General features: G+C 66.6%; 54 protein-coding genes and 1 riboswitch (1 of these 55 running past the window's edge). Of the genes, 28 read left to right on the top strand and 26 right to left on the bottom strand.

Features of this window, described 5'->3' with window-relative positions; translation table 11 throughout:
* The 6 genes from AS93_RS0111735 to AS93_RS0111760 all read right to left on the bottom strand — a co-directional run.
* On the bottom strand, positions 1–2,085 hold a 2,085-nt coding region (locus AS93_RS0111735), incomplete at its 3' end, for a LuxR family transcriptional regulator (RefSeq protein ID WP_027590789.1).
* Positions 2,086–2,236: 151 nt separating this feature from the next.
* Positions 2,237–2,887 (bottom strand): DUF2057 family protein, encoded by a 651-nt coding sequence (locus AS93_RS0111740; protein WP_027590790.1) that lies wholly within the window; start codon positions 2,885–2,887, stop codon positions 2,237–2,239.
* 150 nt (positions 2,888–3,037) lie between these two features.
* Positions 3,038–4,081, bottom strand: coding sequence for a porin (locus AS93_RS0111745; protein WP_027590791.1), 1,044 nt, complete (start codon positions 4,079–4,081; stop codon positions 3,038–3,040).
* A gap of 225 nt (positions 4,082–4,306) precedes the next feature.
* A complete protein-coding gene (ccoM, locus tag AS93_RS21235) occupies positions 4,307–4,423 on the bottom strand; it encodes a cytochrome c oxidase subunit CcoM (protein ID WP_027590792.1) in 117 nt (38 codons plus the stop codon).
* A gap of 226 nt (positions 4,424–4,649) precedes the next feature.
* Positions 4,650–4,802, bottom strand: a complete 153-nt coding sequence (locus tag AS93_RS20945) for a hypothetical protein (RefSeq protein ID WP_169745294.1) — start codon at positions 4,800–4,802, stop codon at positions 4,650–4,652.
* Between the two features lie 15 nt (positions 4,803–4,817).
* Complete coding sequence (locus tag AS93_RS0111760) at positions 4,818–5,132, bottom strand: hypothetical protein (protein ID WP_027590793.1); 315 nt, start codon at positions 5,130–5,132, stop codon at positions 4,818–4,820.
* Positions 5,133–5,261: 129 nt separating this feature from the next.
* On the opposite strand from AS93_RS0111760, the gene rapA reads away from it, so the two are divergent.
* From rapA to AS93_RS0111780, 4 genes are all read left to right on the top strand, one after another.
* On the top strand, positions 5,262–8,099 hold the full coding sequence (gene rapA, locus AS93_RS0111765; RefSeq protein WP_027590794.1) for an RNA polymerase-associated protein RapA: 2,838 nt from the start codon (positions 5,262–5,264) through the stop codon (positions 8,097–8,099).
* Positions 8,100–8,350: 251 nt separating this feature from the next.
* Positions 8,351–9,304 (top strand): 2-hydroxyacid dehydrogenase, encoded by a 954-nt coding sequence (locus AS93_RS0111770; protein WP_027590795.1) that lies wholly within the window; start codon positions 8,351–8,353, stop codon positions 9,302–9,304.
* A 12-nt stretch (positions 9,305–9,316) separates the two neighbouring features.
* Positions 9,317–10,318 (top strand): class I SAM-dependent methyltransferase, encoded by a 1,002-nt coding sequence (locus AS93_RS0111775; RefSeq protein WP_027590796.1) that lies wholly within the window; start codon positions 9,317–9,319, stop codon positions 10,316–10,318.
* Between the two features lie 257 nt (positions 10,319–10,575).
* Positions 10,576–10,690, top strand: a riboswitch (yybP-ykoY riboswitch).
* A 93-nt stretch (positions 10,691–10,783) separates the two neighbouring features.
* Positions 10,784–11,371: a TMEM165/GDT1 family protein gene (locus tag AS93_RS0111780; protein ID WP_027590797.1), complete on the top strand. Its 588-nt coding sequence runs from the start codon at positions 10,784–10,786 to the stop codon at positions 11,369–11,371.
* 172 nt (positions 11,372–11,543) lie between these two features.
* Here the strand turns inward: AS93_RS0111780 and AS93_RS0111785 are convergent, their stop codons facing one another.
* On the bottom strand, positions 11,544–12,359 hold the full coding sequence (locus AS93_RS0111785) for a M48 family metallopeptidase (RefSeq protein ID WP_027590798.1): 816 nt from the start codon (positions 12,357–12,359) through the stop codon (positions 11,544–11,546).
* A 119-nt stretch (positions 12,360–12,478) separates the two neighbouring features.
* On the opposite strand from AS93_RS0111785, the gene AS93_RS0111790 reads away from it, so the two are divergent.
* The gene (locus tag AS93_RS0111790; protein ID WP_027590799.1) at positions 12,479–13,342 is read left to right on the top strand and encodes a neutral zinc metallopeptidase; all 864 of its coding nucleotides are present in this window, start codon (positions 12,479–12,481) and stop codon (positions 13,340–13,342) included.
* Between the two features lie 157 nt (positions 13,343–13,499).
* On the opposite strand, the gene AS93_RS0111795 is transcribed toward AS93_RS0111790, so the two are convergent.
* The 3 genes from AS93_RS0111795 to AS93_RS0111805 are packed head-to-tail and all read right to left on the bottom strand — an operon-like array spanning position 13,500 to position 15,466.
* A complete protein-coding gene (locus tag AS93_RS0111795; RefSeq protein WP_027590800.1) occupies positions 13,500–14,090 on the bottom strand; it encodes an HAD family hydrolase in 591 nt (196 codons plus the stop codon).
* A complete protein-coding gene (locus AS93_RS0111800) occupies positions 14,087–14,959 on the bottom strand; it encodes an acyl-CoA thioesterase II (RefSeq protein ID WP_027590801.1) in 873 nt (290 codons plus the stop codon). Before AS93_RS0111800 ends, AS93_RS0111795 begins: the two co-directional genes overlap by 4 nt.
* 54 nt (positions 14,960–15,013) lie before the next feature.
* Positions 15,014–15,466, bottom strand: coding sequence for a flavodoxin (locus AS93_RS0111805; RefSeq protein WP_027590802.1), 453 nt, complete (start codon positions 15,464–15,466; stop codon positions 15,014–15,016).
* Between the two features lie 171 nt (positions 15,467–15,637).
* On the opposite strand from AS93_RS0111805, the gene AS93_RS20835 reads away from it, so the two are divergent.
* From AS93_RS20835 to AS93_RS0111835, 6 genes are all read left to right on the top strand, one after another.
* Entirely contained in the window at positions 15,638–16,225 is a 588-nt protein-coding gene (locus AS93_RS20835; protein WP_051587460.1) for a hypothetical protein, read from the top strand.
* A gap of 255 nt (positions 16,226–16,480) precedes the next feature.
* Entirely contained in the window at positions 16,481–17,047 is a 567-nt protein-coding gene (locus tag AS93_RS0111815; RefSeq protein ID WP_027590803.1) for an antibiotic biosynthesis monooxygenase, read from the top strand.
* A gap of 62 nt (positions 17,048–17,109) precedes the next feature.
* Positions 17,110–17,820, top strand: a complete 711-nt coding sequence (gene folM, locus AS93_RS0111820; RefSeq protein ID WP_027590804.1) for a dihydromonapterin reductase — start codon at positions 17,110–17,112, stop codon at positions 17,818–17,820.
* A 49-nt stretch (positions 17,821–17,869) separates the two neighbouring features.
* Entirely contained in the window at positions 17,870–18,241 is a 372-nt protein-coding gene (folX, locus tag AS93_RS0111825) for a dihydroneopterin triphosphate 2'-epimerase (RefSeq protein ID WP_037009107.1), read from the top strand.
* A gap of 14 nt (positions 18,242–18,255) precedes the next feature.
* Positions 18,256–18,549, top strand: coding sequence for a DUF1244 domain-containing protein (locus AS93_RS0111830; RefSeq protein ID WP_027590806.1), 294 nt, complete (start codon positions 18,256–18,258; stop codon positions 18,547–18,549).
* Positions 18,546–18,884: a HopJ type III effector protein gene (locus AS93_RS0111835; protein WP_027590807.1), complete on the top strand. Its 339-nt coding sequence runs from the start codon at positions 18,546–18,548 to the stop codon at positions 18,882–18,884. The genes AS93_RS0111830 and AS93_RS0111835 overlap by 4 nt, the downstream gene beginning before the upstream one ends.
* Positions 18,885–18,992: 108 nt before the next feature.
* Here AS93_RS0111835 and AS93_RS0111840 read toward each other — a convergent pair whose 3' ends face one another.
* The gene (locus AS93_RS0111840; protein WP_027590808.1) at positions 18,993–19,268 is read right to left on the bottom strand and encodes a PA4642 family protein; all 276 of its coding nucleotides are present in this window, start codon (positions 19,266–19,268) and stop codon (positions 18,993–18,995) included.
* A 134-nt stretch (positions 19,269–19,402) separates the two neighbouring features.
* Between AS93_RS0111840 and dauA the strand changes: the two genes are divergently transcribed.
* Entirely contained in the window at positions 19,403–21,133 is a 1,731-nt protein-coding gene (gene dauA, locus AS93_RS0111845; protein WP_027590809.1) for a C4-dicarboxylic acid transporter DauA, read from the top strand.
* A gap of 123 nt (positions 21,134–21,256) precedes the next feature.
* On the opposite strand, the gene dcd is transcribed toward dauA, so the two are convergent.
* A complete protein-coding gene (gene dcd, locus AS93_RS0111850; RefSeq protein WP_027590810.1) occupies positions 21,257–21,823 on the bottom strand; it encodes a dCTP deaminase in 567 nt (188 codons plus the stop codon).
* Between the two features lie 216 nt (positions 21,824–22,039).
* On the opposite strand from dcd, the gene AS93_RS0111855 reads away from it, so the two are divergent.
* Positions 22,040–22,489 (top strand): bacteriohemerythrin, encoded by a 450-nt coding sequence (locus AS93_RS0111855; protein ID WP_027590811.1) that lies wholly within the window; start codon positions 22,040–22,042, stop codon positions 22,487–22,489.
* Between the two features lie 35 nt (positions 22,490–22,524).
* Here the strand turns inward: AS93_RS0111855 and apbC are convergent, their stop codons facing one another.
* A complete protein-coding gene (gene apbC / locus AS93_RS0111860; RefSeq protein WP_027590812.1) occupies positions 22,525–23,619 on the bottom strand; it encodes an iron-sulfur cluster carrier protein ApbC in 1,095 nt (364 codons plus the stop codon).
* A 231-nt stretch (positions 23,620–23,850) separates the two neighbouring features.
* On the opposite strand from apbC, the gene metG reads away from it, so the two are divergent.
* Positions 23,851–25,884 carry a methionine--tRNA ligase gene (metG, locus tag AS93_RS0111865; protein ID WP_027590813.1) on the top strand — a complete coding sequence of 678 codons (2,034 nt, stop codon included), beginning with the start codon at positions 23,851–23,853 and terminating at the stop codon, positions 25,882–25,884.
* 180 nt (positions 25,885–26,064) lie between these two features.
* Here metG and AS93_RS0111870 read toward each other — a convergent pair whose 3' ends face one another.
* Complete coding sequence (locus AS93_RS0111870; protein WP_027590814.1) at positions 26,065–26,382, bottom strand: hypothetical protein; 318 nt, start codon at positions 26,380–26,382, stop codon at positions 26,065–26,067.
* Positions 26,383–26,551: 169 nt separating this feature from the next.
* Here AS93_RS0111870 and AS93_RS0111875 point away from each other — a divergent pair, with 169 nt between their 5' ends.
* The 9 genes from AS93_RS0111875 (at position 26,552) to AS93_RS20950 (ending at position 35,008) form a co-directional block, all read left to right on the top strand.
* Complete coding sequence (locus AS93_RS0111875) at positions 26,552–27,670, top strand: glutamate-cysteine ligase family protein (RefSeq protein ID WP_051587461.1); 1,119 nt, start codon at positions 26,552–26,554, stop codon at positions 27,668–27,670.
* A 102-nt stretch (positions 27,671–27,772) separates the two neighbouring features.
* Positions 27,773–28,357, top strand: coding sequence for an electron transport complex subunit RsxA (gene rsxA / locus AS93_RS0111880; protein ID WP_027590816.1), 585 nt, complete (start codon positions 27,773–27,775; stop codon positions 28,355–28,357).
* On the top strand, positions 28,354–28,929 hold the full coding sequence (gene rsxB, locus AS93_RS0111885; protein ID WP_027590817.1) for an electron transport complex subunit RsxB: 576 nt from the start codon (positions 28,354–28,356) through the stop codon (positions 28,927–28,929). The genes rsxA and rsxB overlap by 4 nt, the downstream gene beginning before the upstream one ends.
* Positions 28,926–31,391: an electron transport complex subunit RsxC gene (rsxC, locus tag AS93_RS0111890; protein WP_027590818.1), complete on the top strand. Its 2,466-nt coding sequence runs from the start codon at positions 28,926–28,928 to the stop codon at positions 31,389–31,391. The genes rsxB and rsxC overlap by 4 nt, the downstream gene beginning before the upstream one ends.
* Before the next feature lie 209 nt (positions 31,392–31,600).
* A complete protein-coding gene (locus AS93_RS0111895) occupies positions 31,601–32,629 on the top strand; it encodes an RnfABCDGE type electron transport complex subunit D (RefSeq protein WP_027590819.1) in 1,029 nt (342 codons plus the stop codon).
* Positions 32,630–32,633: 4 nt separating this feature from the next.
* Positions 32,634–33,266 (top strand): electron transport complex subunit RsxG, encoded by a 633-nt coding sequence (rsxG, locus tag AS93_RS0111900; RefSeq protein WP_027590820.1) that lies wholly within the window; start codon positions 32,634–32,636, stop codon positions 33,264–33,266.
* Positions 33,263–33,976 (top strand): electron transport complex subunit E, encoded by a 714-nt coding sequence (locus AS93_RS0111905; protein WP_027590821.1) that lies wholly within the window; start codon positions 33,263–33,265, stop codon positions 33,974–33,976. The genes rsxG and AS93_RS0111905 overlap by 4 nt, the downstream gene beginning before the upstream one ends.
* A gap of 114 nt (positions 33,977–34,090) precedes the next feature.
* Positions 34,091–34,729, top strand: coding sequence for an endonuclease III (nth, locus tag AS93_RS0111910; RefSeq protein ID WP_027590822.1), 639 nt, complete (start codon positions 34,091–34,093; stop codon positions 34,727–34,729).
* Positions 34,730–34,831: 102 nt separating this feature from the next.
* Positions 34,832–35,008, top strand: a complete 177-nt coding sequence (locus tag AS93_RS20950; protein WP_027590823.1) for a hypothetical protein — start codon at positions 34,832–34,834, stop codon at positions 35,006–35,008.
* Positions 35,009–35,208: 200 nt separating this feature from the next.
* On the opposite strand, the gene AS93_RS0111920 is transcribed toward AS93_RS20950, so the two are convergent.
* Positions 35,209–35,808 (bottom strand): FMN-dependent NADH-azoreductase, encoded by a 600-nt coding sequence (locus AS93_RS0111920; RefSeq protein ID WP_027590824.1) that lies wholly within the window; start codon positions 35,806–35,808, stop codon positions 35,209–35,211.
* A gap of 158 nt (positions 35,809–35,966) precedes the next feature.
* On the opposite strand from AS93_RS0111920, the gene AS93_RS19290 reads away from it, so the two are divergent.
* Positions 35,967–36,887 carry a LysR family transcriptional regulator gene (locus AS93_RS19290; RefSeq protein WP_051587462.1) on the top strand — a complete coding sequence of 307 codons (921 nt, stop codon included), beginning with the start codon at positions 35,967–35,969 and terminating at the stop codon, positions 36,885–36,887.
* Positions 36,888–36,951: 64 nt separating this feature from the next.
* Positions 36,952–37,509 carry a peptidylprolyl isomerase gene (locus tag AS93_RS0111930; protein WP_027590825.1) on the top strand — a complete coding sequence of 186 codons (558 nt, stop codon included), beginning with the start codon at positions 36,952–36,954 and terminating at the stop codon, positions 37,507–37,509.
* Between the two features lie 127 nt (positions 37,510–37,636).
* Here AS93_RS0111930 and AS93_RS0111935 read toward each other — a convergent pair whose 3' ends face one another.
* From AS93_RS0111935 to AS93_RS0111950, 4 genes are all read right to left on the bottom strand, one after another.
* The gene (locus tag AS93_RS0111935; RefSeq protein ID WP_027590826.1) at positions 37,637–38,758 is read right to left on the bottom strand and encodes a GNAT family N-acetyltransferase; all 1,122 of its coding nucleotides are present in this window, start codon (positions 38,756–38,758) and stop codon (positions 37,637–37,639) included.
* Between the two features lie 289 nt (positions 38,759–39,047).
* The gene (locus tag AS93_RS0111940; RefSeq protein ID WP_027590827.1) at positions 39,048–40,412 is read right to left on the bottom strand and encodes a DUF1329 domain-containing protein; all 1,365 of its coding nucleotides are present in this window, start codon (positions 40,410–40,412) and stop codon (positions 39,048–39,050) included.
* 27 nt (positions 40,413–40,439) lie between these two features.
* A complete protein-coding gene (locus tag AS93_RS0111945; protein ID WP_027590828.1) occupies positions 40,440–42,455 on the bottom strand; it encodes a DUF1302 domain-containing protein in 2,016 nt (671 codons plus the stop codon).
* Between the two features lie 217 nt (positions 42,456–42,672).
* Positions 42,673–44,352: a fatty acid--CoA ligase gene (locus AS93_RS0111950; protein WP_027590829.1), complete on the bottom strand. Its 1,680-nt coding sequence runs from the start codon at positions 44,350–44,352 to the stop codon at positions 42,673–42,675.
* Positions 44,353–44,586: 234 nt separating this feature from the next.
* On the opposite strand from AS93_RS0111950, the gene AS93_RS0111955 reads away from it, so the two are divergent.
* The gene (locus tag AS93_RS0111955; RefSeq protein WP_027590830.1) at positions 44,587–45,762 is read left to right on the top strand and encodes an acetyl-CoA C-acyltransferase; all 1,176 of its coding nucleotides are present in this window, start codon (positions 44,587–44,589) and stop codon (positions 45,760–45,762) included.
* A gap of 146 nt (positions 45,763–45,908) precedes the next feature.
* On the opposite strand, the gene AS93_RS0111960 is transcribed toward AS93_RS0111955, so the two are convergent.
* From AS93_RS0111960 to AS93_RS0111970, 3 genes are all read right to left on the bottom strand, one after another.
* Positions 45,909–47,279 carry an MFS transporter gene (locus AS93_RS0111960; protein WP_027590831.1) on the bottom strand — a complete coding sequence of 457 codons (1,371 nt, stop codon included), beginning with the start codon at positions 47,277–47,279 and terminating at the stop codon, positions 45,909–45,911.
* 196 nt (positions 47,280–47,475) lie between these two features.
* Complete coding sequence (locus AS93_RS0111965) at positions 47,476–48,255, bottom strand: TIM barrel protein (RefSeq protein ID WP_027590832.1); 780 nt, start codon at positions 48,253–48,255, stop codon at positions 47,476–47,478.
* Positions 48,252–49,136 carry an NAD(P)-dependent oxidoreductase gene (locus tag AS93_RS0111970; RefSeq protein WP_027590833.1) on the bottom strand — a complete coding sequence of 295 codons (885 nt, stop codon included), beginning with the start codon at positions 49,134–49,136 and terminating at the stop codon, positions 48,252–48,254. Before AS93_RS0111970 ends, AS93_RS0111965 begins: the two co-directional genes overlap by 4 nt.
* Positions 49,137–49,337: 201 nt before the next feature.
* On the opposite strand from AS93_RS0111970, the gene AS93_RS0111975 reads away from it, so the two are divergent.
* Together AS93_RS0111975 and AS93_RS0111980 are read left to right on the top strand one after the other, a co-directional pair.
* Positions 49,338–49,835, top strand: a complete 498-nt coding sequence (locus AS93_RS0111975; protein ID WP_027590834.1) for an outer membrane beta-barrel protein — start codon at positions 49,338–49,340, stop codon at positions 49,833–49,835.
* A gap of 94 nt (positions 49,836–49,929) precedes the next feature.
* Complete coding sequence (locus AS93_RS0111980; protein WP_027590835.1) at positions 49,930–51,519, top strand: methyl-accepting chemotaxis protein; 1,590 nt, start codon at positions 49,930–49,932, stop codon at positions 51,517–51,519.
* Here AS93_RS0111980 and AS93_RS0111985 read toward each other — a convergent pair.
* The 4 genes in view from AS93_RS0111985 to livH are tightly spaced (each overlapping or abutting the next) and all read right to left on the bottom strand, a layout consistent with a single transcriptional unit that may run on beyond the window.
* On the bottom strand, positions 51,504–52,205 hold the full coding sequence (locus tag AS93_RS0111985; protein WP_027590836.1) for an ABC transporter ATP-binding protein: 702 nt from the start codon (positions 52,203–52,205) through the stop codon (positions 51,504–51,506). The two genes, AS93_RS0111980 and AS93_RS0111985, sit on opposite strands and share 16 nt — an antisense overlap.
* Complete coding sequence (gene livG, locus AS93_RS0111990; RefSeq protein WP_027590837.1) at positions 52,205–52,972, bottom strand: high-affinity branched-chain amino acid ABC transporter ATP-binding protein LivG; 768 nt, start codon at positions 52,970–52,972, stop codon at positions 52,205–52,207. The genes AS93_RS0111985 and livG overlap by 1 nt, the downstream gene beginning before the upstream one ends.
* Positions 52,969–54,222 carry a high-affinity branched-chain amino acid ABC transporter permease LivM gene (locus AS93_RS0111995; protein WP_027590838.1) on the bottom strand — a complete coding sequence of 418 codons (1,254 nt, stop codon included), beginning with the start codon at positions 54,220–54,222 and terminating at the stop codon, positions 52,969–52,971. Before AS93_RS0111995 ends, livG begins: the two co-directional genes overlap by 4 nt.
* Positions 54,219–55,010 carry the 3' portion of a high-affinity branched-chain amino acid ABC transporter permease LivH gene (livH, locus tag AS93_RS0112000; RefSeq protein ID WP_027590839.1) on the bottom strand. 132 nt of this gene lie beyond the right edge of the window, so 792 of the gene's 924 nt are visible here — the last part of the coding sequence; the start codon falls outside the window, past its right edge — the gene reads right to left on this strand; its stop codon occupies positions 54,219–54,221. Before livH ends, AS93_RS0111995 begins: the two co-directional genes overlap by 4 nt.

A 55,010-nucleotide genomic window follows, 5' to 3' on the forward strand; every position in this document is an offset into this window, starting at 1 on the left:
CTCGGCCAGGGGCAGTTGCCCCTGGCCGGCCCAGAGTTCGCATTTCACCAGGGTGACTAGGGCCAGGTAGTAGATGGGCGGCACATCCCAGGCGTGCAGGGTGCGCTCGGCTTCTGCGAGCAGGCGGAAAGCCTCGGCGATGTCACCCTCCTGCTCGGCCAGGGTGGCCAGCACGCTGTAGCCGATCACCAGGGTCACGTCGCGGCAGGCCCGCGCTTCACGGATACCGGCCTGCAACCGCTCGCGGGCCTGCTCCGGCTGCAGGCGCAGCGCCAGCAGGTAGCCTTCGTACAGGGTCAGCCGGGCGCGAACCGCGTAGGGCTTGTGCGCGCCCAGATCGCCCAGGCGCGCCAGGCCCAGGCGCACCTCGTCCAGCGCGCGCAGGACTTCCCCACGCGCCTGCAACACCCGCGCGCGATCGTGATGGGCCAGCGCCTCGAACAGCGGATTGCCGTAGCGCTGGGCCAGCTCCAGCGCCTGGCGGTTGAATTCACGGGCGCGCCACAGCACACCCCGCGTCACCGCCAGGTTGGCCAGGGTGGAAATACACATGAAGCGCTGTCCGAAGCGCTCGGCCGGCAGATCGACCAGGGCTTCGCGGCAATGCCGCTCGGCCAGCGCGATCTCGCCGCGCCCGCGGGCGATCATGCCGCTCAGGGCCTGCCATTGGGCCAGCAGCAAGCGCTGCTCAGTCGCGCTGGCGGCCGGCAGGAAGTGTCCGAGCCGTTCGGCCAGTGCCTCGGCGGCGTCCAGTTGGCAGGCCAGGGCCAGGGCCCAGCCGTAGAGCAGGATCAGCCGTGGCGAAAGCCCGAGCAGGCTGTCGGGCAGCTCCAGCTTCCAGCGCAACAGCATGGCCACGTTCTGCTCGCCGAGCAGTTGTTCTTCGGACAGGTTCTGCACCAGCTCGGCGGCCACATCGCTGCGTCCGGCGCGCAACGCCTGCTCGACCGCCTCGACCGGATCGTTCTGCCGGCTGTACCAGCGACAGGCGCGCAGGTGCAGGCTGGCACGCGACACCTCGCCCGCGGCAGGCGGATTGCGGCGCAGCAGGTCGCTGAACAGGTGGTGATAGCGGAACCAGCGGCCCTGCTCGTCCAGGGGGACCAGAAAGACCTGATGGGCCTTGAGGTGATCGAGAATCTCGGCGCTGTCATGCTCTTCACGCAACGCGTCGCACAGCTCGGCGCAGAAGCGATCGAGGCAAGCGGTCTGGTAGAGGAAGGCCTGCACGGCCGCAGGCTGGCGGTCGATCACTTCTTCAAGCAGGTAATCGTGGATCAGCCCGTCGGCGATCGCCGGGGACAGCGGAGCGGCCTCCGTTTGCGGCGCATCCTGACGCGCCAGCAACCACAGCCGCAGGCCGGCCACCCAGCCCTCGCAGCGCTGCAGCAGCAGGTCGCGCTCTTCATCGCTCAACTGGGTGCCCTGCCCGGCCACCAGCGCACCGGCCTCTTCGGCGCTCAGGCGCAGGTCCTGGACCTGCAGCTCCAGCAACTGGCGGTGCAGGCGCAGGCGCGCCAGGTGCCAGGCGGGCCGCTGGCGACTGGTGACCAGCAGGCGCACGCCGGCCGGCAGGTGGTTCAGGACGAACTGCAGGCTGCTGTCCAGCACCGCCCCCTGCACCAGGTGGTAATCGTCCAGCACCAGCAGCAGATCCTCACCGTCGAGGCGTACCTGCAGTTCGTCCAGCAGATCGCTCAGCCAGGCCTCGAAGGCGAACGGCTGGTGTGGCTGGCGCATGCGCAGCAGGGCGAGGCCCTCCTCGTACAGGCCGGGATAATGCCTGCGCAGACCTTCCAGAAAACGCTCGAAGAAGCGCCCCGGGTCGCCGTCCCGAGGCCCCAGGCCAAGCCAGAGCGTGCGCCAGCCGGACGGCAGGCGCTCGCAGAATTCGCTGGCCAGGGAGCTCTTGCCGAAGCCCGCCGGCGCGCAGATCAGCAGCAGGCGACCCTCGAGCCCCTGTTCCAGGCGCTCGCACAGGTGCGGACGAGGTGCGTGACCGGCCGGCAGCGGCGGTCGGAAGAAGTGCCGCTCCGGAATATCCCGGCCGGAAGGCGTGCCACCAGGCGAGGTAAACGCAGTCATGGGGCGGTGCGGGCCTCTGCAAACGACCCGGGAAGCCTAGCGTCTTCCGTCGCGATTTGAAAATCGGCTCGCTGGCGGGGCGCCGATCAGCAAAAAAAGCCCCGCCAGCGGGCGGGGCAAGGGAGCAAGCGTGTAACCCGACAGGGAGCCGCTACTGCCCCGCCCAATCCAGGAATGCCTGTCGGCTTTGCGGATCGAGCAACCGCCACAACTGCTGCAGGGTGTGCAGAGTGGCGTCGTTGTGCGGCAAAGTCTGCGCGGGGGCGGCCGCCAGTGGTTCGATCGAAGCGGGCGCAGCAGGGCTGGAGTCACGGCCAAGCAGCTGGCTGACCGTGGACACCGGCCTCAGTCCCTGGGACGTGGCGATGCGCTCGCCGGTGCGCACGTTCACCGACCAGCCGGCGAAGGAATCCTGCATGGCCTGCGCGTCCTGCAGGCCGGCCGGCTCCCGGTAATCAAGCTTCCAGCGCTCGCCGGCGCGACCGGTGAGACGATAGGTCGCGCTGCGCGTGCGCACCACTTCGTGACTGAGGCCGCCGCCGATGTCGAAGACGTTCTCGTAGAAAGCATCGATCCGGTAATCGCCGGGGCGCAGGTGCAACACCCGACTTCCGGTGCCGAGCAACCCATTGGCGGCAGGTGCGGGCTGGCCGTTGATAGCCATCACTTCCAGCGCATCAGGCACTTCAACCACGAGCACCTGCGCCTGCGACAACTCGGGCCCCGCGTACAACTTGACGGGGGACTGCTGGGCGCAGCCCGACAGCAGCCCGATCAGGGCCAGCCAGAATAGACGACGCATGAAGACTCCTTGGCGTTGGGGATGGGCCGCATGACGCTGCCCGATCGGTCAGAGCCAGAAGATTAAGAACGGACGATTACGTTTCGATGACAAAAAACCGGGCTGCTCGCAAGGAGCAGCCCGGCTGGAGATTTCCGCTCTCGGATGAGATCAGAAGTCGTAGCGCAGGCCCACGGACAGCGCGGAGGCCGTTTCGCCGTTGGTGCCGGGCGGGGTGGCGGTACGGGCCTGCCCCCAGGGCGTCAGCGCGATGTTGTCGTCGTTGTTGACCAGCGCGTAGTTGGCGTAGACGCGCACCGCCTTGTCCAGCTTGTGCTCGACACCCACGGCCAGCATGTCGCTGTCGCGGTCGTCAGCATCGACGGCGCGGGCCATCCACATGGCCTTGATGGCGGTGTTGGCGGCAACCTTGAGTTCGGCACCCAGGCCGTAGACATCGGAAGTGTTCTGCTCCTGAACCGCATCACTGGTACCCGCCAGGCCGGTGTAGTCCAGGGTCTGGTAGAAGCCGACCAGCTTGGCAGCGCTGGTCAGCTTGTAGGCGGCAGCCAGACGAATACCGTCCCGCTCGCCGCGGGTGGCCTCTTCCGAAACCTGCTCATAGGCCAGAGAGGCTTCGAACGGGCCGCCGGCGTAGTTCAGCGACAGGCTGACACTGTCGGTCTTGTGATCCGAAGCGGCAACGCTGTCCTCGTGCACGGAGTACGCCAGTTTGGCATTGAAGCCACTGAAGTTCGGAGTGGTGTACTGGAAGGTGTTGTCATAGCGCTCATCGAAGCGGGCCTGACCGGCACGCGTCAGGTTGCGCATATCACCCACTTGGTCGCCGAACAGGTTGGCCGGACCGCGGGCCACCTTGAACGGGCTGTCGAAACGGCCCAGCTGGACGGCGCCGAAGGTGCCACTCAGTCCGACAAAGGTGTCGCGGGTGCTGAAATTATCGCCATTGCTGTTGGTGAAATTGATTTCCTGCTCGATCTGGAAGAACGCCTTCAGATCGGGATTGATCTGATGATTACCCTTGAAACCCAGACGCGAGGAGTTGCTGGAAATGTTGACTTCGGAATAATCGGCGCCATCGTCCAGCAAATCGGTGGAAACATGGACACGTCCATAAACATCAACATCCGCCATGGCCGCGGCGGGAATAACAGCTGCGGCACTGACAACCATCGCGATCAACTTCTTTTTCATCGGAAAGCTCCATCGGGTTTGTATAACGTCCGAGCGATTTGAACGTTTCGCTGTTTCGACCGAAGCGGAGTATCCGAACCGGATGTTACAGAGCCATTTCCGGATTATGAAAGTTTGAAGTCAGGGGAACTTTTTCACATTTTGTATAAGTAGACTTTTTCCAGGCAAAAAAATGGGCGACCGAAGTCGCCCAAAATGCCTTGCGTGCTCTTTGATCAGGAAGGATCAGTTGCTCTTGGTTTTCTTCGCGTCCTTCCAGATGAAATAGGCGAACCCGGCGCAGAAGACGACGCAGAGTCCGACGATAAGTACGCCTGCCAATACCACTTCATCGATAAACATGTCCGGGCTCCTCACCACGTGCTGGTTGATCGCAGATTGCCAGAGGACCGTCGGCGCCCATTGACCCAAGTCAAGTTTGCGACGCCCCGCCCATGCGGCAGGATGCTGCACCTGATCCAGATCAAGAGTGAGGCGCGCTGCGACGCAGGTTCGGCCGACCTGCGGGGAACGTCGCTGAAACAATTGGAAACAGAGGGAGACCGGCCCGAACAGGCCGGCGGGGCGCTCAGCGCTTCTTCTTGCCGCCGCGTGGCTTCTTGCCCTTGGGCAGCGGCAACGCCCGCTCGAAGGCCTCGCGGACTTCGTTCAGGCGCTTTTCCTTGAGGTCGTGGATGCGCTTTTCGCGCTCAGCGGCGAAATCGATGGGCTTTTCGGTCATGCGGGTTCGGCTCGTTCAGGCCTTGATGTCCACCCACAATCCCTTGCGCGGCACGCTGGGGTCAAGGCTGGCCTCCAGCGCTTCCAGGTCTTCCTCGCCCTCGTCGAGGGCCTTCTTGATGCGGTCGCGTTCGCGCTGCTGACGCTGCCTGCGCTCCTGTTCCTCGCGCAGGCGCAGGGCGGTTTCCTCCGGGTTGCGCTTGTCCAGGCTCACCGCGCTTTCCTTGGCGGTCTGCTGGGTGGGCACCACGGGCGGGACGTCCGGCTTGGGCTTGGGCGGGTCCTGCTGGCTGGTCACGGCGATCTGGTGGGGCAGGATCGGCGGCAACATGATTATTCTCCTTGTTGTCCAAGCTGTCGGCCGCTGGCGGGCCGCCTTTAGCCCGATCGACCCTCCAACGGTGGCATCCCTCGGCGCTTCCGGTACCATACCCGGCTTTTTTCACCCACGGAGACGCGAATGGCGCAGCAGCAGTATCAACCGGGGCAACGCTGGATCAGCGACAGCGAGGCCGAACTGGGCCTGGGCACCATCCTGGCACAGGATGGCCGTCTGTTGACCGTGCTCTACCCAGCCACCGGCGATACCCGTCAGTACGCCCTGCGCAATGCTCCGCTGACCCGTGTGCGCTTCGCGCCCGGCGATGTGATCAGCCACTTCGAAGGCTGGAAGCTGACCGTGCGCACCGTCGAGGACGTCGACGGCCTGCTGGTATACCACGGGCTGGACGAGCAGAACGAGCCCCGCACGCTGCCGGAAACCCAATTGTCGAACTTCATCCAGTTCCGGCTGGCCAGCGACCGCCTGTTCGCCGGGCAGATCGACCCCTTTTCCTGGTTTCCCCTGCGCTATCACAGCCTGACCCACCGCAGCCGCCTGGCCACTTCGACCCTGTGGGGTCTGGGCGGCGCGCGTGCGCAGCCGATTCCCCACCAGTTGCATATCGCCCGCGAAGTGGCCGACCGCATCGCCCCGCGCGTGCTGCTGGCCGACGAGGTGGGCCTGGGCAAGACCATCGAGGCCGGCCTGGTGATCCATCGCCAGCTGCTGTCCGGGCGCGCCAGCCGCGTGCTGATCCTGGTGCCGGAAAACCTGCAGCATCAGTGGCTGGTGGAAATGCGCCGGCGCTTCAACCTGCAGGTCGCGCTGTTCGACGAGGAGCGTTTCGCCGAGAGCGACGCCGACAACCCCTTCGAGGACACCCAGCTGGCGCTGGTGGCCCTGGAGTGGCTGAAGGACGACGAGCGGGCCAGCGCCGCCCTGCTGGCCGCCGGCTGGGATCTGCTGGTGGTCGACGAGGCCCATCACCTGGTCTGGCATCCCGAGAACGCCAGCCCGCAATACCTGCTGGTGGAGCGCCTGGCCGCGGCGATTCCCGGCGTGCTGCTGCTCACCGCCACCCCGGAACAGCTCGGCCAGGACAGCCACTTCGCCCGCCTGCGCCTGCTCGATCCGAACCGTTTCCATGACCTGGAGGCGTTCCGCGCCGAGAGCGCCCACTACCGCCCGGTGGCCGAGGCGGTGCAGGAGCTGCTCGACAACGGTCGCCTGTCGGAACAGGCGCACCGCACCATCCATGAGTTCCTCGGCGACGAGGGCGAAGCCTTGCTGGCGGCCGTCACCGACGGCGACATCCAGGCCAGCCAGCGCCTGGTGCGCGAGCTGATCGACCGCCACGGCACCGGCCGCGTGCTGTTTCGCAACACCCGCGCCGCCGTGCGCGGTTTCCCCGAGCGCGAGCTGCATCCCTACCCGCTGCCGCAACCGGAACAGTATCAGGACCTGCCCGGCGAACAGGCCGAGCTGTATCCGGAGCTGGGCTACGCCGGTGACGAGGAGGACGCCCGCTGGTGGCGCTTCGACCCGCGCGTGGAATGGCTGATCGACACCCTCAAGCCGCTCAAGCAGCACAAGGTGCTGGTCATCTGCGCCCACGCCGAGACCGCGCTGGACCTGGAAGAAGCGCTGCGCCTGCGTTCCGGCATCCCGGCCACGGTGTTCCACGAGGGCATGAGCATCCTCGAGCGCGACCGTGCCGCCGCCTATTTCGCGGACGAAGAGTTCGGCGCCCAGGTGCTGATCTGTTCGGAAATCGGTTCCGAGGGCCGCAACTTCCAGTTCGCCCATCACCTGGTGCTGTTCGACCTGCCGGCCCACCCGGACCTCCTCGAACAGCGCATCGGACGTCTGGACCGCATTGGCCAGAAGCACCGCATCCAGCTGCACGTGCCCTACCTGGAAGGCAGTGCCCAGCAGCGTCTGTTCCAGTGGTACCACCAGGCGCTGAATGCCTTCCTGGCCACCTGCCCGACCGGCAACGCCCTGCAGCAGCAGTTCGGCCCTCGCCTGCTGGAACAGCTCAACGGCGGCGACGACAAGCCCTGGCAAGCGCTGCTCGATGAGGCCCGCGCCGAGCGCGAGCGCCTGGAAGCCGAGATGCACAGCGGCCGGGACCGCCTGCTGGAACTCAACTCCGGCGGCGCCGGCGAAGGCGAGCGGCTGGTCGAGGCGATCCTCGAGCAGGACGACGAATTCGCCCTGCCCATCTATATGGAAGAGCTGTTCAACGCCTTCGGCATCCACAGCGAAGATCATTCGGAGAACGCGCTGATCCTGCGCCCGAGCGAGAAGATGCTGGACGCCAGCTTCCCGCTCGGCGACGACGAGGGCGTGACCATCACCTACGACCGCAGCCAGGCGCTGGCCCGCGAGGACATGCAGTTCCTTACCTGGGAACACCCGATGGTGCAAGGCGGCATGGACCTGGTGCTGTCCGGCTCGATGGGCAACACCTCGGTGGCGCTGATCAAGAACAAGGCGCTCAAGCCCGGCACCGTGCTGCTCGAGCTGCTGTTCGTCAGCGACGTGGTGGCGCCGCGCGCCCTGCAGCTCGGCCGTGTGCTGCCGCCCCAGGCGCTGCGCTGCCTGCTGGATGCCAAGGGCAACGACCTGGCCAGCAAGGTGAGCTTCGACACCCTCAACGACCAGCTGGAAAGCGTGCCGCGCGCCAGCGCCAACAAGTTCGTGCAGGCCCAGCGCGATGTGCTGAGCCAGCAGTTCAAGCTGGCCGAGGACAAGATGGCGCCGCGCCACGCCGAGCGCGTTGCCGAGGCCAAGCAGCGCTTCGCTGCCGAGCTGGACGAGGAACTGGCGCGCCTCACCGCCCTTCAGGCGGTCAACCCGAGCGTGCGCGACAGCGAAATCGAGGCGCTGCGCCGCCAGCGCGAGGACGGCCTGAGCTACCTGGACAAGGCCTCGCTGCGCCTGGAAGCCATTCGGGTGCTGGTGGCGGGCTGACCGCCGAATAGCTCGCGAATGAATTCGCTCCCACAGGGCACATGCTATTGCTCCTGTGGGGGCGGACCTGTCCGCGAGCGCTGGCAGGAGTTTCGGCAGGGTGGCCAACGCAACGCGTTGGCCACCTTCCCCCTACCGAAGCCTTGGTCGGGCCGCACCGGCGGCCGGAGCGGCGCCGACCGCCCTACCGAAACCACGGTCCTGTCAGCCTCTGTTAACCTCTCGCTTTCTATACCTGCAGCCCCGCCGCCATGTCCTTCAACGCCGTTTTCCTCGACTCCGCCACCCTCGACGACCTTGATTTCAGCAGCCTGCATGCCTGCTTCGACCGCCTGACCCTGCACAGCGCCAGCACGCCGGAGCAAGTCATCGAACGCCTGCGCGGCGCCCAGGTGGCAATCAGCAACAAGGTGCCGCTGACCGAGCAGGTGCTGGCCGCCTGCCCGGAGCTGAAGCTGGTGCTGATCTCCGCCACTGGCACCAACAACGTCGACCTGGCCGCCGCCCGGGCGCGCGGCATCACCGTGTGCAACTGCCAGGGCTACGGCACCGCCTCGGTGGCCCAGCACTGCCTGATGCTGCTGCTCGCCCTGGCCGGCAATCTCAGCGACTATCAGTCCGCCGTGCGTGCCGGCCGCTGGCAGCAGGCGCCGCAGTTCTGCCTGCTGGATTTCCCGATCGTCGAACTGGCCGGCAAGACCCTGGGCATCCTCGGCCATGGCGAGCTGGGCGGCGCCGTGGCACGGCTGGCCGAGGCCTTCGGCCTGCGCGTGCTGCTCGGCCAGTTGCCGGGGCGGCCGGCGCGCCCCGGCTATCTGCCGCTGGACCAGCTGCTGCCGCAGGTGGACGCCCTCAGTCTGCATTGCCCGCTCACCGAACAGACCCGCAACCTGATCGGCGCCCGCGAGTTGGCACTGCTCAAGCCCGGCGCGCTGCTGGTGAACACCGCACGCGGCGGACTGGTGGATGAACAGGCCCTGGCCGACGCCCTGCGCAGCGGCCACCTGGGCGGCGCGGCCAGCGACGTGCTCAGTGAGGAGCCGCCGCGCAACGGCAATCCGCTGCTTGCGCCGGACATCCCCCGGCTTATCCTCACCCCGCACTGCGCCTGGGGCAGCCGCGAGGCGCGCCAGCGCATCCTCGAACAACTGGCCGAAAACGCCCGCGCCTTCCGCGCCGGCGCAGCGCTACGCGTGGTCGGCTGACAGGAGACCTCCATGGACCCACGAAGCGAAGTGCTGCTGCGCCAGGCCGAGCTGTTCACCGGCACGGTGCTGCTGGCCGGCCTGCCGGCCGACGACCTGCTCGCCGCCCTGCCCGACGCCATTGGCTGGAGCTGGCACGCCGGCGAGCAGGCCACACTGCAGGCACGCTTCCCCGAGCGCAGCCGGTTCGGCACCGCGCCGCCCGAGACGCGGTTCGAGACCGCCGTGCTATTCCTGCCCAAGTCCCGCGAGCTGACCGATTACCTGTTGCAGTCCCTGGCCGCCCAGCTGGCGGGCAAGTTGCTGTACCTGGTCGGCGAAAAGCGTGCCGGCGTGGAACGCGCCGCCAAGCAGCTGGCCACCTATGGCACGCCGCGCAAGCTGGACAGCGCCCGGCATTGCCAGCTGTGGCAGGTGCAGGTCGAACAGGCACCCGCGGTCCCGGTGCTGGAAGACCTGGCGCAACGCTACGAGCTGCCGCTGGCCGACGGCCCGCTGCAGGTGGTCACCCTGCCCGGCGTGTTCAGCCATGGACGCCTCGACGCCGGCAGCGCCCTGCTGCTGGAGCACCTGGAAGACCTGCCGGCCGGGTCGCTGCTGGATTTCGGCTGCGGCGCCGGCGTGCTCGGCGCGGTGCTCAAGCGCCGCTACCCGGCCAGTCCGCTGCTGATGCTGGATGTGGACGCCTTCGCCCTGGCCAGCAGTCGCCTGACCCTGGCCGCCAACGGCCTGGACGCCGCGCTGATCGCCGGCGACGGCATCCACGCCGCGCCCACCGGGCTGGCGGCCATCGTCAGCAACCCGCCGTTCCACCAGGGCGTGCACACCGACTACCAGGCCAGCGAAACCCTGCTGCGCGACGCTGCCCGCTTCCTGCGCCCCGGCGGCGAGCTGCGGCTGGTGGCCAACAGCTTCCTCAAGTACCCGCCGCTGATCGAGCAGCACCTGGGTCCGTGCGCCACACTGGCCGAGAGGCAGGGGTTCCGCATCTACCGGGCGCGACGCAGCTCCTGACCGGGACTGGTGGGAGGGGCTTTAGCCGCGATGCTTTTGGGTGACTGCACGGCGCACCTTGCCGGCCGCACCTCGCCGGCCGCACCTCGCCGGCCGCACCTTGCGGTGCGTTGGTGGATCGATGAAGCGCGATCCACCCTACGTAGGGTGGACAACGTTTTCCTTGTCGACCATCGCACCGGTACCGCCGGTCGCACGAGGAGCGGTTAAGCGGCAGGACGTCAGGCTTGCACCCACCCGCCTCGTTGGGCAGAATGCCCGCCGTCCTGGGGGAGTAGTCTCCTGCGAGCGCCCTGCTCGCGCGGCCCGCGTCAACATGCTTGGTCCACAGACCATGGCGCCGGCGACCCGACAGGCTTGAAGCCTGGGGTTTGACAAGACCTGTGACACGAACGACCCGACCCGGGGTGGGTGGGCGTGCGTGTCATTGCGTTCTCTTGTCGACCCACCCCTTTAGGAAGCCTGATGCTGGAATCCCTGCTGGTCCCCACCGGAATCGTCACCCTGGCCGAAATCGGCGACAAGACACAGTTGCTCGCCCTGGTGCTCGCTGCCCGTTTCCGCAAGCCCTGGCCGATCATCGCCGGGATCGTCGTTGCCACCCTGGCCAACCATTTCGCCGCCGGCGCGGTGGGCAACTGGATCGCCGACTGGCTGACGCCGGTGCTGCTGCACAGCCTGCTGGCCGTGGCCTTCCTGGCAGTGGCGGCCTGGGCGCTGATTCCCGACACCCTGGACGAGAACGAAGGCAGCCGCTTCAAGCGTCATGGCGCCTTCATCACCACGCTGATCGCCTTCTTCCTCGCCGAAATGGGCGACAAGACGCAGATCGCCACGGTGATGCTCGCCGCGCAGTACCCGGACTTCGTCATGGTCGTGCTGGGCACCACGCTGGGCATGCTGCTGGCCAACGTGCCGGTGGTGCTGGCCGGCAACTTCGCCGCCGAGCGCCTGCCGCTGAAGCTGATCCATCGCCTGGCGGCGCTGGCCTTCCTGCTGCTGGGACTGTATGCCGCCTATCAGGCCCTGCACCTGGCAGGGCTGCTGGGGTAGCAGCGGAGCAGCCCCTTGCTTGGGCGCTCATTGAGCGAAACCGCGCGACGGCGGCCAAGAAAGACGTTGTCCGCCCTATGAAGCGGGTATTGGCGTAGGGCGGTCAGCGCTCTATCTGACCGCCAGGGGCGCCCGTTCCGGCGTGACGGCGGACAATAAAGCGTTGCCTGTCCTACCGCGACGTCGCCTGCCGGTAGAGCGGCATCACCTTGGGAATGGTCTCGCGCAGGTTGCTCATGCGCGTGCTGGAAGACGGGTGGGTGCTCATGAATTCGGGCGGCGCGCCGTTGGCGGCGCGGGCCATCTTTTCCCACAGCGTGAGGGCGGCGTTCGGGTCGTAGCCGGCACGCGCCGAAAGCTCCAGGCCGATCAGGTCCGCCTCGTTCTCGTTGCCGCGACTGTTGGGCAGGGTCATCAGGTACTCGACACCCAGGTTGGCCATCTGCAAGCCGCCCTGCCCCACGCCCAGCGCAGCGCCGAGCTGGGTGGCCAACTCCACGCCGTAGGCCTTGGACAGCGCTTCGCGGCTGTGTTCGCGCAGGGCATGGGCGATCTCATGGCCGATCACCGCGGCCAGTTCGTCGTCGGTCAGCTTCAGCTGCTCGATCAGCCCGGTGTAGACCATGATCTTGCCGCCCGGCCCGCAGTTGGCGTTCATCTCCTGGCTGTCGATCAGGCTGACTTCCCAGGGCCACTGGGCGGCATCCGGCCGGAACACCGGGGCCTGGGCGATCAGGCGCTGGGAAATCGTCTGTACCCGCCGGGCATCGGCAGTCCCCTTGACCAGCACGCCCGCGCTGGCCGCCTGGCTGATGGCCTCGTGGTACGACTGCGCGTACATCTGGTTGACCTGCTCGGTCGACAGCATGCTGAACATGTACTGCTTGCGATCGACGCCCACGGCGCCGCCGCTGGTGGTGTTCACCGCCTGGCAACCGGCAGCCAGGGCGCAGGCCAGCACGGTGGTGGGTAACGAGGGACGCTTCATCTGTCATACCTGCCTCAATGACAGGGTAATCCTAGGTCGCCGCATCGGAACGCGACAAGCCGCCAGCCGGACGGCCCATCGACCATACTCAACGCCACGTCGATTTGCGGAGAGCTGCCATGCGCTGGAAACGTGCCCGTCGAAGCGACAACGTGGTGGATGCCCGCAGCGGTGGACGCGGTCTGCGCGTCGGTGGCGGGCTGGGCCTGGGCGGCATCGCCATCGTGGTGGTCCTGAGCCTGATGATGGGCCAGGACCCGCTGCAGATCCTCGGCCAGCTGGCCGGTCCGGGCGGTACACCGGGGGTCGGACAGCAGGCCGCTCCCCCGTCGGCCGACGATCCGCACAGCCAGTTCGTGCGCGCCGTGCTGGGTGACACCGAGGACACCTGGGACGCGCTGTTCGCACAGGCGGGCGGCCAGTATGAACATCCGCGCCTGGTGCTGTTCAGCGGCGGAGTCAATTCGGCCTGCGGTTTCGCGTCCTCGGCGGTCGGCCCGTTCTACTGCCCGGCCGACCGGCAGGTGTACCTGGACCTGCAATTCTTCGCGGAACTGGAGCAGCGCTTCGGCGCCGCCGGTGATTTCGCCCAGGCCTACGTGATCGCCCACGAGGTGGGCCACCATGTGCAGACCCTGCTGGGTATCTCCCGTCAGGTCGAGGCCGCCCGTCAGCGTGGCGAACCGATGGAGGGAGCAGGCGGATTGTTGGTGCGTCAGGAACTGCAGGCCGACTGCCTGGCCGGCGTCTGGGCGCACCATGCGCAGCGGCGCCTGGACTGGATGGAGGAAGGCGATCTGGAGGAAGCGCTGAACGCCGCCAGCGCGATCGGCGATGACCGCCTGCAGAAGCGCACCCAGGGGCAGGTGGTGCCGGATTCCTTTACCCATGGCTCATCCGCACAACGGGTGCGCTGGTTCCGCATCGGCTTCGACAGCGGCGAGGCCGGGCGCTGCGATACCTTCGAGGCGGCGCGGTTGTAGGTGGCGCGTTCGGGCACACCGTCCGGAAAGAACCGACCGCCCGGACCTGTGGGAACGACTTCAGCGAGCGTGTGGCTATGGCCTGCACCAACGCTTCGACCAGAACATCGCGGCTAACGCCGCCCCTACGACCCCGCGACGGGCGCGTGCAACCGTCCTACCGCAGCCAGCCGTGCAGCTCTGCGCAATCGCGGGCGTGCCAGTCGGCCAGCTCCGGCCAGGGGTTGTCCGGCAGGTTGACCAGCACACTGCGCGCGCCGGCGGCGCGGGCGCATTCCAGGTCGAAGCGGTAGTCGCCGACCATCACCAGGCTCTGCGTGGGTATTTCCCAACGCGCCGCCAGCTTCAGCAGGCCGCCGGGATGCGGCTTGGGCGGCGCCTCGTCGCGACCGAGAACATCATCGCGCTCGAAGCAGTCGCCCAGGCCGATGCCGTCGAGGGTGAGCTGAGCCAGCTCGTGAGCATTGCGCGTCAGCACGCCCAGGCGCACGCCGCGTTCGCACAGTTGCCGCACCAGTGCCACCGCGCCGGGCGCCGGCTGCGCGGCCAGTGCCAGTTCACGCTCGTGCTCCAGCAGCCAGGCCCGCTTGGCCCGCGCCTGCTCGGCCGGCAGCTCGGCCAGGTGGACGAGGATGTCGTCCTCGGCGGGAATGTCCAGCGCCCGGCGAATCGCCGCGAAATCATGCACGGCGACAGTCAGTGTGCCGTCCATGTCGAACACCCAGTGCCGGACATCGCGCAAGTTCATGCACGGCTCTCCCGACGACGGATCAGTCCTTCCTGGGCCACCGAGGCCACCAGCTCGCCGGCGCGGTTGAAGATGCTGCCGCGGCTGAAACCCCGCGCGCCGCCGCTCCACGGGCTTTCCTGAACGTACAGGTGCCAGTCGTCCATCTTCAGGTCGCGGTGGAACCACAAGGCGTGGTCGAGGCTGGCCACCTGCATGTCCGGCTGCCAGAACGAGGCGCCGTGCGGACGCAGCGACGCGGTCAACAGACCGAAGTCCGAGGCGTAGGCCAGCAGGTACTTGTGCAGCGCCGGGTTGGCCGACAGGCTGCCGTCGGCCTTGAACCAGTACATGTTCAGCGGCTCGCTGGGTTTCGGCCGGAAGGGATCGCCGGGGTTCACCGGACGAATCTGGATCGGTTTGGCACAGAAGATCTTGTCGCGCATCGGCTGCGGGATGCGCTCGGCATGCGGGCTGAACAGGTCCATTTCGCTGGGCAGGTTTTCCGGCGCCTCGATGCCCTCCGGCATGCTCGGCTGGTGCTCGAAGCCCGGCTCGTCGGCCTGGAAGGAGGCACTGCAGAAGAAGATCGGCTGACCCTTCTGGATCGCGGTGACCCGCCGGGTGCTGAAGCTGCCGCCGTCACGCACCCGCTCCACCTGGTAGACCACCGGCAGCAGGGCATCGCCCGCGCGCAGGAAGTAACCGTGCAGCGAGTGCACATGGCGATCGGCCATCACCGTCTGGCAGGCGGCGGACAGCGCCTGGCCAAGCACCTGGCCGCCGAACAGCTGGGGAAACCCCAGGTCCTGGCTGGCGCCACGAAACAGATTTTCCTCAATGGTTTCCAGGCTCAGCAGAGCCACCAGTTCATCCAGCACCTGACTCATGAATTTCCTCGACAAGGCATCTACCGCCGGGTCTCCCCCGGCTTGTTCAACGGTTCAACCGCGCAGGGCGACGGCCAGCTCGGCCAGCCAGGGTTCGGCATCCAGCTCCGGGGTGACCGTCTCGCTGGAGTCCAGGCGCAGCATCGGCAGCACTTCGCGGATGCCCAGCTCGGCATACAGCTCGCGGATCTGCTCGCCGCCGCCGCAGAAAGTGTCGCCGTAGCTGGAATCGCCCAGGCCGATCACCGCACCGGGCAAGCCGTACCAGGCCGGCGGCTGATCGCGCAGGGCGGCGTGGATCTTCTGCAGGCTGTCCGGCAGGTCGCCCATGCCGGTAGTAGAGGTGACCACCAGCAGCGCCTCGGGCGCCCAGGCGATCAGTTCGGCCAATTCGCCCCGCGGTTGATAGCGGGTTTCGAAGCCGGCCTGCTGCAACTGCTGCTCGGCGTGGCGGGCCACTTCCTCGGCCGTGCCGTACACGCTGCCGCTCAGAATCGCGATTTTCATGAAAAACTCCCACGTGACCGCTCAAGAATCGCGGCATTATGCCGCAAAACCGATATCCAGCCGGGAGTTGCATTTATGGGAACCGCTTATCGGAAGAAACGGGACCGCTTGCAACAAACGTCGAATAGCCGAGTCTTACAATCGGTTACCGCTTCGCTTCGAGATTTCCCCATGCGCAACGAGCCGCTGCTCACCCGTGACGAACTGGCCTTCCTCCAGCAGTTGCTGGATGAGCCCACGCCTTCCGTCACGCACGACACCAGTCGCTTGGTGCTCGACAGCAGCCCCGCCATCCATGCCCTGCTGGCCAGCCTGGGTGATGACGCGCACCTGACCGTCGAGGCCCAGGTCAACGGTCAGCGCCTGAGCTTCCCGCTGCGTCTGAATCGTGACGAGGTGCAAACCCTGCAGTTGCAGCTGGAAACGCCGCAGATCTTCGAGAAGGGCCTGGTCGAACGTCCGTGGCGCGCCACCCTGGCCACGCCGTTGGCGCTGCTGGACCGCGCTGGCGCGGCCACCGGCCTGTCGGTGCGCCAGCTCTCGCTCAACGGTGCACTGGTGGCCGGCGCCTCGCTGCCGAACAACTTCACCCTGTGGATGGTACTGCCGGACAAATCCACCCTGTCGCTGCGCGGCAAGCAGGTGCGCGTGCTGGAGGAAGGGCTGGCGGCGTATCGCATCACCCCGCTGCAGCGTAACGGCCTGGCGCGCCTGCAGGATCTGCTGGTCACGCTGCACCACGAGGCACAGGCCCACTGATCCATTGCTCCATGCCTGTGCCGCTCGCACCGACAACCAATCCTCTTCGCCACCGACCAGCATCCTCACGCCAACCCGTGGGAGCGAATTCATTCGTGAAATGCCCGGTTCGGCGCGCACACCCGCACGTCCGTCACAAGACCACTTGCATTTCGGCTTGCAGCTTGCATGATTGCGCTCCGAGCGCGCCCCGCCACCCCTGGGGCGCGTAACCGTATCCGCCCTACCCGGGCGGTCACCGCAAGGAGTCGCAGGATGCCTACCCCGCCCATGACCCTGTTGGTTGCTCGCCGCGTCGAGCCTGCCCACTACACCGCATTCATCGAATGGATGCATGAAGGCGAACGCCTGGCCGCCGATTTCCCCGGCTACCTCGGTTCCGGGATGCTCGCCCCGCCGCCCGGCGACAACGAATTCCAGATGATCTTCCGCTTCAGCGACCCGGACAGCCTGGCCGCCTGGGAGCACTCGGCCTCGCGCCAGGCCTGGTTGCAGCGCGGCCAGGGCCTGTTCGACCGTCCCCACGAGCACCGCGCCCTGGGCCTGGACGGCTGGTTCAACGAGGCCACCCGCCCGCCGCGCTGGAAACAGAGCCTGGTGATCTGGCTGGCGTTCTTTCCGGTGTCGTTGCTGTTCAACCTGTTGTTCGGCGGCTACCTGGCCGACTGGCCGATGCCGGCCCGGGTGCTGGTCACCACGCTGGCCCTGACGCCACTGATGACCTACCTGGTGATTCCGCAAGTGACGCGCCTGCTGGCGCCCTGGCTGCAGCGGCCGACCCGGGCCAGCGCCCGCCTGCGCGCCTTGCTGGCCCGCCACTGATTGCCGGCGGCGGACGGCTGCTATAGGTTGGCGCCTCCAGCCGTCACCGCCCGAGCGTGCCCATGCCCCACTCCCCGGCCCCCATCCTGATCACCGGCGCCAGCCAGCGCGTCGGCCTGCACTGCGCGCTGCGCCTGCTCGACGACGGCCAGCCGGTGATCGTCAGCTACCGCAGCGAGCGCCCAGGCCTGGAGCAACTGCGCCAGCGCGGCGCCGAGCTGCTGCGCGCGGACTTTGCCGACGAGGCCGGCATCCTCGATTTCATCGCCCGCCTGCGCCAGCACACCGGCCGGCTGCGCGCCATCGTGCACAACGCCTCCGAATGGCTGGCCGAAGAGCCCGGCCAGGAGGCCGAGGCGTTCCGGCGCATGGTCAACGTGCACATGCTGGCGCCCTACCTGATCAATCTGCACTGCGCCGACCTGCTGCTGGACAGCGCGCCGGCGGACATCGTGCACATCGGCGACGACGTGGTGCGCAAGGGCAGCGCCAAGCACACCGCCTACTGCGCCAGCAAGGCCGGCCTGGACAGCCTGACCCTGTCGTTCGCCGCACGCCTGGCGCCGAACATCAAGGTCAACGGCATTGCCCCGGCGCTGCTGATGTTCAACGAGGGTGACAACGAGGATTACCGCCGCCGCGCACTGGCCAAGTCGCCGCTGGGATTCGCACCGGGGCCGGAGGTGATCTATCAGAGCCTGCGCTACCTGCTGGATACTCCTTACCTGACCGGCACCACGCTCACGGTGAATGGCGGTCGGCATCTCAAGTAGCCCCAGTCGTGCGATACTCGCCGCCCCCCAGAATCGGAGAGCAACGGCCATGCGACTGGAACCGGGAATGGCGCGCATTCGGGTCAAGGACCTGCGCCTGCGGACCTACATCGGCATCAAGGAAGAGGAAGTCCTCAACAAGCAGGACGTGCTGATCAACCTGACCATCCTCTATGCGGCGCACCAGGCGGTGGCGGAAAACGCCATCGAGCGGGCGCTGAACTACCGCACCATCACCAAGGCGATCATCGCCCACGTGGAGGGCAACCGCTTCGCCCTGCTGGAACGCCTGACCCAGGAAGTGCTGGACCTGGTGATGGCCCACTCCGAGGTGCGCTACGCGGAAGTCGAGGTAGACAAGCCCCACGCGCTGCGCTTCGCCGAATCCGTCTCCATCACCCTCGCCGGTCACCGCGAATAGCCTGGAGTCCCCCTATGAACGAACAACAACGCCTGGAACTGGAAGCCGCGGCCTTCCGCCGCCTGGTGCAGCATTTCCAGGAACGCACCGATGTGCAGAACATCGACCTGATGAACCTGGCCGGCTTCTGCCGCAACTGCCTGGCCAAGTGGTACAAGGCCGCCGCCGACGAGCGCGGCGTGGAACTGGAGCTGGAGGCCGCGCGCGAGGCGGTGTACGGCATGCCGTATGCCGAGTGGAAGTCCCGTTACCAGCGCGAAGCCAGCGCCGAGCAACTGGCCAGTTTCGAGAAGAACAAGCCCGAATGAACCTGAACGACTTTCGCACCGCCCTGCGCAGCGAACAGCACCTGTTCGCCGACACCCTGGCGTTCATCGGCGCCCGGTACGACTACACGCCAAGCGCCTTTCGCAACGGCGACCAGCAGAACGCCGCCGGCCAGAACGAAGGCTCGTGCAAGGTGCTGGGCATGGCCCTGCTGGAAGGCCTGACGGACGAGGAGGCCCTGCGGGCCTTCGGCGAGCACTACCGCAGCGTGCTGGCCACGCCCGAGGGAAGTGACCACGGCAACATCCGTGCGCTGGTGAAGACCGGCCTGGCCGGCGTGGCGTTCGAGCAACTGCCGCTGGCGCGCAAGCACTAAGCTCCCACGACGTGGAACTGGCAAGCCGCGCAGGGTGGACAACGTTTGCCTTGTCCACCGCCTCGCAACGCCGAAGCGGCGGCCAGAACGGCGCCGACCGCCCTACTTTCAGCCGCGCGCTGCGCGGATCGCCTCGATATAGGGCTCAGCCTGGCGCTGGTCCTCGATCATGGCGATGAAGGCGTCGGCGGCCGCCAGCTCGTAGCCGGCCTCGCGGAAGAACACCAGGAAGCGCTCGAAGTCGCCGATGCGCAGGCCACGATAGGCCTTGACCAGCTTGTGCAGTGCCGGCGGGGTGTCGTCGGCCGGCTCCATGGCCAGGTAGGCCTTGATGGCTTCGTCGCCGATTTCCTCGCCGATCACCTGCTTCTTGTCCTTGCGCATCGCTCGCCTCGCTCATGTCAAAGGGCCCGCAGTGTACTCCCCCGCCCCGGCGGCGCTCAACGCAACCAATCGCTGCGCATTTCCTTACGGAGAGCAGGCGTATACTGGCCCGGCATTGCCCTCCGGGAGCCATCATGTCCTTGCAACTACCGCTGTTCGCGGCCTGGCGCCAGACGCTGCGCGCCGGCTATTCCCGTTCTTCCCTGCAGGGGGACCTCGCCGCCGGCCTGACGGTCGGCATCATCGCCATCCCCCTGGCCATGGCGCTGGCCATCGCCGTTGGCGTGCCGCCACAGCATGGCCTGTACACCGTGCTGGTCGCCGCTCCGCTGATTGCCCTGCTTGGCGGCTCGCGCTTCAACATTTCCGGCCCCACCGCCGCCTTCGTGGTCATCCTGCTGCCCATCACCCAGCAATACGGCATCGGCGGCCTGCTGCTCTGCACCCTGCTGGCCGGGCTGATCCTGATCGCCCTGGGCCTGCTGCGCGCTGGCAAGCTGATCAGCTTCGTGCCCTATCCGGTGACCCTGGGCTTCACCGCCGGCATCGGCATTGTCATCGCTACCCTGCAGATCAAGGACTTCCTCGGCCTGCAGCCCCAGGGCGAACCCGCCCACTATGTGGCGCAGCTGATGAGCCTGGGCGAGGCGCTGCCCACCCTGCAGTTCGGCGACGCGCTGGTTGGCATGGTCTGCCTGGGCGTGCTGATCGTCTGGCCGCGCTTCGTGCCGAAGATCCCGGGACACCTGGTCGCCCTGCTGGTCGGCACCCTGCTCGGCCTGCTGCTGGAATCGGTCGGCCTGCCGCTGGCCACCCTGGGCGAGCGTTTCAGCTACGTGCTGGATGGCGTCGAGCATCCAGGGATCCCGCCGTTCCTGCCCAGTTTCGCCTGGCCGTGGGATCTGCCCGGCCCGGACGGCCAGCCACTGGTGCTGTCCTTCGAGCTGATCCGCCAGTTGATGGCGCCGGCCTTTGCCATCGCCATGCTGGGCGCCATCGAGTCGCTGCTGTGCGCGGTGGTGGCCGACGGCATGGCCGGCACCAAGCACGATCCCAACGCCGAACTGCTCGGCCAGGGCATCGGCAACCTGGTGGCGCCGCTGTTCGGCGGCATCACCGCCACGGCGGCGCTGGCCCGCACCGCCACCAACGTGAAGGCGGGCGCCTTTTCGCCGGTGGCAGCCATCGTGCATGCCGGGGTGGTGCTGCTGGCCGTGCTGCTGCTGTCGCCGCTGTTCAGCTACCTGCCAATGTCGGCCCTGGCGGCCCTGCTGCTGATGGTCGCCTGGAACATGAGCGAAGCCCACCATGTGGTGCACACCGTGAAGATCGCGCCGCGCACCGATGTGCTGGTGCTGCTGGTCTGCCTGGTGCTCACCGTGCTGTTCGACATGGTCCTGGCGGTCGGCGTCGGCCTGCTGCTGGCCGCCGGCCTGTTCATCAAGCGCATGAGCGATGTCACCGACACCGCCAGCCTGCCACCCGGCTACCACGAGGCACTGCATGATTTGCCCGAGGGCGTGGCCGCCTATGCCATTCGCGGCCCGCTGTTTTTCGGCGCGGCGGAGAAGGCGCTGGATGCCCTGCGCCGCTTCGATCGCGAGATGAAGGTGGTGATCGTCGAGATGAGCGCCGTGCCGCTGCTGGACATGACCGCCCTGGCGGCACTGGAAAGCATCCTGGATCACTACCAGCGCCACGGCATCGGCTTGGTACTGGTCGGCACCACGCCCCGGGTGCGTCTGAAATTGCGCCGCGCCGGCATCCACCGTCGCGAGGGCGAGCTGGCGTTCGTGCGCAACCTGGCACAAGCCCGCGAGAAGGCGCTGCGCTGGCTGGATGACCGGGGCACACCGGCCGCGTAGGCGGTCGGCGCTGTTCCGGCCGCCGCAGGGTCCCACTCGGTGGCCAAGGCGATGCCTTGACCATCCTACGCCCGGGTTACGGCCCGTGGGGCGATCCCGCCCCGGCGGCCAGGAACTACCCGATCAGGCCCTGGGCAGGGTGACGCCGGTCTGGCCCTGGTATTTGCCGCCGCGATCGCGGTAGGAGACTTCGCAGGGCTCGTCGGACTGCAGGAACAGCATCTGCGCCACACCCTCGTTGGCATAGATCTTCGCCGGCAGGGTGGTGGTGTTGGAGAATTCCAGGGTCACGTGGCCTTCCCATTCCGGTTCCAGCGGGGTGACGTTGACGATGATGCCGCAGCGCGCGTAGGTGCTCTTGCCCAGGCAGATGGTCAGCACGTCGCGCGGAATACGGAAGTACTCGACGGTGCGCGCCAGGGCGAAGGAGTTCGGCGGAATGATGCACACCGGGCCCTTCACGTCCACGAAGCTCTTTTCGTCGAAGTTCTTCGGGTCCACGGTGGCCGAGTGGATGTTGGTGAACACCTTGAATTCGTCGGCGCAGCGCACGTCGTAGCCATAGCTGGAGACACCGTAGGAGATCAGCCGCTCGCTGCCCTCGGTGCGCACCTGGCGTTCGACGAAGGGCTCGATCATGCCGTGCTCCTGGGCCATGCGGCGGATCCACTTGTCCGATTTGATGCTCATCGCGGTGTCCTGAATGGGTTCAACTGGAATGGCGCGCATCTTACCGGGCCAATGTCGCTCCTTCCAAGCCGAGGCGCCGGGTGAAGCCCATTTTCCCCCATTCGTCCACTGATCCAGATCAACATTCCCAGCCCCGCTCTTGCATAGCCTCGCATGCTGGCACGGTGCCTTTAAACCGAACGAACCGGGATATCCAGCAGCAGAAGGGAATGAACGATGGCGCTCAAGATCGAGTGGTCGGCCGAATTCGAAACAGGGATCGACCTGATTGATGAACAGCACAAGCGGCTGTTCGAGTATTTCGAGGAGATTCAGAACTGCATCGAAAGTGGCGATGGCAGCCAGGTGGAGATTCTCTGCCGCGGCCTGATCGACTATGTGCTTTCGCACCTGGTGTTCGAGGAGTCACTGATGGAGCAGGCCGGCTATCCGATGTTCGAAGCCCATCGCCAGGTACACGACGCATTCCGCCAGCGCGCCAACGAATACCTGGACAAGGTGACCAACGGCATCGACCCGCTCAAGGTGGCGCGCGACATGCGCACCGACGTGGGCCTGTGGCTGATCAACCACATCAAGCACGAAGACAAGCACTACGTCGCCCTGGTCAAGAAGAACCTCGACCGCGGCTTCGCCTCGCGCATGCTCGGCAAGTTCTTCGGCTGAGCACCCGGACAGGCACCGGGTGCCAGCCAATATCCTCAATCGTCGCTGATTTCGATCTTCGGCATCGACTGCGCGACGATCTGGCTGCCCTGGGCGATGCGCGCGCCCACCGTGCGCGCCACCTGCTGGTAGAGCATGGCGATCTGGCTTTCCGGATCGGCGATCACCGTCGGCCGACCGGCGTCAGCCTGGCTGCGGATGGCCATGGACAGCGGCATTGAGGCCAGCAGGTCGACGTTGTACTGCGCCGCCAGCTTTTCGCCGCCGCCTTCGCCGAACAGGTGCTCGGCATGGCCGCAGTTGGAGCAGATATGGATGGCCATGTTCTCCACCACGCCCAGCACCGGAATGTTCACCTTGCGGAACATCTCCACACCCTTTTTGGCATCCAGCAGGGCCAGGTCCTGGGGGGTGGTGACGATCACCGCGCCGGCCACGGGCACCTTCTGCGCCAGAGTCAGCTGGATGTCGCCGGTGCCCGGCGGCATGTCGACCACCAGGTAATCGAGGTTGTCCCAGGCGGTCTGGGTGATCAGTTGCAGCAGCGCACCGGAGACCATCGGCCCGCGCCAGACCACCGGCGTCTTGTCGTCAGTGAGGAAGGCCATGGACATCACCTGAACGCCATGGGCCTCGATGGGCACGAAGAACTTCTCGTCGCGCACTTTCGGCCGGGTGCCCTCGGGAATGCCGAACATGATGCCCTGGCTGGGGCCGTAGATGTCCGCGTCCAGCATGCCGACCCGGGCGCCCTCGCGGGCCAGGGCCAGCGCCAGGTTGGCGGCGGTGGTCGACTTGCCGACGCCGCCCTTGCCGGAGGCCACGGCGATGATGTTCTTCACGTTGCTCAATGCCGGCACCGAATCCTGTGCCTTGTGCGCGGTGATCACGCAGTCCACCTGCACACTGGCCTGGCTGATGCCGTCGAGGTTCTCCAGCGCCATCTGCAGCAGCTGGGCCAGACCGCTCTTGAACAGGCCGGCGGCATAGCCGAGCTCCAGGCGCACGGCGACGCGCTCGCCCTGGATGTCGATCTGCTTGACGCAGCCGGCGCTGACCGGGTCCTGGTTGAGGTGCGGGTCGGTGTATTGACGCAGCGCGGCTTCGACGGCTTCGCGGGTAATGGACATGGGGGCTCCAGATTCGGACCGGCGGGACAGGCGGGCATGATAGCAGCAGCGACACGCCTCAGGCTGGAGCAGGCCGTAAGGTAGACAACGGCGCAGCTGTCTACCGGGTATGCGCGGGTATGCCGCGTGGAAAATCGCTGCGCGCGTTTTCCCCCCTGCGGCTGGTGGCTTCCGGCGCGCCCCTTCCCTTATAGTTGCCGGCTTGTTCCATCAGCGTGCAGCCCAACCGCCATGTCCGAAGCCCGCAAGATTCTCGTCACCAGCGCCCTGCCCTACGCCAACGGCTCGATCCACCTCGGCCACATGCTGGAATACATCCAGACCGACATGTGGGTGCGCTTCCAGAAGCTGCGCGGCAACACCTGCACCTATGTGTGCGCCGACGATGCCCACGGCTCGGCCATCATGCTGCGCGCCGAAAAGGAAGGCATCACCCCCGAACAGTTGATCGCCAACGTGCAGGCCGAACACATGGCCGACTTCGCTGACTTCGGCGTGAACTTCGACAATTTCCATTCCACGCACAGCGAAGAGAACCGCGAGCTGTCCAGCGCCATCTACCTGGCGCTGCGCGACAAGGGCCACATCGCCACCCGCTCGGTGACCCAGTACTTCGATCCCGAGAAAGGCATGTTCCTGGCCGACCGCTTCATCAAGGGCACCTGCCCCAAATGCGCGGCCGAGGACCAGTACGGCGACAACTGCGAGAAGTGCGGCGCCACCTACGAGCCGACCGAGCTGAAGAATCCGCGCTCGGCCATTTCCGGCGCCACGCCGGTGCTCAAGGAGTCCAAGCACTTCTTCTTCAAGCTCCCGGACTTCGAGGCGATGCTCAAGGAGTGGACCCGCAGCGGCGCGTTGCAGGACTCCGTGGCCAACAAGATCGCCGAATGGCTGGATGGCGGCTTGCAGGAGTGGGACATTTCCCGCGACGCGCCCTACTTCGGCTTCGAGATCCCGGACGAGCCGGGCAAGTACTTCTATGTCTGGCTGGATGCGCCAGTCGGCTACATGGCCAGCTTCAAGAACCTCTGTGCCCGCCGCCCGGAGCTGGACTTCGACGAGTACTGGAAGCCGGACTCCAGCGCCGAGGTCTACCACTTCATCGGCAAGGACATCATCAACTTCCACGCGCTGTTCTGGCCGGCGATGCTGGAAGGCGCCGGTTACCGCAAGCCGACCGCGCTGAACGTGCACGGCTACCTGACCGTCAACGGCCAGAAGATGTCCAAGTCGCGTGGCACCTTCGTCAAGGCGCGCACCTACCTGGATCACCTGAACCCGGAATACCTGCGCTACTACTACGCTTCCAAGCTGGGCCGCGGCGTGGACGACCTGGACCTGAACCTTGAGGACTTCGTGCAGAAGGTCAACTCCGACCTGGTCGGCAAGGTGGTCAACATCGCCAGCCGCTGCGCCGGCTTCATCCACAAGGGCAACGCCGGCGTGCTGGTGGCCACCGACATCGAGCCCGAGCTGCGCGCCAGCTTCCGCGACGCGCTGCCGAGCATCGCCGAGGCCTATGAGAAGCGTGACTTCGCCCGCGCCATGCGCGAAATCATGCACCTGGCGGATCTGGCCAACGCCTGGATCGCCGAGAAGGCGCCGTGGGCGCTGAACAAGCAGGAAGGCAAGCAGCAGGAAGTGCAGGAAATCTGCGCCCTGGGCGTCGAACTGTTCCGCCAGCTGGTCATCCTGCTCAAGCCGGTCCTGCCGAAGCTGGCCGCCGACGCCGAACAGTTCCTCAATGTGCCGCCGCTGGCCTGGGCCGACCTGGCGCAGCCGCTCGCCAACCATCAGCTGAATGCCTTCACTCCGCTGATGACCCGTATCGAACCGGCCAAGGTCGAGGCCATGATCGAAGCCTCCAAGGAAGACCTGGCGGCCACGAACGCGCCGGCCGGCAATGGCGAGCTGGCAAAGGACCCGCTGGCCGCTGAGATCAACTTCGACGCCTTCGCGGCCGTCGACCTGCGCGTCGCGCTGATCGAGAAGTGCGAGTTCGTGGAAGGCGCCGACAAGCTGCTGCGCCTGACCCTGGACATCGGCGACGCCAAGCGCAATGTGTTCTCCGGCATCAAGAGCGCCTACCCGGATCCGAGCCAGCTGGAAGGCCGCCTGACCCTGTACGTGGCCAACCTGGCGCCGCGCAAGATGAAGTTCGGCGTCTCCGAAGGCATGGTGCTGGCCGCCGGCCCCGGCGGCAGCGAAATCTTCCTGCTCAGCCCCGACGCCGGCGCCAAGCCGGGCCAGCGGGTGAAGTAAGGCGGGGTTGGTGCCGTAGGGTAGACAACGGCGAAGCCTTGTCTACCGGGCATACGCCGGCGTGGCTGTGGTGGAAAATCGCTGCGCGAGTTTTCCACCCTACGATTGACGCGGCACCGAACCACAATAAAAAAACGGAACCCTCGGGTTCCGTTTTTTTATTTCTCAGCCTGGTCGCCGTCAGCGGGCCATCTGCTCGAACATGTAGTCGGGCAGCGGGTCGAGGACGATCTCGGTGCCCTGGTAGGCCGGCGCTTCGGTCTTGGCGAATACGCCGCGCTTGTCCTTGCCGCCGCGGTAGTCGATCACGCAGCCATTGCTCTCCACCCAGAAATGCGGCGACACCACGCGACCACCCACCTCCAGCTTGCCCAGCATCGCTTTGTAGGGGACGCCCTGCTTGGCCAGACGGCTGACGACCAGACGGCTCAGGCTGTCGCTGGCGGTGTGGGTGGCATCCAAATCATCGAGCAGGCGTTGCAGTTCCTGGGTGTTCATAAAGAGCAAAGAGCCTCGGGGGTGTGGTGTTCTGACGCGGCGTATTCTACGACCAAAGTCTAATGATTGTTAGCGAGCTTTCTTTAAGTCAGCGACTAATTTGCATGCAAAGGATTCATCCAGCCGCCGGCCTACACTGGTCAGGACACTGGCGGCAGGACGCAACATCATGGTTCGTTCAGGCTCCGCGATGCGCTACGGCATCGAATTCGAATACCTGCTGATCGATGCCTCGGGCCCACACGCCGGACGCATCCGCGATTTCACCAACCTGGACTTCCCCGCCCTCAGCCGGATGCTGGCCGCCAAGCCAGGGCTCGACGATCCCACCCTGGCCACCGGAGACCAGGGTATTCGCAGCGGCTACTGGTACCTGGAAGGTGACGAGCGTGCCCACCCGGACGGTCGCTTCGCCGGCCTGGCGGTCAAGGGCGTGGAGATTCGCACGCCGCCGCGCAACAGCGTCGCCGAGGCGCTGGACCTGCTGCTGGAGATCGAACGGCAACTGGCCGCCACCCTGGCCACCCATCACCTGGCACTGAGCATCGCGGCACTCAACCCGCTGCACGAACGCTACGTCTTCGACCCACCGCTGAACACCTACGAACAGCGCACGCGGGCGGCCGATCGGGACTTCGCCGGCAACGACATCGCCACCCTGACCTTCGGCCCGGACCTCAACCTGTCCTTCGCCGAGCGGGACTGGCGACGCGACCTGGACGCCGCGCGCAAGCTGAACTTCTACGCGCCGTTCATCGTGCCGTTCAGCTTCGATTCGCCCTGGTACGCCGGCCAGCCTTGGACCGGCTGGTCGCGGCGCACCTGGATGCGCTGCGGCTGCAGACCGGCGGTGCGGGTGTATGTCGAGGCGGATAACCACGCGGCGCTACAGGCCTCGCCGCTGATGCGTCCGGCGCGCTTGCCCGGTGAAGTCGGGCGCATCGAGTTCAAGGCCTTCGACGCCGCGCCCGGCGTGGCGCTGCTAGCCGCCCTGTGCCAGCTGCTGACCGGCCTGTGCCTGGACGACAGCCTGCCGGGGCGCAGCGAGGAGCCCGATGTGGACCTCTACCGCCTGGCTGCCCTGGACGCCTTCGACGAGGCGCAGATCGCCCATGGCGCACAGCGCGTGCTGCGCGCCAGTGAGGCCGCGCTGCAACAGGCCGGACTCGAGGCGGCGGCCGGCCAGCTGGAACCGCTGTGGCGCCAGCGTGCCGCGCGCACCACCCCGGCCCATGCGCTGCGCGCCAGTGGACAGCCGTACTGGCCGGGCGGCCTGGCCGCCCATTGATGCCCGTCAGCCTGCGGCTGCCTGTCGCGCCTTGTATGCCCTGCCCCCCTCCCGGATAATACCGGCCCTCTTCAACGGCCCACCCAGAGCGATGCCCCTGCAATGACCGAACTCGCCCTGATCATGGTTAGCGCCATCCTGGTCAACAATTTCGTCCTGGTGCAGTTCCTCGGCCTGTGCCCGTTCATGGGCGTCTCCAAGAAGGTGGAAACGGCCATCGGCCTGTCGCTGGCCACCACCTTCGTGCTGACCCTGACCGCCATGTGCGCCTATCTCGTGCAGGAATACCTGCTCGAACCGCTGGGCCTGGAATTCCTGCGCACCATCAGCTTCATCCTGGTGATCGCCGTGGTGGTGCAGTTCACCGAGATGGTGGTGAACAAGACCAGTCCGCTGCTCTATCGCGTGCTGGGCATCTTCCTGCCGCTGATCACCACCAACTGCATCGTGCTCGGCGTGGCGCTGCTCAACGCCAACCGCAGCGAGTTCACCTTCATTACCGCCACGCTGAACGGCTTCGCCGCCGGCCTGGGCTTCTCGCTGGTGCTGGTGCTGTTCGCCGCCATGCGTGAGCGCATCGCCATTGCCGATGTGCCCAAGGCCTTCCAGGGCCCGGCCATCGGCATGATCACCGCCGGCCTGATGTCGCTGGCGTTCATGGGCTTTGCCGGGTTGATCAAGCTATGAGTCTGGTGCTGATTGCCGTCGTCGCGCTGCTGATCCTCTGCCTGGCCTGCGGAGCCCTGCTGGGCTACGCGGCGATTCGCTTCAAGGTCGAGGGCGACCCCATCGCCGAACAGATCAACGCCCTGCTGCCGCAGACCCAGTGCGGCCAGTGCGGCTATCCGGGCTGCAAACCCTACGCCGAGGCCATCGCCAACGGCGACAAGATCAACAAGTGCCCGCCCGGTGGCGAAGCCACCATCCAGGCCCTGGCCGACCTGCTGGACATGGAGCCCGAGCCGCTGGACGCCGAGGGTGGCGAGAAACCGCAGATGGTCGCCTTCATTCGCGAGGCCGAATGCATCGGCTGCACCAAGTGCATCCAGGCCTGCCCGGTGGACGCCATCGTCGGCGCCGCGCGGCAGATGCACACGGTGATCGCCAGCGAATGCACCGGCTGCGACCTGTGTGTGGAGCCCTGCCCGGTGGATTGCATCGACATGCTTGAAGTGGGCAAGAGCCTGCAGAGCTGGAGCTGGACGCTGCCGCTGGCGCCGGGCCAGCTGATCGCCACCGACCGGGAGCAGGCCGCATGACCGCGATGCACACGACTGTTTGGGACATCCCCGGCGGCATTCATCCGCCGGAGCGCAAGGAGCTGTCCAACCGCGCGCCGATCCAGACCGCGCCGCTGCCGGCCCGGCTGATCCTGCCGCTGAGCCAGCATCTCGGCGCGCCGGCCGAACCCTGCGTGGCCGTCGGCGAGCGCGTGCGCAAGGGCCAGAAGATCGCCGAGGCCCAGGGCACGGTCAGCGTGCCGCTGCATGCGCCGACCTCCGGCATGGTCAGCTTCATCGGTCCGCAGCCCTATCCGCATGTCTCCGGCATGGCCGCACCGGCCATCGTCATCGACAGCGACGGCCAGGATGAATGGTGCGAGCTGCAGCCGGTCGCCGATTTCCGCAGCCTGGCGCCCGCCGATCTGCTGGCGCTGATCCGCGAGGCCGGCATCAACGGCCTGGGCGGCGCCGGCTTCCCCACCGCCGCCAAGCTGGCCGCGCGGCCGCTGGACAAGGTCAGCACGCTGATCATCAATGGCACCGAGTGCGAACCCTACATCACCGCCGACGATGTGCTGATGCGCGAGAAGGCCGCCAAGCTGGTCGGCGGCATCGACATCCTCGCGCACCTGATCCAGCCGGAAAGCGTGCTGATCGGCATCGAGGACAACAAGCCCGAGGCCATCGCCGCCGTGCGCGCGGCGCTCGGCGAGCGCCCCTATGTGCTCAAGGTGTTCCCCACCAAGTACCCCTCCGGTGGCGAGAAGCAGCTGATCCAGATTCTCACCGGCCGCGAAGTGCCCAGCGGCGGGCTGCCGGCCGACATCGGCATGCTCTGCCAGAACGTCGGCACCTGCGTGGCCATCCATGACGCCGTGGTGCTCGGCAGGCCGCTGATCTCGCGCATCACCACGCTGACCGGCGAGGCGCTGGCGCGGCCGATGAACGTCGAGGCGCTGATCGGCACGCCGGTGAACGAACTGCTGGCCTTTGCCGGCCTCCAGTCGAACAGCCTGGATCGCCTGATCATGGGCGGGCCGATGATGGGTTTCAGCCTGCCGTCGCTGGACGTTCCGCTGATCAAGACCACCAACTGCCTGCTGGCCGCCACCGCAAAGGAGTTGCCGCCGCCCCCGCCGGCACTGCCGTGCATTCGCTGCGGCGAGTGCGCCGAGGCCTGCCCGGCCAGCCTGCTGCCGCAGCAGCTGCATTTCTTCGCCCTCGGCCAGGACCACGAACAGTTGCGAGCCCAGCACCTGTTCGACTGCATCGAGTGCGGCGCCTGCGCCTACGTCTGCCCGTCCAACATTCCGCTGGTGCAGTACTTCCGCGCCGCCAAGGGCGAGATCCGCGAGCTGGAACAGAAGCAGCAGAAGGCCGAGCACTCGCGCCAGCGCTTCGAGCAGCGCCAGGAACGCCTGCGCCGCGCCGAGGAACAGAAGGAAGCCGAACGCAAGGCGCGGGCCGAGAAGGCCGCGCTGGCCAAGGCCGCCAAGGAGGCTGCGCCCGCCGTCGAGGCCACGCCCCAGGCGGTGGAAGCCGGCGAAACCCTCAAGCGCCTGAAGATCGAGGCCAGCATGGCCCAGGTGGCGCTGAAGAAGGCCGAAAAGCAGCTGGCCCAGCACGACACCGAGGAGCTGCGCCAGCAGGTGGAAACCCTGCGCGCCGCCGCCGAACAGGCCCAGCAGGCGCTGGTCGCCGCCCAGCCAGCCAAGCCAGCGCCCGCCGCAGCCAAGCCGGCCAGCGACGAGGCGCTGAAGAAGGCCAAGATCGAAGCCGCCATGTTGCGCGCGCAGATCCGCAAGCTGGAGAAGCTGGAAGCCCCGGACGACGATCAGCAGGCCGAATTGGCACATCTGCGCCAGCAATTGGAGGAAGCCGACAAGCTGCTGGCCGCCGCCGAAGCCGCCGCACCCGTGCCGGCCGCCAAGCCGGCCGGTGACGAAGCCCTGAAGAAGGCCAAGATCGAGGCCGCCATGCTGCGCGCGCAGATCCGCAAGCTGGAAAAACTGGAAGCTCCGGACGACGATCAGCAGGCCGAACTGGCCCGCCTGCGCCAGCAACTGGAAGAGGCCGACCAGGCCTTGGCCAGCGCCGAAGCTGCCGCGCCGGCGCCGGTGCCAGCCGCCAAGCCGGTCGATGAGGCGCTGAAGAAGGCCAAGATCGAGCTGGCCATGGCCCGCGCCGAACTGAAGAAGGCCGAGAAGGCCGGCGCCGACGAGGCCGAGCTGACCCGCCTGCGCAAGGCACTGGCCAATGCCGAACAGGCGCTGCACGCGGCCGAGGACAGCACGGCCAAGCCGGCGCCGGATCTGGTACGGGTGGAAAAGCGCCCGGTCGACGACGCCACCCGGCAGCTGAAGACCGAACTGGCCTTCGCCCGCGCCGAGCTGCGCAAGCTGGAACGCACGGAAAACCCGGAACCGGCCGCACTGGACGCCGCGCGCGCCAAGCTCGCCGAGGCCGAACGCAAGCTCGCGGCGAACACGGCAGAGTGAACCGGCCGCTTTCGGTGGAAAATCGCTGCGCGAGTTTTCCACCCTACGAGCGACGGAACGGTTGACGTAGGGTGGACAGCGCTTTTCCTGTCCACCGAAAGGAGGCCGTTAGGCCTCCCCGGCGGCCAGGACAGCGCCAACCGCTGGAAGTTGAAACACAGGCTGCCGTCACGCCGACGGCGGCAAGACGTACAGGATTCGGAGCCCCCATGGCCCTGCCCCGCATCACCTCGCCCCATGCCATCGGGGCCAACCGCACCCAGCGCGTCATGCTGACGGTGCTGGCCGCCACCCTGCCCGGCTTTGTCGTGCTGACCTGGCTGTACGGCGCCGGCACGCTGATCAACCTGCTCTGGGCCAGCGCCCTGGCGCTGGGCATCGAAGCGCTGCTGCTCAAGCTGCGCCAGCGCCCGGTGCAGTTCTTCCTGCGCGACGGCAGCGCCCTGGTCACCGCCGTGCTGCTGGCCCTGGCGCTGCCGCCCTATTCGCCCTGGTGGCTGACCCTGATCGCCGTGCTCAGCGCCATCGCCTTCGGCAAGCAGCTGTACGGCGGCCTCGGCCAGAATCCGTTCAATCCGGCGATGGTCGGCTACGTAGTGGTGCTGGTGTCCTTCCCGGTGCAGATGACCAGCTGGCCGATTCCTCACGCCGTGGGCCTGCTCGACGGCTTCCAGCACATCTTCGGCCTGGCGCCGCTGGTGGACGGCTGGAGCCAGGCCACCGCCCTGGATGTGCTGAAGACCAACAAGAGCCTGACCATTGCCGAGCTGTGGAAGCAGCCGGCCTTCGGCCATTACGGCGGCATCGGCTCGGAAGTGGTCAACCTGGCGTTCCTCGCCGGCGGGCTGTTCCTGCTCGGCCGGCGGGTGATCGGCTGGCACGCGCCGGTGGGCATGCTCGGCGCCCTGCTGCTGATGAGCCTGCTGTTCTGGAACGGCTCGGGCTCGGACAGCCACGGCTCGCCGCTGTTCCACCTGCTCTCCGGCGCCACCATGCTCGGTGCCTTCTTCATCGTCACCGACCCGGTGTCCGGCGCCACCAGTACCCGTGGCCGCCTGCTGTTCGGCATCGGCGTGGGCATCCTGGTCTACGTGATCCGCGCGTGGGGCGGCTACCCGGACGGCGTAGCCTTCGCCGTGCTGCTGATGAACCTGGCCGCACCGACCATCGACTACTACACCCGTCCGCGCACCTATGGCCATGCCAAGGCCGAGCGCGGCCTCAAGCTGGGCGAATGAACCGATGAGCACTCTGGAAATCCGTCGCTCGATGCTCAGGAACAGCCTGGTCCTCGGCCTGTTCGCCATCGTCACCGTGGGCCTGGTGGCCTTCACCCAGCAGAGCACGGCCGAGCGTATCGCCCAGGCCGAGCGCCAGGCGCGGATCGACGCGCTGGCGCAGATCCTGCCGGCCGGCAGCTACGACAACGACCTGCTCGACAGCCAGCGCGAGCTGCGCCACGCCCTCCTCGGACCGCGCCCGGTGACGGCCTGGATCGCCACCCGCGAGGGCCAGCCTGCGGCGGTGATCCTGCAGGCCACCGCGCCGGACGGCTACAGCGGCGCCATCCAGCTGCTGATCGGCGTGCACTCCGATGGGCGCCTGAGTGGCGTGCGGGTCATTGGCCACCGCGAGACCCCCGGCCTGGGCGACAAGATCGAGCTGGCCAAGAGCCGCTGGATTCTCGGCTTCGACGGCAAGTCCCTGCAGCAGCCCGGCGAAAGCGGCTGGGCGGTGAAGAAGGACGGCGGCCAGTTCGACCAGTTCGCCGGCGCCACCATCACCCCGCGTGCGGTGGTGAAGGCCGTGCATCAGGCCCTGCAATACTTCGATGCCCACCGCGATGAACTCTTCGCGCAGGAGACCGCCCGATGAGCACCAGCTACCGCGACATCACCGTCAATGGCCTGTGGAAGAACAACCCCGGGCTGGTGCAGTTGCTGGGCCTGTGCCCGTTGCTGGGCACCAGTAACTCGGCGGTCAACGCCCTGGGCCTGGGGCTGGCCACCGTACTGGTACTGACCTGTTCCAACGCCGCCGTGTCGCTGATCCGCGGTGCGGTGACCCCCGCCGTGCGCCTGCCGGCCTTCGTGATGATCATCGCCGCGCTGACCACCTGCATCGAGCTGCTGATGCAGGCCTTCACCTACGAGCTGTACCAGATCCTCGGCATCTTCATTCCGCTGATCACCACCAACTGCGTGATCCTCGGCCGCGCCGAGGCGTTCGCCGCCAAGAACACTGTCGCTCGCGCGGCGTATGACGGTCTGCTGATGGGCATTGGCTTCGCCCTGGTCCTGCTGGCCATCGGCCTGGTGCGCGAACTGTTCGGGACCGGCGCGGTGTTCGCCAACATGCAGCTGCTGTTCGGCCCGCTGGCAGCCAACTGGCAGATCACCCTGATGGAGGATTACCAGGGCTTCCTGCTGGCCATCCTTCCGCCAGGCGCGTTCATTGTGCTAGGCCTGCTGATCGCCCTGAAGAACCGCATCGACGAGCAGCTGGCTGAACGCGCCAAGGCCCGCGAGCCGGTCGCCGCGCCCACCCCCAGCCGCCGCGTGCGGGTAACCGGGGTAATCGAGTAACTCGCGGAGCCTGTGGGAGCGAATTCATTCGCGAGCGTTTTGCCAGCCCCTGCATAAAAGCTCGCGGACAAGTCCGCTCCCACAGCGCGCCTTACCCCCTTTGCGCTGAGAACCATGAACGCCGCCAAACGCCTGGAAATCTTCCGTCGCTTCCACGAGGACAACCCTCACCCCACCACCGAGCTGGCCTACAGCTCGCCGTTCGAGTTGCTGATCGCGGTGATCCTCTCTGCGCAGGCCACCGACGTGGGGGTGAACAAGGCCACCGCCAAGCTGTTCCCGGTGGCCAACACGCCGGAAGCCCTCTACGCGCTTGGTTACGAAGGGCTGTGCGAGTACATCCGGACCATCGGCCTGTACCCGACCAAGGCGAAGAACGTCTTGGAAACCTGCCGCATCCTGATCGAGAAGCATGGCAGCCAGGTGCCCGACAACCGTGAGGACCTGGAAGCCCTGCCGGGCGTGGGCCGCAAGACCGCCAACGTGGTGCTCAACACCGCCTTCCGTCAGCACACCATGGCGGTGGACACCCATATCTTCCGGGTCAGCAACCGCACCGGCATCGCGCCGGGGAAGAACGTGCTGGAGGTGGAGAAGAAGCTGCTCAAGGTGGTGCCGAAGCAGTATCTGCTCGATGCCCACCATTGGCTGATCCTGCACGGACGCTACGTGTGCCAGGCGCGCAAGCCGCGCTGTGGCAGCTGCCGCATCGAGGATCTGTGCGAATACAAGGCGAAGACATCGGACGATTGAGTCTTATAGGCTTGACCCGCTGTTTTCATTGAAAAAATCTTTTTTACCCGCCGGATCGGAGTCGCTATAAGGTGCGCCATCGCACCCCGCCTGGAGTGACTCATGACCGAAAAAGCCGAACTCGAACTGGATGATGACTTCGTTGTTGAGAGCAACGAAGAAGCCGTTGAGCAGGTCGAAGTCGCCAAGACCAACCTGACCAAGCGCCGCATCATCGACAACCTGCTCGAAGAGCGCCGCCTGCAGAAGCGTCTGACCGATTACGACTACGACCTCTGATGTTGCCGAACAACAAAAAAACCGCCCTCTCGGGCGGTTTTTTGTTTCCGGCAGACCGTAGGGTGGACAACGCTTTCCTTGTCCACCATTGCCCCGGCAGCGGGCTGTCGTTCGGTGGAAAATCGCTGCGCGAGTTTTCCACCCTACGGTCAAACCGAGCACGGTATAGCCACTGCCCGACCCACAAATGAATCGTCTGATCAGGCGATCGCGGCGACTTTCGCCTGTGCGCTTTCCAGGCCCTTGGCAGCGGTGTCGCCGCCCATGTTCAGGCCTTCGGCGTGGATGAACTCGACATCGGTGATGCCGATGAAGCCCAGCGCCTGGCGCAGGTAGGGTTCCTGGTGATCCAGCGGGCTGCCGGTGTAGATGCCGCCGCGGGCGGTCAGCACGTAGGCGCGCTTGCCAGTCAGCAGGCCCTGCGGACCATTGGCGGTGTACTGGAAGGTCACGCCGGCGCGCAGCACATGGTCCAGCCAGGCCTTGAGGGTGCTGGGGATGGCAAAGTTGTACATGGGCGCGGCCAGTACCAGCACGTCGGCGGCCTTCAGCTCGGCGACCAGCGCGTCGGAGCGCTGCGCGGCGGCCTGCTCGGCGGCGTTCTGCTGGTCGGCGGGCTTCATCCAGCCGCCAAGCAGATCCATGTCCAGGTGCGGCAGTGGCTGCTTGGCCAGGTCGCGAACCTGGATGCTGTCGGCCGGGTTGGCCTGCTTCCACTGGGCGACGAAGGCCTGGGTCAGCTGGCGGGAAACCGAACCTTCCTGACGGGCACTGCTTTCGATCACGAGTACGCGGGACATCTTTGACTCCAGAGGGTGTTCGAGGAATGGCGCACACTTTACCCAGAGTCATTTCGATCAAAAAGCGCATAATTCTGCTGATTTCAATCGAACCAGTTGATTAGTTCGCAGCCTCTCACTAGGCTCGAGCGCACCCCATTTTCACCGAGGCCGCCTCCATGAAAGCGCCCCGTGTCACCCTGGATCAGTGGCGAACTCTGCAGGCCGTCGTCGATCACGGCGGCTTTGCCCAGGCCGCCGAAGCCCTGCACCGCTCGCAGTCCTCTGTCAGCTATACCGTGGCCCGCATGCAGGAACAGCTGGGTGTGCCGCTGTTGCGCATCGAAGGCCGCAAGGCCGTGCTCACCGAGGCTGGCGCCGTGCTGCTGCGTCGCTCCCGCCACCTGCTCAAGCAGGCCAGCCAGATCGAGGACCTGGCCCATCAGTTGGAGCTGGGCTGGGAGGCCGAGGTACGCCTGGTGATCGACGCCGCCTTCCCCAGCGGACGCATCGCCCGGGCCTTGACCGATTTCATGCCCAAGAGCCGTGGCTGCCGGGTGCGGCTGCGCGAGGAAGTGCTGTCCGGGGTGGTGGATGTGCTGCGCGAAGGCACCGCCGACCTGGCCATTTCCAGTCTGGAGATTCCCGGCTACCTGGGCACCGAGCTGGGCACCGTGGAGTTCGTCGCGGTGGCGCACCCGAACCATCCGCTGCACCAGCTGCGCCGCGAGCTGAGCTCGCAGGACCTGGAGAACCAGTTGCAGATCGTCATCCGCGACTCTGGCCGGGCCCAGCCCATGGATGTCGGCTGGCTCGGCGCCGAGCAGCGCTGGACAGTCAGCAGCATGGCCACTGCCGCGCTGTTCGTGCGACGCGGCCTGGGCTTCGCCTGGCTGCCGCGCCCGGTGATCGCCCGCGAACTCCACGAGGGTCGGCTCAAGGAGCTGCCCCTGCCCCAGGGTGGCATCCACCGGCCGCGCTTTCGCCTGTACGCCAACAAGGACAAGCCGCTGGGCCCGGCAACCCAGATTCTGGTGGAGTCCATCATGACCTTCGCGGACGCCGACCCCGACGAAGTCTGCCCCGGCGAGAGGCCCTGACCCCTTCGCAGAATTCCCGGCAGCCTCTATGCTGCCCCCATTCAAACCCCTCAAGGACGCACTCATGCTGAAGAAACTGACCCTGGGCGCCTGCGCCCTGCTGTTCACCTCTCACTTGCTGGCCGCCGACAATCCCCGCGTGCTGCTGGCCACCAGCCTGGGCGAGATCGAGATCGAGCTGAACGAGGAAAAGGCGCCGATCAGCGTCAAGAACTTCCTGGAGTACGTGGATAGCGGCTTCTACGACGGCACCGTGTTCCACCGGGTGATTCCGGGCTTCATGATCCAGGGCGGCGGTTTCGATGCGCAGATGCGCCAGAAGCCGACCCATGCGCCGATCCGCAACGAGGCGGACAACGGCCTGCGCAACGATCGCGGCACCCTGGCCATGGCCCGCACCCAGGTGCGCGACTCGGCCACCAGCCAGTTCTTCATCAACCACAGCGACAACGAATTCCTCAACCACGGCCCGCGCGACTTCGGCTATGCGGTGTTCGGCAAGGTGGTGCGCGGCATGGGCGTGGTCGACCAGATCGCCCAGGTGCCGACCGGCAACCGCGGCATGCACCAGAACGTGCCGCGCGAGGCGGTGGAAATCATTTCGGCCAAGCGGGTGGAATGATCCTCGCCTGAGGCAAGGGGAGTGTTAGCCGCGACCGGAGCGTCGCGGCTACAGTTCGTATGGCGGGCGGCGCTGTTCCGGCCGCCGCTCCCTCGCTATCGGTTGCCAAGGCATTGCCTTGACCACCCTACACCTTCCGGTATGGCAGGTGACCGCGCGCCTCTTGCAGGTAGGCGCTCACTGCCACCCGCTCCTCTTCGAGAAACCCCACCACCGCGGCCCGCAAGCCGGGATGCAGCAAGTAATGCCAGGAGCGCGTCAGCACCGGTTCGAAGCCGCGCAGCAACTTGTGCTCGCCCTGGGCACCGGCCTCGAAACGCGCCAGCCGCTGTTCGATGCTCCAGTCGATGCCCTGATACAGGCAGGTCTCGAAATGCAGCCGGTCAAACTCCGCCAGGCAACCCCAGTAGCGGCCAAATAGGCAGTCATCGCCCTGCAGCGAGAAGGCCATGGCCACCGGCCGCCCGCGCTGCCGCGCCAGCACCACGCGCAGTGCCGCTGGCATGCGTTCGGCCAACAGGCTGAAGAAGCCACGCGGCAGGTAGGGGTCCTGGCCGCGTACCTGATAGGTGCGGGCGTAGCAGGCATGGACGAAGTCCCAGTCCACCTCGCGCATCTGGCTGCTGTCGCGCCATTCGAACTCGATGCCCTGACCCGCCACCTGGTCGCGCTCCTTGCGCAGCTGCTTGCGCTTGCGGGAACTCAGGGTGTCGAGGAAATCCTGAAAGTCCCGATAGCCCCGGTTGAACCAGTGGAACTGACAGCCCAGGCGCTCCAGCCAGCCGCTGCGCCCACGCAACAGGGCGTCATCCGCCGGCTGGGTGAAATTGATATGCCAGCCGGATTCCCCCTGCTCGGCCAATTGCGCCTCGCCGGCCTCCAGCAACTGCGCCAGCGCTGCCGGGGCGCCCAACAGGCGTGCGCCAGGCACCGGGGTGAATGGCACGCCACTCAATCGCTTGGGGTAGTAGGCGATGCCGGCGCGCCGGCAGGCATCCGCCCAGCCCCAGTCGAACACGTATTCGCCGTAGGAGTGCAGCTTGCGGTAGGCCGGGGCAGCGGCAGTCAGGCGGCCTTGCGCATCGCGCATCATCCGATGAGCAGGTAGCCACCCGGTGCCTGGGCCGACCGCGCCGCTGTCTTCCAGACTGCTCAGGAATGCATGACGCAGGAAAAGCTGTCCGGCAGGCAACAGGGCATCCCAGTCGCTGGCCGGGAGGTCGGCGAGGCGGTCGATGGTATCGGTCATGGGACAACCCTACGCGGGCGGGAGTGCGGAGGGAAGTGCTGGCGAGCCGACGCTGCTGATGGAGCGGACACTCGTCTGCGGGCCCTGTGTGACTCCGCAGAAGCTCGCGAATGAATTCGCTCCCGCAGGTCTACGCACCGCATCGCTCGCGAGCTCTTGTGCAGCATCTCAGAAGCTTGATGAATTCGCCCCCACAGACTGAGGGCTCGTCAGTGCCTGGCCATAATGAAAAAGCCCACGCGCGAAGGCGTGGGCTTTGTGTTCCGGCCTTGCGCCGGAAGGTGTTGCGTTAACGCACGCCGGACTGGCGCAGGGCTGCCGGGGTGAACTCGCTTTCGGTGGCGGTAAAGCCGAACTCGTAGGCGCGCTTTTCCTCGTTCTTCATGCCCAGGGCCAGGTAACGACCGGATTGCAGGTCGTAGCTGGTTTCCAGGGTGTACCACGGTACCTGGTTGTCGTAGTAGTACTGGGCATGGGCTTCGGAGACACGCCACAGGTTACCGCGGCCATCGTACTGATCGATGATTGCGGCCTGCCAGGTGTCCTCGTCGATATAGAAGTCACGCTTGGCATAGATGTGGCGCTCGCCGGACTTGAGGGTGGCTTCCACGTGCCAGACGCGGTGCAGCTCGTAGCGGGTCAGATCCTGGTTGATATGACCGGCCTTGAGGATGTCCGAGTACTTGAGGTTCGGGGAGTCCAGGCGGTAGCTGTTGTACGGGATGTACAGCTCCTTCTTGCCGACCAGTTTCCAGTCGTAGCGATCCGGGGCACCGTTGTACATGTCCAGCTGGTCGGAGGTGCGCATGCCGTCGGCAGCGGTACCCGGACCGTCATAGGACACCTGCGGGGCACGACGCACGCGGCGCTGACCAGCGTTGTACAGCCAGGCCAGACGCGGTTCCTTCACCTGGTCAAGGGTCTCGTGCACCAGCAGTACGTTACCCGCCAGACGCGCCGGGGCGGTTACGCGCTGCTTGAAGTAGAACAGCACGTTGCTCGGCTTGCTGGGATCGTAGTCCTTCAGGGCTTCGCGGAAGGCGAATTCCTCATTGAAGTACACGAGGTTGTAGGAGCCGTTCACCTGCGGAGTCGCCTGAGTCACCATGCGGCGCACGCTGCCACCGCGGTAGCGGGTGATGTGGTTCCAGATCACCTCCAGTCCGTTCTTCGGAATCGGGAAGGCGTTGGCGACGCGGAAGTCCTCCAGGCCGTTGCCGCCGGCCAGCAGCTTGGTGCGCGTGGCGTTCTGGCGGGTGGCCTGAATCACGCTCTCCGGCACGGTGGCGGTGCGGTGGGTGGTGAACACCGGCATCCGGAAGGTATCCGGGTAGCGCTTGAACATCGCCAGCTGGCCAGGGGTCAGCTTGTCCTTGTACTGCTCGACATTCTTGGCGGTGATGGTGAACAGCGGACGTTCGGCAGCGAACGGATCGGACAGGAAGCCACGGCTGTCGACGGTACCGGCATTCTTCGGCAGGCCACCGGTCCAGGCCGGAATGGTGCCGGCGGCGTTGCCGGCCTTCTCAGCGCCCAGCGGGGTCAGGGTGGTGCCCAGCTTGGCAGCCTCGGACTCCGGGACGGCAGCCATCACGCTGCCTGCCAGGAGGGAGATCGCCAGTACGCCGGTCTGCATCAGGTTTTTTGTTTTCATAGGTGCATTTCCTTCAATACAGGCCCGTTAGAAGTTCACGCCGAAGCTCAGGGCCACGAAGTCGCGGTCGTCCTGGGTCGAGTACTTGCCGTCGAAGAAGTCGGTGTACGACAGGTTCATGGTGTAGGTGTTCTGGTAGTCGGCGTTCAGACCCACGCTGATGGCCTTGCGGTCTTCCTCGAAGTTGCCGCCCGGACCGGGGGAGTAACCCTCGACGTCATGCGACCAGGCCAGGTTCGGCTGCAGGTTCACACCCAGGAAGGCGTTCGGGTAGTCCCACACGGCGCGCAGGCGGTAGCCCCAGGAGTTGGCGGTGGTGAAACCGTCGTCCTCGCAGTAGCGACTCAGGTTGCGCTTGTCGGCGGTGTTGGCCAGCGTGCTGGCATTCAGCGACTCGCAACGACCATTGGGCAGCGGTCCCGGCCCGAAGATCGGGTCACGGCCGTAACGCTTCACGCTGGTATCTTCCAGGCCCCCGACGTGAGTCCAGCCGACCTCGCCCACCACCGTCACGCGCGAGGCGCCCATGACCTGATCGAAGAAGTGGGTGAAGGTGGTCTGCACCTGGGTGATTTCCTTGAGCTCGTAGCCATGGCGCGTGGAGCCGGGCGTGGCGGTCAGAATCGATACAGTCGGGTCCAGCGGGGTCAGGGCGCTGTACAAGACGTCGGTGGTGTTCAACTGAACCGGCGCATCCGGTCGGTAGCTGATTTCACCCTGCCACGCGGTGCCGGTGGGCAGCGTGGTGGAGAAGCTCAGGCCATAGAGGCGGATGTCTTCGGGATACTCGATGAAGTAGTTGCCGGCGCCTGCCGCGGTGGCAGAGGCGACGCCCGTGCCTGCAAGCTGGGCTGCCTGACCTTGCGGGCTGGCCAGTACCCCAGCGGTGACCTGCTGCTGAACGCTCGCCTGTACAGCCGGATCCGCACAGGCACCGGCCAGAGCCGCGCACTGAGCCTGCACCAGCTGCGTTACTGCCGGGCCGATCAACCCGGCAACTGCCGACTGGCCCGCTGCGGCTGCAGCTGCATAAGCCTGCGCCGGACCAGCCTGTCCGCTGAAGATCGGCAGACGGCTGTGGTAGTTCATGAAGTAGGCGCCAAACTCGGTGTCCAGCGGCTCGAACATGTAGCGGAAGGCGATGCCCCACTGACCACCATCTTTGGCGTTGCGATCTGCCCCACGGGCAACCTTGACGCCCTCGGAGTCTACCTCGTAGCCAAAGCCCTGGGCCGCCGCATACGGTGCAAGAGCACCCAGTGCAGGGCTCAGCACGCGCAGGTTCTCATCACACCCCGGCGCCACCACATCCGGCTGCGAGAAGAAGGTGCCGCAGTTCTCCACCACGGTCGGGTCCCACTCGATCTGATAGAACGCCTCGACGGACAGGTTGTCGGTCAGGCTCTGGCCGACATAGAACATGTTGACCGGGATGAAGGCTTCCTTCAGCTCGGCGCCGGGACGGCGCAGGGCGGAGACGTCGGCCGGGTTGATGGAGTTGATGCCACCCTGGATGAAGGTGCTCTCACCCCAGCTCACCACCTGCTTGCCAAGGCGAACGCTGCCCGGCAGGTCGGCGATGGCGTAGTTGTAATAGACGAAGGCATCCAGCAGCTCGGCGCCAGAGGATTGCGCCAGGCGCTCGCGACCCTTGTCGGAGATTTCCTTGAAGGGGCGGTCTTCGTCCTTGAGTTCGAAGTCGTACCAGTATTTGCCGCGCAGGAAGGCACCCATGTCGCCGTAACGCAGTTCCAGGTCATGCACACCCTTGAAGATCTTCGAGAACGTCTCCCCACGTTTGAAGTTCAGGTGTGAATCATCGGAAGTCTGCGACAGACCGCGGCCACCGTTGTTGGCGCCGATCAGGTCCTGGTTCGGCTTGGAGGTAGCCCAGCTGGCACCCACCGAGAGGGAAGAGTCGAACTGCGCTTCGATCTCGCCGATATTGAAGTTCAGAGCGAATGCCGGTGCCGACAGGGTCGAAGCCAGGCTGATCGCCAGCGGCAGTCGGGCCCGACGCCAGAACGGTTTGGTTGTTGTCATCGACGCTACTCCATTTTTGTTGTTATGCCTGCGGGCGACTATAACCAGCCACGCGGCCGGCCTGATCCCCCGAAAGAGTGATTTGCGCTCCTCGAAGGCGTCTGGCTCGCCAGTTTGCGACGTACAGCAAAACCTTTCGCCGCTTCCCCCGGAGCAATAACCAAGCCAACGCTTGCTTGACTGATCGGTCACGCTCATCACCCTCGCCAGCCGGCCCCTACAGCGTGGACAGAAATGTGCTCCCGGCCGCCTGCCAGGTGGCGACATCCTGGCGGATGCGCTTCTTGTCCAGCTTCCCCACACTGGTCTTGGGAATTTCGGTAACAGTGGCGATCTGACTGGGAATCGCCCATTTGTTGATGTGCCCCTGTTCCACGAAAGGCTTGAGGTGTTCCTTCAGCGCACGCGCATCCAGAGCGGCGTCGGGACGCAGCACCAGCAACGCAAAGGGGCGCTCTCCCCACTGCGGATCGGGGACACCCACCACCGCCACCTCGCGCACCGCCGGGTGGCGACTGATCAGATCTTCCAGGTCCAGCGAGGAGATCCATTCGCCGCCCGTCTTGATCACATCCTTGAGGCGATCGCGGATGTCGATGAAGCCCATGTCGTCCAGCGTGGCGACATCACCGGTGTGCATCCAGCCGCCGGCCCACAGCGCCTCGCTCTTCTCCGGCTCGCGGAAATAGCCCTGGGTCAGCCAAGGGGCGCGCAGCACCAGCTCGCCCTGGGTCTCGCCATCCGCCGGGGCGAAGGTGCCGTCCTCGTTCATGATCGCCGCCTCCACCAGCGGCACCGGCACGCCGGCCTTGATGCGGTAGCGGCTGCGCTCGTCCTCGCTGCCGGCGCGCAGCTCCTCGTTCAGGTAGGCGCCACTGATCAGCGGACAGGTTTCCGACATGCCGTAGGCAGCGGTGAGCTGGATGCCGCAGGCCTTGGCGGCGTCATAGAGTCCGCGATTGAGCGCACTGCCGCCGATGATCAGCTTCCAGCCGCCGAAATCCACTCCCTGGGCGGCCTTGGCACCGAGCAGCATCTGCAAGATGGTCGGCACGCAGTGGGAGAAGCTGACCTTCTCACGCTTCCACAGCTCGACCAGGAATTCCGGGTCGTAACGGCCCGGGTAGACCTGCTTGACGCCCAGCATGGTGGCCACGTACGGCACGCCCCAGGCATGCACGTGGAACATCGGCGTGATCGGCATGTAGACGTCGTCGCTGCCCATCAGCCGCACGCTGTCCATCGAACCGAGGGTGGAAGCCATGGCCAGGGTGTGCAGCACCAGTTGACGGTGGGTGAAGTACACCCCCTTGGGATTGCCGGTGGTGCCGGTGGTGTAGAAGGTGGTGGCCACCGAGTTCTCGTCGAAGTCGGGGAAGTCGTACCGCGTGCTGGCCTCTGCCATCAGGCTTTCGTATTCCCCCACAAGCCCTGGCAACTCGGCCGAAGCCTCCGGATGATCGCTGAGCAGCAGGGTCTTCTCGACCGTGGTCAGGTGCGGCGCAATGGCCTGGTAGAGCGGCAGGAACTCGGCATTCACCAGTACCAGCCGGTCCTCGGCGTGGTTCATGGTGTAGAGGATCTGTTCGGGGGAAAGGCGAACGTTGATGGTGTGCAGCACCGCGCCGATCATCGGCACGGCGAACATGCACTCCAGGTAGCGGTGGCTGTCCCAGTCCATGACCGCCACGGTATCGCCGGGGCGCACGCCCGCCGTTGTCAGCACGTTGGCCAGGCGGGCGACGCGCTCGTTGAAGGTGGCATAGCTGTAGCGCACCTGGTCGCGGTAGACGATCTCTCGGGTACGCTCGTAGCGGCTGCCGGACAGCAGCAGGCGCTTGATCAGCAACGGGCAAGGGTGAGCATTGTCGGCGGGCGGGATGATGCGGGTCTGCATGAAAGGTCACCTTCGGTTGTTGTTTTTGTTGGGTGGGGAAACTCTAGGAGGCCCGAGAGAAACCCTCATCAGCCCAAAGAATGATTTTTGCCGTGACCCTTATGGCGATTCTGGTCACACGGTAGAATCCGGCGCATCGGCTGGTTCCGATATTTCAAGAGAGCCCGTCCGGCTAGGCGCTGCGGTTACCGCAGGAAACGCCTGCCCGGACCCAGACTGCTAGAGGTGTTTTCGATGTCCGAGATCGTCATCGTCAGTGGTGTGCGCACCCCCATGGGCGGCTTCCAGGGTAGCCTGGCGGCGCTGAGCGCCGTAGACCTGGGCGCCGTGGCCATCCGCGAGGCCGTGAGCCGCGCCGGCGTGCAACCCGAGGATGTGCAGGAAGTGATCATGGGCTGCGTGCTCCCCGCCGGCCTCAAGCAGGGTCCGGCGCGCCAGGCGGCGCTGAATGCCGGCCTGCCGGCCGCCACCGGCTGCACCACCATCAATAAGCTGTGCGGCTCGGGCATGAAGGCGGTGATGCTCGCCCACGACCTGCTCAAGGCCGGCACCAACCAGGTGATGGTGGCCGGCGGCATGGAGAGCATGTCCAACGCGCCCTACATCCTGGAAAAGGCCCGCAGCGGCCTGCGCATGGGCCACGCGGAACTCAAGGACCACATGTTCCTCGATGGCCTCGAGGATGCGCGCACCGGTCGGCTGATGGGCTCCTTCGCCCAGGAAACCGCCGATCGCCACGGCATCACCCGCGAGGAGATGGACGCCTACGCCATCGAATCCCTCCGCCGCGCCCAGGCCGCCATCCAGAGCGGCGCGCTGGACGCCGAGATCATTCCGGTCACCGTCACCACCCGCAAGGGCGAGGTGCTGGTCAAGGACGACGAGCAGCCGCTGACCGCCAACCCGGAGAAGATTCCGGGTCTCAAGCCGGCGTTTCGCAAGGACGGCACCATCACCGCCGCCAACGCCAGCTCGATCTCCGACGGCGCCAGCGCGCTGGTGCTGATGACCGCCGAGGAAGCCGCCAAGCGCGGACTCAAGCCGCTGGCGAAAATCGTCGGCCACGCCACGCAGAGCCAGGACCCCAGCGAGTTCACCCTGGCGCCGGTCGGCGCGCTGTCCAGCCTGTTCCGCAAGACCGGCTGGAGCGTCGAGGATGTCGACCTGTTCGAGATCAACGAGGCGTTCGCCATGGTCACCATGCTGGCCATGCGCGAGCATGGCCTGGACCACGCCAGGGTGAACATCTACGGCGGCGCCTGCGCCCAGGGTCACCCGGTCGGCTCCACCGGCTCGCGGATCATCGTCACCCTGATCAACGCGCTGCGCCAGACCGGCGGCAAGCGCGGCGTGGCGTCGCTGTGCATCGGTGGCGGCGAGGCCACGGCGGTGGCGGTGGAGCTGCTGTAAGCGCCAGGCGGGTTTGCTCGCCACCAGACCAAATCCTGTAGGAGCGGCTTCAGCCGCGAGCTTTTGTGTGATCTGCACTAAAAGCATCGCGGCTGACCTACCAAGCCGCGTAGGCCAGCCTATTTTTTTTGCCCACCGCAACCACCCTACGGCCGGCTCGATCCTTCGGCGGGGATAAACCCATCCTCTTCGCCGTTCGACTCACTCAGCCCGTCCTGCATGCGCCGCGCATCCGCCACGAAGCAGCGCGACGCCTGGAGCAGAAACAGCGTGGTGAGCAGCAGCGCCACCGGAATCACATACAGCGCGTCGTGCAGCCCGGCGGCCTTGAACACCTCCTGCATGTCGGCGGTGCCCGCCGCCAGCCGGGCCGTTTCGGCGAAGTGATCGGACAACAGCCCCACCACCACCGGCCCCAGACCGCCGCCCAGCAGATACAGCCCGGCGAAGAACAGCGCCATGGCGGTGGCGCGCAGCCGTGGCTCGACCACGTCCTGAATGGCCGGATAGGCCGTGGTGTAGAAGCAGTAGGAACACAGCCAGCCGACACTGAACAGCCCGACGAACCATGCCGCCTCGATGCGCCCGGCCAGCAGCGGCACGCCGGTGAACAGCGTGGCCAGCAACAGACTTAGCGCGCCGAACAGCAGCCGGCCGCGCGGCCATTGCTGGTGGGTGCGGTCGGCCAGCCAGCCGCCGGCGGTGAGGCCGATCAGGCCGGATACCCCGACAATCAGCCCGGTGGACAGCGCCGCCTGGTTCAGCGTCAGGGCGAAATAGCGCATCAGCAGCGGCACCATGAACAGGTTGCAGGCATACACCGCGAAGTTGAATGCCAACCCGGCCAGGACCAGCCAGCCGAAGGTGGGAATGGCCAGCAATCGGCGCAGCGGCCGGTCCACCGGCTGCGCCGCCATCACCCGCCCCTCCGCCGCGCCACGCGCCGGTTCGCGGATGAAGAAGATGAACAACGCCAGCAGCAGGCCCGGCACGGCGGCCAGGAAGAACGGCGCCCGCCAACTGCCGAAGGCCTCCACCATGGCGCCGACGGTGAAGAACGCCAGGGTCAGCCCCAGCGGCAGACCGAGCATGAACAGGCCCATGGCCCGTGCCCGGCGATCGGCGGGAAACAGGTCGCCGATCAGCGAGTTGGCCGCCGGCGCGTAGCTGGCCTCGCCGATGCCCACGCCCATGCGCATCAACAGGAAGCTCCAGAAATTCCAGGCCAGGCCATTGAGGGCGGTCAGGCCGCTCCACAGGGTCAGTCCCCAGCCCATGATGCGTGCCCGCGAGGCGGAATCAGCGAGCCGTCCAAGGGGAATGCCGGCCAGTGCATAGATCAGCGTGAAGGCAGTACCGAAGAGGCCGATCTGCAGGTCGCTGAGGTTCCACTCGCGGCGCACCGGCTCGGTGACGATGGCCGGGATGGTGCGGTCGAAGAAGTTGAACAGATTGGCGAGGAACAGCAGGAACAGCACACGCCAGGCGTTGGGAGCTTGGACGGCGGTGGGCGGCATGGTCGGCGGACTCCGGCAGAGGCTTCGACCGTTGACTGTAGAAGCGAAGGCGCACAAATGCCGGTCGTAGGGCGGACAACGTCGTGCCTGGCCGCCGAAGCGGTGGGCACGGCGGCTGGAAAAGCACTGACCGCCATGCGGCGGTGCTTTTCGTGGGAGCGGACGTGTCCGCGCGCTTTTGTGTTCGGGCAGGCGGTCAGGGCCGCCAGCGGGAAAGCCACCCCAGCCCGGCTTCGGTGCCCGCCGCGTCCGGACGGTACTCGGCGGCCAGCCAGTCGTCGTAGCCGGCCTCGCGCAGAGCCTGCAGCGCGGCGGTGAAGTCCAGCGCCCCGCTGCCCGGCGCGCCGCGCCCCGGACAGTCGGCGAACTGCACATGACCGATGCGCCCGGCCAGCGCCCGGATGGCCGTCGGCAGGTCCAGACCCTGGCGGGCCATGTGGTAGAGGTCGAGCTGGGCGAACAGATTGGGGTGCGCCACGGCGTCCAGCAGGCCGAGCAGATCCTCGGGGGTATTGACCAGAAAGCCCGGCATATCCAGCGGGTTGATGGCTTCGCAGTACACCCGGATGCCCAGCAGCTGGAACGCGTCGGCGGTGGTGCGCAGGTTGGCGGCCAGGGTGGCCAGGGCGTCTTCGCGGGCGACGCCGGCCGGCAGACGCCCGGCCAGCACGTTGACCGCCTGTGGGCGGGTCATGGCCGCATAACTCAGCGCCTCCTGCAGCGCCCGGTCGAAGTCGGCCTGGCGCGCCGGCACGCAGGCCAGCCCGTCGCCGCCCTGCATCAGGTCGCCGGCCGGCAGGTTGATCAGCACCAGCGGCAGCGCCAGGCGCTCCAGCTCCTCCTTCAGGCGCACGGCTGGCAGCTCGTAGGGAAACTGGATCTCCACGCCCTCGAAACCCGCGGCGCAGGCGGCGCGCGGCCGCTCGATCAGCGGGCGCTCGGTGAACAGCAGCGACAGATTGGCGGCGATTCTCACGGCCGGGCCTCCCGGTATTGCAGCACCAGCGTGGCCGGGTCGTGCTCCGCGTGGCCCTGGCCGGCATGGAGGCGCATCAGCTGGGCGGCCAGGCCGCTCATCGGCGTGGCGCTGCCCTGCTCGCGGGACAGGCGCACAGCGGTGTCCAGGTCCTTGAGCAGCGTGCGCACGTGCCACTTGATTGGCTCGAAACAGCTTTCGGCCATCTGCGGGGCAAGAATCTGCAGCGGTTTGGAATCGGCAAAGCCGCCGGCCAGCGCCGGTGCGATCAGCGCGGCATCCACCCCGGCCTTTTCCGCCAGCGCAACCACTTCGGCGATCACCAGCGCATTGCAGGCGACGATCATCTGGTTGCACACCTTGGTCACCTGCCCGGCGCCGACCTCGCCCATGCGCGTCAGCCGCTGGCCCAGATGCGCCAGCACCGGGCGAACGAGCTCGATATCGGCCTCCTGACCGCCGGCCATGATCGCCAGGGTGCCGGCCGCCGCGCCCGGCGTGCCGCCGGAAACCGGCGCATCCACCCAGCGCATGCCGGTGCGCGCCTCCAGTTCAGCGGCCATCTCGCGGGTGGCAGCCGGTTCCGCGCTGGAGAAATCCACCAGCAACTGGCCGGGCCGCGCACGCTCGACGATGCCACCGGCGCCGAACACCACGTCGCGCACGGCGGCAGTGTCCGCCAGGCAGAGCATGACAATGTCCGCCTCGCACAGATCGGCGGGATGGGCTGCGATGCGCGCACCGTTCGCCACCAGCGGCGCGCACTTGTCGGCGGAACGGTTCCAGACCGTGAGCGGAAAACCGGCCGCCAGCAGGCGGCGGCACATCGGCAGGCCCATCAGGCCGATGCCGGCGAAGGCGAGGGAAGGCAGGGCAGACATTCCGGACTCCAGTGAAGGGATTGCGCCAAGGGTATCCCATTATCCGTTCTGCTCGACCCAGGTCGCTGACGATGGCATTGACTCCGCGGGGGTTGTCCATAAGATTCCGGCCCAGCCTGATGTGGCGCCGGGCCATGCCTGGCCTGCATCAGCGCAGGCTGCCCGCAGCCCTCCCCCCGCATCCACTCCGCAAGGAAAGATATGAAACTGCAATGCACGCTGGCCGCCCTGGTTTTCGGCCTGAGCACCCTCGCCCAGGCCGCCCCGATAGATGACATGCTCGCCTCCGCCCGGGACAACCTGTATGTCGGCGTCAACGGATCGCTGTTCGACGACCCGACCGTGCTGGGCCTCGGCGCCCACGCCGGCGCGGTCCTGCACCCGAACCTGGCTGCCGAAGCCCGCCTGGGCCTGGGGTTGGGCGAGGATGACAACCTGGAAATCGACAACTACTTTGCCCTGCTGGCCAAGGGCATCCTGCCGGTCGATAGCAACCTGGCGGTGTACGGCGTCGCCGGCCTGGCCCGCGTGGCCTATTCGGTGGATGGCTGGTGGGGCAATGCCAGCGGCACCGAATCCGGCATCGCGCTGGGCATCGGCGCGCAGTACCACCCCACCCGGGAGCTGACGCTGAATGCCGAGTTCCTGATGCTTCCCGAAGTCGAGGCACTCAGCCTGGGTATCAGCCACCGGCTGTAAAAGCCGCGACCGACCGGTCACGACCATTGGCGCATGGTGGAATCCGCCCGCTTCGTGGTTTAACGGGGGGCCCGGATAACAAGAATGAGCCGCCATGCGCCCCACCCTTCGCCCGCTCGCCCCGCTCTTTCTGCTGCATGGCGCTACCCTGCTCGGCGCCTGGCTGATTCTGCGCGGGCTTGCGCTGCCCGCCGGGCTCGACCTGGCGGCACTGCTATTACTCGGCTTGTGGCCCTGGCTCAGGCTGCGCCGCTTGCGCGCGGACGCGCCGGCCAGCACCCAGCAGGAAGCCCAGGCGTTCCGCAACCTCAGCCAGGAACTCTCCCGGCATACCACCCAGAACGCGCTGGCCGCCGCCCAGGTGGCCTTCAATGTCGAACAGTTGGCGCAGCGCCTGCACTCGCAGCGCGACGCGCTGGGCGAGATCGCCCTGGGCGCCGAGGCGATGGTCAGCACCGGGCAGCAGAGCGCCGCACAGGCGCAACGGGCGCTGGAAGCCGCCGAGGCGATGCGCCAGGGCAGCGTCAGCGGCCAGGCGGAGCTGGAGCAGACCATTGCCCGCATGCGCCGGTTGAGCGCGCAGAGCCAGGCCAGTCGCGAACTGGTGGGCGAGCTGGCGACCCGTTCCGAGGAGATCCGCCGCATCGCCGATGTGATCGAGAGCATCGCCAGCCAGACCAACCTGCTGGCCCTCAACGCGGCCATCGAGGCGGCGCGGGCCGGTGACGCCGGGCGCGGCTTCGCGGTGGTGGCCGACGAGGTGCGCAACCTGGCCTCGCACACCGCCAGGGCCACCGAGGAGGTTCGCGCGCGCATCGCCGAGATCCACCAGCAGAGCGAAGCGGTGGTCACCCACATCCAGCGCCAGGCCGGCGAGCTGGACGAGACCGGCGCGCTGATCGAAGTCACCGGCCGCCAGTTGGGCAACATTGCCGAGCTGGCCGGCGATGTGGCCAGCCAGGTCAGCCAGATCGCCGCCGGCACCGAGGACAGCCAGCAACGCCTGACCGCTCAGTTCACCGCGCTCGACCGACTGCGCACCGATGTGCTGGACAGCGAAGGCCAGACGCGGCAGCTGGAACAGGCCGCCGGGCAACTGGTAACGCAGGCTGAAACGGTCAGCGAGCAGCTGGCCAACGTGCAGCTGGATGCCTATCACCAGCGTTTCTACGACCTGGCCCGCGAGGGCGCCGCCGCACTGGCGGCGCGTTTCGAGGCGGATCTGGCCAGCGGGCGACTCAGCATGGATGACCTGTTCGACCGTGACTACCAGGCCGTAGCCGGCACCGACCCAGTCCGCTATCACACCCGTTTCGATCGCTATGCCGACCAGGTGCTGCCGGCCATCCAGGAGCCGCTGCTGGCCCGCGACCCGGCGCTGGTGTACGCCATCGCCACCACGCCGGACGGCTATGTGCCCACCCACAACCAGGCCTTCAACCAGCCGCCGACCGGCGATCCCGAGGTGGACCAGCTGCGCAGCCGCAGCAAGCGCATCTTCAACGACCGCACCGGCCTCCGCTGCGGCAGCCATGAGCGCAACCTGCTGCTGCAGACGTACAGCCGCGACACCGGCGAGCTGATGCACGACCTGTCGGTCCCGGTCCACGTGCTTGGCCGCCACTGGGGCGGCCTGCGCCTGGGCTACCGGCCGCAGCAGGCCACCGCTCAGCCGCCCAGGTAGGCCTCGCGCACGCGCGGATCGCGCAGCAGCTCGTCGCCACTGCCCTGCATGACGATCCGGCCGTTTTCCAGCACGTAGCCGCGGTCGGCCAGCTTGAGCGCCTGGTTGGCGTTCTGCTCGACCAGGAAGACGGTCACCCCGTCACGGCGCAGTTGCTCGATGATCTCGAAGATCTGCTGGATGACGATCGGTGCCAGGCCCAGCGAGGGCTCGTCGAGCAACAGCAGCTTCGGCCGGCTCATCAGCGCGCGCGCAATAGCCAGCATCTGCTGCTCGCCGCCGGACATGGTGCCGCCGCGCTGGGCGAAGCGCTCCCTGAGGCGCGGGAACAGCGCCAGCACCCGCTCCAGTTCCTGCTGGTACTGGTCCTTGCGGGTGAAGAAGGCGCCCATGGCCAGGTTCTCCTCCACCGTCAGGCGGGCGAAGATGCGCCGGCCCTCGGGCACCACGGCAATGCTCTTGCGCATGATGTCGCAGGTGTCCAGGCCGACCAGCTCCTCGCCCTCGTAGCGGATGCTGCCGCTGGCGGCGCGCGGCGAGCCGCACAGGGTCATCAGCAGGGTCGACTTGCCGGCGCCGTTGGCGCCGATCAGGGTGACGATCTCGCCGCGCTCGACGCTGAGGCTGACACCGTGCAGGGCCTGGATCTTGCCGTAGAAGGTGGAAACGTTGTCGAACTGCAGCATCAGGTTTCCCCCAGGTAGGCCTTGATCACATCCGGATTGGCGCGAATCTCCGCCGGCGTGCCCTCGGCCAGCGGCGCGCCCTGGTTGATCACCAGGATGCGTTCGGAAATGCTCATCACCAGCTTCATGTCGTGCTCGATCAGCAGCACGGTCACCCCGTGCTCGTCGCGCAACTGGCCGATCAGCGTCTTGAGGTCCTCGGTCTCGCGGGGGTTTAGGCCGGCGGCCGGCTCGTCGAGCATCAGCAGGCGCGGCCGGGTCATCATGCAGCGTGCGATTTCCAGGCGGCGCTGCTGCCCATAGGCCAGCGTGCCCGCCGGGCGGTTGGCCACCTCGGTGAGGCTCATGCGCTCCAGCCACTCGGCGGCGCGGCCCATGGCCGCTCGCTCGCTCTGTCGGTAACCGGGGGTCTTGAACAGGCCGGCGAAGAAGTTGGTGTTGATGTGCTGGTGCTGGGCGACCAGCAGGTTCTCCACCGCGGTCATCTCCTTGAACAGGCGCACGTTCTGGAAGGTGCGCACCACGCCCTTGCAGGCGATGCGATGCCCCGGCAGGCCCTGGATCGGCTCGCCATCGAGGAGGATCTCTCCCGAGGTGGGGCGGTAGAAGCCGTTCAGGCAGTTGAACACGGTGGTCTTGCCGGCGCCGTTGGGGCCGATCATCGACACGATCTGCCCTTCCCGCACGCTGAGGTTCACGCCATTGACGGCCAGCAGGCCACCGAAGCGCATGCACAGGCCCCGGACTTCCAGCAGCGGGCGGCTCATGACTTCAACTCCAGGTGCGGGCGCTGCATGGGCAACAGGCCCTGCGGACGCCAGATCATCATGATGATCATGGTCAGGCCGAAGATCAGCATGCGGTACTCGTTGAACTCGCGCATTTCCTGCAGCAGCACCATGACCACCGCGGCGAGGATGATGCCCAGCTGCGAACCCATGCCGCCGAGCACCACGATGGCGAGGATCATCGCCGACTCGATGAAGGTGAAGGATTCCGGCGTCACCAGCCCCTGGCGCGCGGCGAAGAAGCTGCCGGCAAAGCCGGCGAAGGTGGCGCCCAGGGTGAACGCCGAGAGCTTGACGATGGTCGGGTTCAGGCCCAGCGAGCGACAGGCGATCTCGTCCTCGCGCAGCGCTTCCCAGGCCCTACCGATGGGCATGCGCATCAGCCGGTTGATGACGAACAGCGCCAGCAGCACCAGCAGCAGGGCGATCAGGTAGAGGAAGATCACCTTGTAGGTGGAGTCGTAGGGAATGCCGAAGAAGCCGTGGAAGGTCTCCAGTCCCTCCGGTGCGCGGCGGTCGAAGCTCAGCCCGAACAGCGTCGGCTTGGGAATCTGGCTGATGCCGTTCGGCCCGCCGGTGATGCTGGTGAGGTTGCGCAGCAGGATGCGGATGATCTCGCCGAAACCCAGGGTGACGATGGCCAGGTAGTCGCCGCGCAGGCGCAGCACCGGGAAGCCCAGCAGGCAACCGAAGGTGGCGGCCATCAGGCCGGCGATCGGCAGCGCCAGCCAGAAGCCGAAGCCGGCGTACTCGGCGAGCAGCGCATAGGTGTAGGCACCCACCGCGTAGAAGCCGACGTAGCCGAGGTCGAGCAGGCCGGCCAGGCCGACCACGATGTTCAGGCCGATGCCGAGCATCACGTAGATGAGGATCAGCGTGGCGATGTCCACCGCCGCCCGCGAGCCGAAGAACGGCCAGACCAGCGCCAGCATCACCAGGGCGAGAATGATCCAGCGCTGGGTGGACGGCAGGGTCAGCCAGTTCTTCACCTGGCCCGGCACCGACGGCGTCATGGCCGCCAGGCGACCCGCGCCCGGCAGACGGTCACGCAGCAGCTGCCAGGTGAACATCGCCACGGCGGCCAGGCCGATGGTCCACAGGGTGCGCGCATCGGCGCCTTCCACCTGCAGGCCGATGCCGATCACGCTCAGTTTCAGGCCGAGGATCGGGTAGGAGATCAGCAACAGCAGCAGGGTGCTGAACAGCGCGGTCTTGAGGTTGCGGCTCATACCTTTTCCACCTCCGGACGGCCGAGGATCCCGGTGGGACGGAACAGCAGCACCAGCACCAGCAGGCTGAAGGCCACCACGTCCTTGTACTGGTCACCGAACAGGTCGGCGCCGAACGCCTCGGCCACGCCGAGCAGCAGGCCGCCAAGCACCGCGCCGGGAATGCTGCCGATACCGCCAAGCACCGCGGCGGTGAACGCCTTGATGCCGGCCAGGAAGCCCAGGTGCGGATTGATCACCCCGTACTGCATGCCGAGCAGCACGCCGGCCACGGCGGCCAGTGCAGCGCCGATGACGAAGGTCAGCGCGATGATCTGGTTGGTGTTGATGCCCAGCAGGTTGGCCATCTTCAGGTCTTCGGCGCAGGCGCGGCAGGCACGTCCCAGGCGCGAGCGGGAGATGAACAGGCTCAGGCCCAGCATGGCCAGGAAGGTGACCACGAAGATCAGCACCTGCATGTAGGAAATGGTCACCCCGCTCATGGCGCTTTCCCCCAGCACGAAGTTGCCGGGCAGCAGGCTGGGGATGGCCTTGTCCTTGGAGTCCTGGGACAGCATCACCATGTTCTGCAGGAAGATCGACATGCCGATCGCGGAGATCAGCGGGATCAGCCGGTTGCCGCCGCGCAGCGGCCGGTAGGCGACCCGTTCGATGCTGTAGCCGTAGGCGCTGGTGACGATCATGCTGGCCGCGAAGGCGACGAACATGATCGGCAGCAGGCTGTCGACGCCGGCCATGGCCAGCAGGGTAATGGCGATGAAGGCGATGTACGAGCCGATCATGTACAC

Origin of the sequence: Pseudomonas sp. RL, from assembly GCF_000647775.1 — a bacterium.
Classification (GTDB): domain Bacteria; phylum Pseudomonadota; class Gammaproteobacteria; order Pseudomonadales; family Pseudomonadaceae; genus Serpens; species Serpens flexibilis.

Bases quoted from the DNA above. Each gene is read 5' to 3' on its own strand.
- rsxG (WP_027590820.1), top strand. From the start codon at position 32,634: ATGAGCACTCTGGAAATCCGTCGCTCGATGCTCAGGAACAGCCTGGTC.
- AS93_RS0111905 (WP_027590821.1), top strand. From the start codon at position 33,263: ATGAGCACCAGCTACCGCGACATCACCGTCAATGGCCTGTGGAAGAAC.
- AS93_RS0111935 (WP_027590826.1), bottom strand. From the start codon at position 38,758: ATGACCGATACCATCGACCGCCTCGCCGACCTCCCGGCCAGCGACTGG.
- AS93_RS0111985 (WP_027590836.1), bottom strand. From the start codon at position 52,205: ATGCTGCAGTTCGACAACGTTTCCACCTTCTACGGCAAGATCCAGGCC.
- AS93_RS0111895 (WP_027590819.1), top strand. From the start codon at position 31,601: ATGGCCCTGCCCCGCATCACCTCGCCCCATGCCATCGGGGCCAACCGC.
- AS93_RS0111980 (WP_027590835.1), top strand. From the start codon at position 49,930: ATGCGCCCCACCCTTCGCCCGCTCGCCCCGCTCTTTCTGCTGCATGGC.
- ccoM (WP_027590792.1), bottom strand. From the start codon at position 4,423: ATGTTTATCGATGAAGTGGTATTGGCAGGCGTACTTATCGTCGGACTC.
- AS93_RS0111805 (WP_027590802.1), bottom strand. From the start codon at position 15,466: ATGAAAATCGCGATTCTGAGCGGCAGCGTGTACGGCACGGCCGAGGAA.
- rsxA (WP_027590816.1), top strand. From the start codon at position 27,773: ATGACCGAACTCGCCCTGATCATGGTTAGCGCCATCCTGGTCAACAAT.
- livG (WP_027590837.1), bottom strand. From the start codon at position 52,972: ATGAGCCGCCCGCTGCTGGAAGTCCGGGGCCTGTGCATGCGCTTCGGT.
- AS93_RS0111770 (WP_027590795.1), top strand. From the start codon at position 8,351: ATGTCCTTCAACGCCGTTTTCCTCGACTCCGCCACCCTCGACGACCTT.
- AS93_RS0111775 (WP_027590796.1), top strand. From the start codon at position 9,317: ATGGACCCACGAAGCGAAGTGCTGCTGCGCCAGGCCGAGCTGTTCACC.
- folM (WP_027590804.1), top strand. From the start codon at position 17,110: ATGCCCCACTCCCCGGCCCCCATCCTGATCACCGGCGCCAGCCAGCGC.
- AS93_RS0111955 (WP_027590830.1), top strand. From the start codon at position 44,587: ATGTCCGAGATCGTCATCGTCAGTGGTGTGCGCACCCCCATGGGCGGC.
- AS93_RS0111830 (WP_027590806.1), top strand. From the start codon at position 18,256: ATGAACGAACAACAACGCCTGGAACTGGAAGCCGCGGCCTTCCGCCGC.
- AS93_RS0111740 (WP_027590790.1), bottom strand. From the start codon at position 2,887: ATGCGTCGTCTATTCTGGCTGGCCCTGATCGGGCTGCTGTCGGGCTGC.
- AS93_RS0111930 (WP_027590825.1), top strand. From the start codon at position 36,952: ATGCTGAAGAAACTGACCCTGGGCGCCTGCGCCCTGCTGTTCACCTCT.
- rsxC (WP_027590818.1), top strand. From the start codon at position 28,926: ATGACCGCGATGCACACGACTGTTTGGGACATCCCCGGCGGCATTCAT.
- AS93_RS0111795 (WP_027590800.1), bottom strand. From the start codon at position 14,090: ATGAACTTGCGCGATGTCCGGCACTGGGTGTTCGACATGGACGGCACA.
- dcd (WP_027590810.1), bottom strand. From the start codon at position 21,823: ATGAGCATCAAATCGGACAAGTGGATCCGCCGCATGGCCCAGGAGCAC.
- AS93_RS0111840 (WP_027590808.1), bottom strand. From the start codon at position 19,268: ATGCGCAAGGACAAGAAGCAGGTGATCGGCGAGGAAATCGGCGACGAA.
- AS93_RS0111835 (WP_027590807.1), top strand. From the start codon at position 18,546: ATGAACCTGAACGACTTTCGCACCGCCCTGCGCAGCGAACAGCACCTG.
- AS93_RS0111745 (WP_027590791.1), bottom strand. From the start codon at position 4,081: ATGAAAAAGAAGTTGATCGCGATGGTTGTCAGTGCCGCAGCTGTTATT.
- AS93_RS0111945 (WP_027590828.1), bottom strand. From the start codon at position 42,455: ATGACAACAACCAAACCGTTCTGGCGTCGGGCCCGACTGCCGCTGGCG.
- AS93_RS0111800 (WP_027590801.1), bottom strand. From the start codon at position 14,959: ATGAGTCAGGTGCTGGATGAACTGGTGGCTCTGCTGAGCCTGGAAACC.
- AS93_RS0111875 (WP_051587461.1), top strand. From the start codon at position 26,552: ATGGTTCGTTCAGGCTCCGCGATGCGCTACGGCATCGAATTCGAATAC.
- AS93_RS0111960 (WP_027590831.1), bottom strand. From the start codon at position 47,279: ATGCCGCCCACCGCCGTCCAAGCTCCCAACGCCTGGCGTGTGCTGTTC.
- nth (WP_027590822.1), top strand. From the start codon at position 34,091: ATGAACGCCGCCAAACGCCTGGAAATCTTCCGTCGCTTCCACGAGGAC.
- folX (WP_037009107.1), top strand. From the start codon at position 17,870: ATGCGACTGGAACCGGGAATGGCGCGCATTCGGGTCAAGGACCTGCGC.
- apbC (WP_027590812.1), bottom strand. From the start codon at position 23,619: ATGTCCATTACCCGCGAAGCCGTCGAAGCCGCGCTGCGTCAATACACC.
- dauA (WP_027590809.1), top strand. From the start codon at position 19,403: ATGTCCTTGCAACTACCGCTGTTCGCGGCCTGGCGCCAGACGCTGCGC.
- rsxB (WP_027590817.1), top strand. From the start codon at position 28,354: ATGAGTCTGGTGCTGATTGCCGTCGTCGCGCTGCTGATCCTCTGCCTG.
- AS93_RS0111785 (WP_027590798.1), bottom strand. From the start codon at position 12,359: ATGAAGCGTCCCTCGTTACCCACCACCGTGCTGGCCTGCGCCCTGGCT.
- AS93_RS20950 (WP_027590823.1), top strand. From the start codon at position 34,832: ATGACCGAAAAAGCCGAACTCGAACTGGATGATGACTTCGTTGTTGAG.
- AS93_RS0111950 (WP_027590829.1), bottom strand. From the start codon at position 44,352: ATGCAGACCCGCATCATCCCGCCCGCCGACAATGCTCACCCTTGCCCG.
- AS93_RS0111940 (WP_027590827.1), bottom strand. From the start codon at position 40,412: ATGAAAACAAAAAACCTGATGCAGACCGGCGTACTGGCGATCTCCCTC.
- rapA (WP_027590794.1), top strand. From the start codon at position 5,262: ATGGCGCAGCAGCAGTATCAACCGGGGCAACGCTGGATCAGCGACAGC.
- AS93_RS0111780 (WP_027590797.1), top strand. From the start codon at position 10,784: ATGCTGGAATCCCTGCTGGTCCCCACCGGAATCGTCACCCTGGCCGAA.
- AS93_RS0111790 (WP_027590799.1), top strand. From the start codon at position 12,479: ATGCGCTGGAAACGTGCCCGTCGAAGCGACAACGTGGTGGATGCCCGC.
- AS93_RS0111870 (WP_027590814.1), bottom strand. From the start codon at position 26,382: ATGAACACCCAGGAACTGCAACGCCTGCTCGATGATTTGGATGCCACC.
- AS93_RS0111815 (WP_027590803.1), top strand. From the start codon at position 16,481: ATGCCTACCCCGCCCATGACCCTGTTGGTTGCTCGCCGCGTCGAGCCT.
- AS93_RS20945 (WP_169745294.1), bottom strand. From the start codon at position 4,802: ATGACCGAAAAGCCCATCGATTTCGCCGCTGAGCGCGAAAAGCGCATC.
- AS93_RS0111920 (WP_027590824.1), bottom strand. From the start codon at position 35,808: ATGTCCCGCGTACTCGTGATCGAAAGCAGTGCCCGTCAGGAAGGTTCG.
- AS93_RS0111975 (WP_027590834.1), top strand. From the start codon at position 49,338: ATGAAACTGCAATGCACGCTGGCCGCCCTGGTTTTCGGCCTGAGCACC.
- AS93_RS19290 (WP_051587462.1), top strand. From the start codon at position 35,967: ATGAAAGCGCCCCGTGTCACCCTGGATCAGTGGCGAACTCTGCAGGCC.
- metG (WP_027590813.1), top strand. From the start codon at position 23,851: ATGTCCGAAGCCCGCAAGATTCTCGTCACCAGCGCCCTGCCCTACGCC.
- AS93_RS0111855 (WP_027590811.1), top strand. From the start codon at position 22,040: ATGGCGCTCAAGATCGAGTGGTCGGCCGAATTCGAAACAGGGATCGAC.
- AS93_RS20835 (WP_051587460.1), top strand. From the start codon at position 15,638: ATGCGCAACGAGCCGCTGCTCACCCGTGACGAACTGGCCTTCCTCCAG.
- AS93_RS0111970 (WP_027590833.1), bottom strand. From the start codon at position 49,136: ATGTCTGCCCTGCCTTCCCTCGCCTTCGCCGGCATCGGCCTGATGGGC.
- AS93_RS0111995 (WP_027590838.1), bottom strand. From the start codon at position 54,222: ATGAGCCGCAACCTCAAGACCGCGCTGTTCAGCACCCTGCTGCTGTTG.
- AS93_RS0111760 (WP_027590793.1), bottom strand. From the start codon at position 5,132: ATGTTGCCGCCGATCCTGCCCCACCAGATCGCCGTGACCAGCCAGCAG.